The organism is Nocardioides caricicola (assembly GCF_039541135.1).
In the GTDB taxonomy this organism is placed as follows: domain Bacteria; phylum Actinomycetota; class Actinomycetes; order Propionibacteriales; family Nocardioidaceae; genus Nocardioides; species Nocardioides caricicola.
Window position 1 is genome coordinate 173,015 of the sequence record NZ_BAABFQ010000005.1, and the last position, 57,049, is coordinate 230,063.

Annotated in this window: 55 protein-coding genes and 1 tRNA gene (2 of these 56 cut by a window edge); 14 read left to right on the top strand and 42 right to left on the bottom strand. The window is 71.3% G+C overall.

Features of this window, described 5'->3' with window-relative positions; translation table 11 throughout:
- On the top strand, positions 1-461 hold the final stretch of the coding sequence (locus tag ABD875_RS09145; protein WP_345173652.1) for an AI-2E family transporter. Its footprint begins 655 nt before the window's first position; only the last 461 of its 1,116 coding nucleotides appear in the window; the start codon falls outside the window, past its left edge; it ends in the stop codon at positions 459-461.
- On the opposite strand, the gene ABD875_RS09150 is transcribed toward ABD875_RS09145, so the two are convergent.
- Positions 439-1,410: an EamA family transporter gene (locus tag ABD875_RS09150; RefSeq protein WP_345173654.1), complete on the bottom strand. Its 972-nt coding sequence runs from the start codon at positions 1,408-1,410 to the stop codon at positions 439-441. The genes ABD875_RS09145 and ABD875_RS09150 overlap by 23 nt on opposite strands.
- Positions 1,411-1,449: 39 nt before the next feature.
- Here ABD875_RS09150 and ABD875_RS09155 point away from each other — a divergent pair, with 39 nt between their 5' ends.
- Positions 1,450-1,983, top strand: coding sequence for a CGNR zinc finger domain-containing protein (locus ABD875_RS09155; RefSeq protein WP_345173656.1), 534 nt, complete (start codon positions 1,450-1,452; stop codon positions 1,981-1,983).
- Here ABD875_RS09155 and ABD875_RS09160 read toward each other — a convergent pair.
- The 3 genes from ABD875_RS09160 to ABD875_RS09170 form a co-directional block, all read right to left on the bottom strand.
- Positions 1,980-2,753 carry an alpha/beta fold hydrolase gene (locus ABD875_RS09160; RefSeq protein ID WP_345173658.1) on the bottom strand — a complete coding sequence of 258 codons (774 nt, stop codon included), beginning with the start codon at positions 2,751-2,753 and terminating at the stop codon, positions 1,980-1,982. The two genes, ABD875_RS09155 and ABD875_RS09160, sit on opposite strands and share 4 nt — an antisense overlap.
- Positions 2,744-3,502 (bottom strand): endo alpha-1,4 polygalactosaminidase, encoded by a 759-nt coding sequence (locus ABD875_RS09165; RefSeq protein WP_345173660.1) that lies wholly within the window; start codon positions 3,500-3,502, stop codon positions 2,744-2,746. Before ABD875_RS09165 ends, ABD875_RS09160 begins: the two co-directional genes overlap by 10 nt.
- Positions 3,503-3,689: 187 nt before the next feature.
- Positions 3,690-5,486 carry a 3-hydroxyacyl-CoA dehydrogenase family protein gene (locus tag ABD875_RS09170; protein ID WP_345173662.1) on the bottom strand — a complete coding sequence of 599 codons (1,797 nt, stop codon included), beginning with the start codon at positions 5,484-5,486 and terminating at the stop codon, positions 3,690-3,692.
- 88 nt (positions 5,487-5,574) lie between these two features.
- On the opposite strand from ABD875_RS09170, the gene nucS reads away from it, so the two are divergent.
- The 3 genes from nucS (at position 5,575) to ABD875_RS09185 (ending at position 7,394) form a co-directional block, all read left to right on the top strand.
- Entirely contained in the window at positions 5,575-6,252 is a 678-nt protein-coding gene (gene nucS, locus ABD875_RS09175; protein ID WP_345173664.1) for an endonuclease NucS, read from the top strand.
- A gap of 96 nt (positions 6,253-6,348) precedes the next feature.
- Positions 6,349-7,071 carry a class I SAM-dependent DNA methyltransferase gene (locus ABD875_RS09180; protein ID WP_345173666.1) on the top strand — a complete coding sequence of 241 codons (723 nt, stop codon included), beginning with the start codon at positions 6,349-6,351 and terminating at the stop codon, positions 7,069-7,071.
- Positions 7,068-7,394 (top strand): DUF952 domain-containing protein, encoded by a 327-nt coding sequence (locus ABD875_RS09185; RefSeq protein ID WP_345173668.1) that lies wholly within the window; start codon positions 7,068-7,070, stop codon positions 7,392-7,394. The genes ABD875_RS09180 and ABD875_RS09185 overlap by 4 nt, the downstream gene beginning before the upstream one ends.
- On the opposite strand, the gene ABD875_RS09190 is transcribed toward ABD875_RS09185, so the two are convergent.
- Positions 7,391-8,824 (bottom strand): PAS domain S-box protein, encoded by a 1,434-nt coding sequence (locus ABD875_RS09190; protein ID WP_345173670.1) that lies wholly within the window; start codon positions 8,822-8,824, stop codon positions 7,391-7,393. The two genes, ABD875_RS09185 and ABD875_RS09190, sit on opposite strands and share 4 nt — an antisense overlap.
- A gap of 46 nt (positions 8,825-8,870) precedes the next feature.
- Positions 8,871-9,788, bottom strand: coding sequence for an FAD-dependent oxidoreductase (locus ABD875_RS09195; RefSeq protein ID WP_345173672.1), 918 nt, complete (start codon positions 9,786-9,788; stop codon positions 8,871-8,873).
- A 52-nt stretch (positions 9,789-9,840) separates the two neighbouring features.
- Between ABD875_RS09195 and ABD875_RS09200 the strand changes: the two genes are divergently transcribed.
- Positions 9,841-11,670, top strand: a complete 1,830-nt coding sequence (locus ABD875_RS09200) for a right-handed parallel beta-helix repeat-containing protein (protein ID WP_345173674.1) — start codon at positions 9,841-9,843, stop codon at positions 11,668-11,670.
- Positions 11,660-12,181 carry a hypothetical protein gene (locus tag ABD875_RS09205; RefSeq protein WP_345173676.1) on the top strand — a complete coding sequence of 174 codons (522 nt, stop codon included), beginning with the start codon at positions 11,660-11,662 and terminating at the stop codon, positions 12,179-12,181. The genes ABD875_RS09200 and ABD875_RS09205 overlap by 11 nt, the downstream gene beginning before the upstream one ends.
- Positions 12,182-12,183: 2 nt before the next feature.
- On the opposite strand, the gene ABD875_RS09210 is transcribed toward ABD875_RS09205, so the two are convergent.
- From ABD875_RS09210 to ABD875_RS09230, 5 genes are all read right to left on the bottom strand, one after another.
- Complete coding sequence (locus tag ABD875_RS09210; RefSeq protein WP_345173678.1) at positions 12,184-12,708, bottom strand: ferritin; 525 nt, start codon at positions 12,706-12,708, stop codon at positions 12,184-12,186.
- 28 nt (positions 12,709-12,736) lie between these two features.
- A complete protein-coding gene (locus ABD875_RS09215) occupies positions 12,737-12,940 on the bottom strand; it encodes a hypothetical protein (protein ID WP_345173680.1) in 204 nt (67 codons plus the stop codon).
- A gap of 72 nt (positions 12,941-13,012) precedes the next feature.
- Positions 13,013-14,458, bottom strand: a complete 1,446-nt coding sequence (locus tag ABD875_RS09220; RefSeq protein WP_345173682.1) for a PAS domain-containing sensor histidine kinase — start codon at positions 14,456-14,458, stop codon at positions 13,013-13,015.
- 20 nt (positions 14,459-14,478) lie between these two features.
- Positions 14,479-16,479: a protein meaA gene (locus tag ABD875_RS09225; protein WP_345173684.1), complete on the bottom strand. Its 2,001-nt coding sequence runs from the start codon at positions 16,477-16,479 to the stop codon at positions 14,479-14,481.
- Between the two features lie 70 nt (positions 16,480-16,549).
- Positions 16,550-16,858, bottom strand: a complete 309-nt coding sequence (locus tag ABD875_RS09230) for an STAS domain-containing protein (protein WP_345173686.1) — start codon at positions 16,856-16,858, stop codon at positions 16,550-16,552.
- Between the two features lie 196 nt (positions 16,859-17,054).
- On the opposite strand from ABD875_RS09230, the gene ABD875_RS09235 reads away from it, so the two are divergent.
- Positions 17,055-17,627 carry a cob(I)yrinic acid a,c-diamide adenosyltransferase gene (locus tag ABD875_RS09235; protein ID WP_345173688.1) on the top strand — a complete coding sequence of 191 codons (573 nt, stop codon included), beginning with the start codon at positions 17,055-17,057 and terminating at the stop codon, positions 17,625-17,627.
- A gap of 133 nt (positions 17,628-17,760) precedes the next feature.
- Here the strand turns inward: ABD875_RS09235 and ABD875_RS09240 are convergent, their stop codons facing one another.
- Positions 17,761-18,936 (bottom strand): MFS transporter, encoded by a 1,176-nt coding sequence (locus tag ABD875_RS09240; RefSeq protein ID WP_345173690.1) that lies wholly within the window; start codon positions 18,934-18,936, stop codon positions 17,761-17,763.
- 4 nt (positions 18,937-18,940) lie between these two features.
- Positions 18,941-22,276: an ATP-binding protein gene (locus ABD875_RS09245; RefSeq protein ID WP_345173692.1), complete on the bottom strand. Its 3,336-nt coding sequence runs from the start codon at positions 22,274-22,276 to the stop codon at positions 18,941-18,943.
- A 125-nt stretch (positions 22,277-22,401) separates the two neighbouring features.
- Between ABD875_RS09245 and ABD875_RS09250 the strand changes: the two genes are divergently transcribed.
- On the top strand, positions 22,402-23,829 hold the full coding sequence (locus ABD875_RS09250; protein WP_345173694.1) for an FAD-binding oxidoreductase: 1,428 nt from the start codon (positions 22,402-22,404) through the stop codon (positions 23,827-23,829).
- Positions 23,830-23,979: 150 nt separating this feature from the next.
- Here ABD875_RS09250 and ABD875_RS09255 read toward each other — a convergent pair whose 3' ends face one another.
- The 24 genes from ABD875_RS09255 to argS form a co-directional block, all read right to left on the bottom strand.
- Positions 23,980-24,432, bottom strand: coding sequence for a DUF2550 domain-containing protein (locus ABD875_RS09255; protein ID WP_345173696.1), 453 nt, complete (start codon positions 24,430-24,432; stop codon positions 23,980-23,982).
- An 80-nt stretch (positions 24,433-24,512) separates the two neighbouring features.
- Positions 24,513-24,911: a F0F1 ATP synthase subunit epsilon gene (locus tag ABD875_RS09260; RefSeq protein ID WP_345173698.1), complete on the bottom strand. Its 399-nt coding sequence runs from the start codon at positions 24,909-24,911 to the stop codon at positions 24,513-24,515.
- Entirely contained in the window at positions 24,911-26,365 is a 1,455-nt protein-coding gene (gene atpD, locus ABD875_RS09265) for a F0F1 ATP synthase subunit beta (RefSeq protein ID WP_345173700.1), read from the bottom strand. Before atpD ends, ABD875_RS09260 begins: the two co-directional genes overlap by 1 nt.
- A gap of 5 nt (positions 26,366-26,370) precedes the next feature.
- Entirely contained in the window at positions 26,371-27,279 is a 909-nt protein-coding gene (locus ABD875_RS09270) for a F0F1 ATP synthase subunit gamma (protein WP_345173702.1), read from the bottom strand.
- A gap of 6 nt (positions 27,280-27,285) precedes the next feature.
- Positions 27,286-28,917, bottom strand: coding sequence for a F0F1 ATP synthase subunit alpha (gene atpA, locus ABD875_RS09275; RefSeq protein WP_345173704.1), 1,632 nt, complete (start codon positions 28,915-28,917; stop codon positions 27,286-27,288).
- A 74-nt stretch (positions 28,918-28,991) separates the two neighbouring features.
- Positions 28,992-29,819: a F0F1 ATP synthase subunit delta gene (locus ABD875_RS09280; protein WP_345173706.1), complete on the bottom strand. Its 828-nt coding sequence runs from the start codon at positions 29,817-29,819 to the stop codon at positions 28,992-28,994.
- Positions 29,819-30,406 (bottom strand): F0F1 ATP synthase subunit B, encoded by a 588-nt coding sequence (locus ABD875_RS09285; RefSeq protein WP_345173708.1) that lies wholly within the window; start codon positions 30,404-30,406, stop codon positions 29,819-29,821. Before ABD875_RS09285 ends, ABD875_RS09280 begins: the two co-directional genes overlap by 1 nt.
- Before the next feature lie 44 nt (positions 30,407-30,450).
- Positions 30,451-30,654: an ATP synthase F0 subunit C gene (atpE, locus tag ABD875_RS09290; RefSeq protein ID WP_056908071.1), complete on the bottom strand. Its 204-nt coding sequence runs from the start codon at positions 30,652-30,654 to the stop codon at positions 30,451-30,453.
- A gap of 61 nt (positions 30,655-30,715) precedes the next feature.
- Positions 30,716-31,537 carry a F0F1 ATP synthase subunit A gene (gene atpB / locus ABD875_RS09295; RefSeq protein WP_345173716.1) on the bottom strand — a complete coding sequence of 274 codons (822 nt, stop codon included), beginning with the start codon at positions 31,535-31,537 and terminating at the stop codon, positions 30,716-30,718.
- Between the two features lie 11 nt (positions 31,538-31,548).
- Entirely contained in the window at positions 31,549-31,806 is a 258-nt protein-coding gene (locus ABD875_RS09300) for an AtpZ/AtpI family protein (RefSeq protein ID WP_345173719.1), read from the bottom strand.
- Positions 31,807-31,836: 30 nt separating this feature from the next.
- On the bottom strand, positions 31,837-32,319 hold the full coding sequence (locus ABD875_RS09305) for a hypothetical protein (protein ID WP_345173721.1): 483 nt from the start codon (positions 32,317-32,319) through the stop codon (positions 31,837-31,839).
- A 121-nt stretch (positions 32,320-32,440) separates the two neighbouring features.
- On the bottom strand, positions 32,441-33,583 hold the full coding sequence (locus ABD875_RS09310; RefSeq protein ID WP_345173723.1) for a glycosyltransferase family 4 protein: 1,143 nt from the start codon (positions 33,581-33,583) through the stop codon (positions 32,441-32,443).
- 4 nt (positions 33,584-33,587) lie between these two features.
- A complete protein-coding gene (locus ABD875_RS09315; RefSeq protein ID WP_345173725.1) occupies positions 33,588-34,247 on the bottom strand; it encodes an L-threonylcarbamoyladenylate synthase in 660 nt (219 codons plus the stop codon).
- A 20-nt stretch (positions 34,248-34,267) separates the two neighbouring features.
- Positions 34,268-35,110, bottom strand: a complete 843-nt coding sequence (prmC, locus tag ABD875_RS09320) for a peptide chain release factor N(5)-glutamine methyltransferase (protein WP_345173727.1) — start codon at positions 35,108-35,110, stop codon at positions 34,268-34,270.
- Positions 35,107-36,180, bottom strand: a complete 1,074-nt coding sequence (gene prfA, locus ABD875_RS09325; RefSeq protein WP_345173729.1) for a peptide chain release factor 1 — start codon at positions 36,178-36,180, stop codon at positions 35,107-35,109. Before prfA ends, prmC begins: the two co-directional genes overlap by 4 nt.
- A gap of 84 nt (positions 36,181-36,264) precedes the next feature.
- Complete coding sequence (gene rpmE, locus ABD875_RS09330; protein WP_345173731.1) at positions 36,265-36,486, bottom strand: 50S ribosomal protein L31; 222 nt, start codon at positions 36,484-36,486, stop codon at positions 36,265-36,267.
- A 114-nt stretch (positions 36,487-36,600) separates the two neighbouring features.
- Positions 36,601-38,205 carry a sensor histidine kinase gene (locus ABD875_RS09335; protein WP_345173733.1) on the bottom strand — a complete coding sequence of 535 codons (1,605 nt, stop codon included), beginning with the start codon at positions 38,203-38,205 and terminating at the stop codon, positions 36,601-36,603.
- A gap of 152 nt (positions 38,206-38,357) precedes the next feature.
- Positions 38,358-38,753, bottom strand: coding sequence for a response regulator transcription factor (locus tag ABD875_RS09340; RefSeq protein WP_243058227.1), 396 nt, complete (start codon positions 38,751-38,753; stop codon positions 38,358-38,360).
- Positions 38,754-38,814: 61 nt separating this feature from the next.
- Positions 38,815-40,647 (bottom strand): transcription termination factor Rho, encoded by a 1,833-nt coding sequence (rho, locus tag ABD875_RS09345; protein ID WP_379188198.1) that lies wholly within the window; start codon positions 40,645-40,647, stop codon positions 38,815-38,817.
- Between the two features lie 170 nt (positions 40,648-40,817).
- Positions 40,818-41,714: a homoserine kinase gene (gene thrB / locus ABD875_RS09350; RefSeq protein WP_345173737.1), complete on the bottom strand. Its 897-nt coding sequence runs from the start codon at positions 41,712-41,714 to the stop codon at positions 40,818-40,820.
- A gap of 9 nt (positions 41,715-41,723) precedes the next feature.
- Positions 41,724-42,806, bottom strand: a complete 1,083-nt coding sequence (gene thrC / locus ABD875_RS09355; protein WP_345173739.1) for a threonine synthase — start codon at positions 42,804-42,806, stop codon at positions 41,724-41,726.
- Positions 42,803-44,098, bottom strand: a complete 1,296-nt coding sequence (locus ABD875_RS09360; protein ID WP_345173740.1) for a homoserine dehydrogenase — start codon at positions 44,096-44,098, stop codon at positions 42,803-42,805. Before ABD875_RS09360 ends, thrC begins: the two co-directional genes overlap by 4 nt.
- A complete protein-coding gene (gene lysA, locus ABD875_RS09365; RefSeq protein WP_345173742.1) occupies positions 44,098-45,492 on the bottom strand; it encodes a diaminopimelate decarboxylase in 1,395 nt (464 codons plus the stop codon). Before lysA ends, ABD875_RS09360 begins: the two co-directional genes overlap by 1 nt.
- Positions 45,489-47,156 carry an arginine--tRNA ligase gene (gene argS / locus ABD875_RS09370; RefSeq protein ID WP_345173744.1) on the bottom strand — a complete coding sequence of 556 codons (1,668 nt, stop codon included), beginning with the start codon at positions 47,154-47,156 and terminating at the stop codon, positions 45,489-45,491. Before argS ends, lysA begins: the two co-directional genes overlap by 4 nt.
- A gap of 122 nt (positions 47,157-47,278) precedes the next feature.
- Between argS and ABD875_RS09375 the strand changes: the two genes are divergently transcribed.
- Positions 47,279-47,351: transfer RNA gene (locus ABD875_RS09375), tRNA-Arg, on the top strand.
- Positions 47,352-47,484: 133 nt separating this feature from the next.
- On the opposite strand, the gene ABD875_RS09380 is transcribed toward ABD875_RS09375, so the two are convergent.
- Together ABD875_RS09380 and ABD875_RS09385 are read right to left on the bottom strand one after the other, a co-directional pair.
- Complete coding sequence (locus ABD875_RS09380; RefSeq protein WP_345173746.1) at positions 47,485-48,384, bottom strand: LCP family protein; 900 nt, start codon at positions 48,382-48,384, stop codon at positions 47,485-47,487.
- On the bottom strand, positions 48,384-48,974 hold the full coding sequence (locus ABD875_RS09385; protein ID WP_345173748.1) for a hypothetical protein: 591 nt from the start codon (positions 48,972-48,974) through the stop codon (positions 48,384-48,386). The genes ABD875_RS09380 and ABD875_RS09385 overlap by 1 nt, the downstream gene beginning before the upstream one ends.
- Positions 48,975-49,148: 174 nt before the next feature.
- Between ABD875_RS09385 and ABD875_RS09390 the strand changes: the two genes are divergently transcribed.
- Complete coding sequence (locus ABD875_RS09390) at positions 49,149-52,904, top strand: multifunctional oxoglutarate decarboxylase/oxoglutarate dehydrogenase thiamine pyrophosphate-binding subunit/dihydrolipoyllysine-residue succinyltransferase subunit (RefSeq protein WP_345173751.1); 3,756 nt, start codon at positions 49,149-49,151, stop codon at positions 52,902-52,904.
- Between the two features lie 3 nt (positions 52,905-52,907).
- Complete coding sequence (locus ABD875_RS09395; RefSeq protein WP_243058219.1) at positions 52,908-53,084, top strand: DUF6104 family protein; 177 nt, start codon at positions 52,908-52,910, stop codon at positions 53,082-53,084.
- A gap of 12 nt (positions 53,085-53,096) precedes the next feature.
- On the opposite strand, the gene ABD875_RS09400 is transcribed toward ABD875_RS09395, so the two are convergent.
- Complete coding sequence (locus ABD875_RS09400; RefSeq protein ID WP_345173754.1) at positions 53,097-53,642, bottom strand: TetR family transcriptional regulator; 546 nt, start codon at positions 53,640-53,642, stop codon at positions 53,097-53,099.
- Positions 53,635-55,908 carry an arylsulfatase gene (locus ABD875_RS09405; RefSeq protein ID WP_345173756.1) on the bottom strand — a complete coding sequence of 758 codons (2,274 nt, stop codon included), beginning with the start codon at positions 55,906-55,908 and terminating at the stop codon, positions 53,635-53,637. The genes ABD875_RS09400 and ABD875_RS09405 overlap by 8 nt, the downstream gene beginning before the upstream one ends.
- A 63-nt stretch (positions 55,909-55,971) precedes the next feature.
- Here ABD875_RS09405 and ABD875_RS09410 point away from each other — a divergent pair, with 63 nt between their 5' ends.
- Positions 55,972-56,622 (top strand): acetoacetate decarboxylase family protein, encoded by a 651-nt coding sequence (locus ABD875_RS09410; protein ID WP_345173758.1) that lies wholly within the window; start codon positions 55,972-55,974, stop codon positions 56,620-56,622.
- Positions 56,623-56,626: 4 nt separating this feature from the next.
- Positions 56,627-57,025 carry an MmcQ/YjbR family DNA-binding protein gene (locus ABD875_RS09415; protein ID WP_345173761.1) on the top strand — a complete coding sequence of 133 codons (399 nt, stop codon included), beginning with the start codon at positions 56,627-56,629 and terminating at the stop codon, positions 57,023-57,025.
- Positions 57,026-57,029: 4 nt separating this feature from the next.
- On the opposite strand, the gene ABD875_RS09420 is transcribed toward ABD875_RS09415, so the two are convergent.
- Positions 57,030-57,049: the end of a G5 domain-containing protein gene (locus ABD875_RS09420; RefSeq protein WP_345173764.1), read on the bottom strand. 544 nt of this gene lie beyond the right edge of the window; only the last 20 of its 564 coding nucleotides appear in the window; its start codon lies beyond the right edge, outside the window; the stop codon is at positions 57,030-57,032.

The following is a 57,049-nucleotide window of genomic DNA, read 5'->3' on the forward strand; positions in this document are numbered from 1 at the left end:
AGCTCGGCAACCGCGTGATCCGCAGTGTGGGCGGTTACGTCTCCGGCGCGTTCGTCGTCGCCATGTGCGCCGGCATCTCGTCGCTGATCTTCCTGTTCGCCGCCGGGCTCGGGGAGTACGCCGTCGCACTGGCGTTCGTGGTGGCGCTGCTCGACGTGATCCCGATGATCGGCGCCACCATCGGCGCGGTCATCGTCACCGCGATCGCGTTCGCCACGGACTGGAAGATCGGTCTGGCCTGCGCGGTCTTCTACGTGATCTACCAGCAGGTGGAGAACTACGTCATCTACCCGCGGGTGATGTCGAAGTCCGTGGACCTGCCCGGCGCAGCCACCGTGATCGCGGCGCTGATCGGCGCCGCGCTCTTCGGGGTGGTCGGCGCGCTGCTGGCGATCCCGACCGCCGCCTCGATCCTGATGCTGGTCCGCGAGGTCTGGGTCAGACGGCAGGATGCTCGCTAGTCGCGGTCTCCCGCTCCCCCAGCTTCACGCACACGACACCCGCGAGGATCAGCACGCCGCCGACGAGCTGCACCGGCATCGGCAGCTGGTCGAGCAGCAGCCAGGCGAACAGCACGCTCGCGACCACCTCGAGCAGTGCCACGAACGACGCCAGGCGGGACCCGAGCCGGCGGATGCCGGCGATGCCGGTGGTGTACGGGATCGCCGCGGTCACCACGCCAAGGAGCACCAGCGGCACCCACCAGGCGACGGTCTGGCCGGCGTACTCCACGCTCGCGGTGGACGTCCGCATCGGCATCAGCCCGAGTAGGCCCAGGGCCGCGATGACCGCGGCGCCGGCGACCAGTCCCCCGGCGGCGAGCGCCATCGGGGGCAGCCCGTTGTCGTCGTCGGCCGAGACGATGAAGTACGTCGCCGCGCCGACCATCGCCGCCAGCGCCCAGAGCACACCGGGCAGGCTGAGGTCCGCGCCCGACAGCAGGTCGAGCACGAGCACCAGACCCAGCGCGGCCAGGCCGGCGCCGACGAGCGTGACCGGCCCGGGGCGCTGGCCGTGGCGCAGCCACATCCAGACGACGACGGCCGCGGGCGCGGTGTACTCGATGAGGATCGCCGGCCCCACCTGCATGTGCTGGACGGCGGAGAAGTAGCAGAACTGGGCGCCGGCTACTGCTACCGCGCCGAAGGCCAGGATCAGTCCGGCGTTGCGGCGGACCGCGCTCCAGCGGCCGTGCAGGGCGACCAGGCCGAGGGGCAGCACGACCAGGGCCGCGATCCCGACCCGGATCAGGACGATCGCGCCGGCGCTCCAGCCGGCCTGGAGCATGGGTGACGCCAAGGAGCCCGACAGGCCGAACGTGAACGCCGACAGGACGGCGAACGTCAACCCGCTCGCCAGCCGGGACCCGGTCGCGACCGGAGCGGCCTCGTCATGAGCCAACGTCGTCATGACACATGACACTAGGTCGGGACGGTGTAATCTGTCAATGTGGTTTTCGCTCATGACACCGAGGTGTCACTCCAGGCCGCGGCCGTTCTCGCCAACACCGGTCTCGACCCGGACACGCTGACGACGGTCGAGGACCTCGACGCGTTCTACGAGGAGTTCGAGTTCACCGGACGCCGCGACGGCGACGAGGCCGAGCTCGAGGCGGTGCGCGCGATCCGCGAGGACCTCTACCTGCTGCTCACCGCGAACCGCGACGAGGCGGTCGAGATGGTCAACCGGATGCTCGCCGCCGCGGGAGCGATCCCCCAGCTCGTGCGCCACGACGAGTGGGACTGGCACCTGCACGCGGTCGGCCCGGAGCGCGACCTGCCCACCCGGATCGTCGTCGAGGCCGCGATGGCGATGATCGACGTGATCCGGGCCGACGAGATGACCCGGCTGGGCGTCTGCGCGGACGACACCTGCCGCGGCGTCGTGCTCGACCTCTCCCGCAACCGCTCGAAGCGGTTCTGCTCGACGGCGTGCGGCAACAGGAACGCCGTCGCCGCCTATCGGCGCAGGAAGATGTCCTAGGCGAGGAAGCGCCGCAGTACCTCGGTGAAGATCTCGGGCTGCTCGGAGTGCACCCAGTGCCCCGCTTCCTTGATCGTGACCCGACGGACCTTCGGGAACCACCGCGACATCTCGGCGGCGTGCTCGTCCTGGACGTACGCCGACTTCTCCCCCGCGATCCACAGCGTGCTGCCGTCGTACGGCGCGACGCCGGCGAGCGCCTCGTCCGGCCAGCCGCCGAGCGCCGGCAGGTCGCGGCCGAGCACCTCGAGGTTCGGCTGCCACCGCCAGCCGTCATCGGTGTGCCGGAGGTTCTGGAGCAGGAAGCTCCGGACGGTGCGGCTCGGCACCGCCGCCTCGAGCGCGGCGTCGGCGTCGCCGCGGCTCTCCAGGCTGGCCAGGTCCAGCGCGAGCATCGCCTCGATGTAGCCGGCGAACTCGCTGCGCGACTCGTAGTCCGCGGGCGCGACGTCCACCACGCACAGTCGCTCGACGAGCTCCGGGTGCCGCAGCGCCAGCACCATCGCGGCCTTGCCGCCCATGGAGTGGCCGACCAGGGCGACCGGGTCGCTGGCGTCGAACAGCTCGGCCACCCGGTCCGCGACGTCGACGTAGTCGAAGTGGTCGGGCCACTCCGACCGCCCGTGGTGCGGCATGTCGACCAGCAGCACCCGGTGGTCCTCGGCGACCGCCTTGGCGATCGTCGTCCAGTTCTTCCCCTGCCCGAACAGCCCGTGGCAGAACGCGACCAGCGGCCCGCTCTCCCCCAGGGTCGTCGTGTTCAGCACCACCGGCGCAGTCCCGTCGGCGTGAGGTCGCGGTCGCGCAGCACGACCGGCAGCTGGTCGCCAACCTCGGCGCAGGTCCACTCGAAGTCCCGGGCGCGGTACTCGATCGCGAGCACCTGGTCGCCGAAGTCGTCGGTGTACGCATCGCACTCGTGGTAGCGGCCGCACTCCTCGGCGACCACGAAGTCGAAGCCGATGCTGGTGCCGTCGTACCCGGCCAGGTTCTTCTGCCCGGCGTCCAGGCCGGCGTCGTGCGCGACCCGGACCAGCCGCTCGGCGTACGCCAGGTTGTGCGCGCGCTTCAGCAGCCGGTGGCTGCGCGTGAACGAGTCGAGGTTGTCGAACTCGACCGCGTCGAAGCCGTCCGCGGCGCACCCGTCGATCCAGCGGCCGACGAGGCGGGCCAGCTGTCGGCGCTTCTCGTTCGTGCGCGTGTCGAGCAGCCACTCGCCCCAGGCCTCGTCGACCACGGGCTTGCCCTGCCGCTTGAGCACGAGCTTCCAGTGCTTGCGCCAGAACGACCGCTCGCCGGGCTGGGTCTGGAACCCGTTGACGTAGCAGACGTTGTAGCGCCCGGCGGCGGGCTCGGCCTCACGGTCACGCACCACGATGCCGACGTGCTCGGGCACCGAACGGTTGCCACCGAGCTGGTAGTCGACGTCGGTGCCGGCCGGCACGTCGGCGTACGCCGGAGCGGTGGTGCAGACCAGGGCGATGAGGACGAGCAGGGCCCCGGCGCGACGACGGATCATGGAGCAAGCCTAGGCGTGGGTCGTCTCCGCCTCCTCGGCGGTCAGCGACTGGGCTACTGCTGGCCGCGCTCGCGCTCCTGCTGGCGGCGCCCGGCCCGCCGGGCCAGCCACAGCACGGCGGCGAGCGACGCGAGCGCGAGCAGGAGCAACCAGCTACCCATGCCGGCAGCCTAGACCGCGGGCGCGGTCAGCGGGTGCTGTAGTCCCGGAAGCCGCGCTTGGTCTTGCGGCCGAGGTAGCCCGCGGTGACCAGGTGCTCGAGCAGCGGGGCCGGCGCGAAGCCGGGCTCGCGGAACTCCAGGTAGAGCTCACGCTGGATGGCCAGCGAGACGTCGTTCCCGACCACGTCGAGGAGCTCGAACGGGCCCATCGGCAGGGCGCAGCCGAGCTTCATCGCGGTGTCGATGTCGTCGGCGGTCGCGTAGTGCGCCTCGAGCATCCGCACCGCGTCGTTGAGGTAGGGGAACAGCAGCGCGTTGACGATGAACCCGGCCCGGTCACCGCACGAGACGGCCACCTTGCCGACCTTGTCGCACAGCGCGCGGGTGGTCTCGGTGACGTCCTCGGACGTGACCACCGTCGAGACGACCTCCACCAGCTTCATCACCGGCGCCGGGTTGAAGAAGTGCATGCCGATGACGTCCTGCGGCCGCGACGTCGCCTGGGCGCACGCGATGATCGGCAGGCTCGAGGTCGTCGTCGCCAGGATCGCGCCCGGCTTGCAGATCTCGTCGAGGTTCTCGAACAGGGTGGTCTTGATCGCGAGGTCCTCGGCGATCGCCTCGACCACGATGTCCACGGTCGCGAGGTCGTCGAGCGAGGTCGTGCCGGTGATGCGCGCCAGCACCTCGGCCTTGGCCTCCTCGGTGGCCCGGCCGCGCTGGATCTGCTTGTCGAAGTTCTTGGTCACCGCGGCGGAGACGCCGTCGACCTTCTCCTGGCTGCGGCCGACCACGAGCACGTCGTACCCGCTCTTGGCGAAGACCTCGACGATGCCGCTGGCCATCGTGCCGGTGCCGACGACACCGACCTGCTGGATCTCGTGGCGCAGCTGCGGCTTCTCGTCGGCCGACGGGGTCTGGTCGTCGGCGACCACGACCGGGCTGTCCGGCGCCTCGTAGGTGTAGAAGCCGCGGCCGGTCTTGCGGCCCAGCCACCCGGCGGTGACCATCTGCTTGAGGATCGGCGACGGCGCGTGCAGTCGGTCGCGGCCCTGGCGGTACATCGTCTCGAGGATCGTGTACGCCGTGTCGAGCCCGATCAGGTCGAGCAGTGCGAGCGGGCCCATCGGGTAGCCGCAGCCGAAGCGCATCGCGGCGTCGATGTCCTCGCGGCTCGCGTAGCGGCCCTCGTACATCGAGACCGCGTGGTTGAGGTAGCCGAAGAGCAGGGTGTTGGCGATGAAGCCGGCCTTGTCGCCGCAGACGACCGGGTTCTTGCCCACCGCCTCGACGAGCGCCTTCACGTCGGCGAGGACCTGGTCCTCGGTGACGACCGTGCGCACGATCTCGACGAGGTCCTGGACGGGAGCGGGGTTGAAGAAGTGCACGCCGATGACCCGGCCCGGGCGCGAGTTCGCGGTGGAGATCTCGGTGACCGACAGGCTGGAGGTGTTCGTCGCGAGCACGGCGTCCGGCGACACGATGTCGTCGAGCTCGCGGAACAGCGCCTTCTTGGTCTCCAGCGACTCGACGACCGCCTCGACGACGATGCCGGCGTCGCTGAGGTCCTTGAGCGACGTCGACAGCGTGATCCTGCCGATCAGCTCGGCCCGCTCGTCCTCGGTCATCTTCTCCCGCTGCACGGCGCGCGCGGTCGAGTGCTCGAGGTACTGCCGGCCGCGGGCCAGGTGCTCCTCGTCCTTCTCGACGCCGACGACGGTGTACCCGTGCCGGGCGAAGACTTCGGCGATGCCGGCACCCATGGTGCCCAGGCCGATCACGCCGACGGTGGCGAAGCTGCGCTCTGCGGAGGAGGTCGTCATGCGGCGCATCGTGGCACGCGACCAGCGGCCTGGCTATGGCGTAGTTCACTCACGAGTAACTTAGAACGATCAAGTACATTCATCGCCCGTGAGACTCGTCGTTGCCACGTGCCAGGTCGACTACGCCGGGCGCCTGACCGCCCACCTCCCGATGGCGACCCGGGTGCTGATGATCAAGGCCGACGGCTCGGTGCTCGTGCACTCCGACGGTGGCTCCTACAAGCCGCTGAACTGGATGTCGCCGCCGTGCACCCTGCGCGAGGGCACCGCCGATGACGGGCGGCCGGAGTGGACGGTCACCAACCCCAAGACCGACGACACCCTGCGGATCCTCTTCGACGAGATCCACCACGAGTCCACCCACGACCTCGGCGTCGACCCCGGCCTGCAGAAGGACGGCGTCGAGAAGCACCTGCAAGAGCTGCTCGCCGACCACCCGGCGACGCTCGCCCCCGGCCTGACGCTGGTGCGGCGGGAGTACCCCACCGCGATCGGCCCGGTCGACCTGATGTGCCGCGACGAGACCGGGGCGTCCGTGGCCGTGGAGATCAAGCGCCGCGGCGAGATCGACGGCGTCGAGCAGCTCACCCGCTACCTCGAGCTGCTCAACCGCGATCCCCTGCTCGCACCGGTGCGCGGCATCTTCGCGGCCCAGGAGATCAAGCCCCAGGCCCGCGTGCTCGCCACCGACCGCGGGATCGCCTGCGCGGTCGTGGACTACGACGCGCTGCGCGGACTCGACGACCCGTCGCACCGGCTGTTCTGACCGGGTCGTCCGCCTCTCAGGTGGCTAGAGAGCGTTCTCAGGCGGACGACTCGAAACTCGGTGGCCAGGAGCGCAGCGTTGCACCACGCTGGCGGCATGCTGCCCAACTTCTTCGACGGTGACGTCGCGCAGGGGTACGACGCCGGCTCGCCCGAGATGTTCGCGCCGGAGGTGCTGGGCCCGACGGTGGACGTCCTCGCCGAGCTCGCCGACGGCCAGGCAGCCCTCGAGCTCGCGATCGGGACCGGCCGTGTCGCGCTGCCGCTGAGCGAGCGCGGCGTGCACCTGCACGGCATCGAGCTCTCCCAGGCGATGGTCGACCAGCTGCGCGCCAAGCCCGGCGCCGACCGGATCGACGTGGCGATCGGCGACATGACCACCACCCGCGTCGAGGGCAGGTTCGGCCTGGTGTTCCTGGTCTTCAACACCATCGGCAACGTCACGACCCAGGACGCCCAGGTCGCGGTGTTCGAGAACGCCGCGGCCCACCTCCGGCCCGGCGGCCGGTTCGTGGTCGAGGTCGGCGTACCCCACCTGCGCGACCGGTTCCGGGTCTTCAACCACACCGACGAGCACGTGGGCATCGACGAGCACGACGCCGCGACCCAGCTCTCGTGGTCGCACCACTACTCCTCGACCGACGGCGAGACCTACCACCGGCGCTCGATCCCGTTCCGCAAGGTGTGGCCGAGCGAGCTGGACCTGATGGCCCGGATCGCCGGGCTGCGGCCGGAGCACCGCTGGGCGGACTGGGACCGGTCGCCGTTCACGAACGCCAGCACCAAGCACGTGAGCGTGTGGAGGAAGATCGACGCGTGAGGATCTTCCACATCGCCACCGCCGCCGACTGGGACGAAGCCCAGCGCACCGGTGCCTACACGACCTCGACCCGCGGGGTGACGCTCGAGCAGGAGGGCTACATCCACGCCAGCCGGGCCGACCAGTGGGAGGGCGTGCGGGCGGCGTTCTACGCCGACGTCACCGAGCCGCTGGTGCTGCTGGAGATCGACACCGACCTGCTCGAGGTCCGCGTCGTCGAGGAGGCGCCCGCACCGGGCATGACCGAGACCTTCCCCCACGTGTACGGCGCGATCGCCCCCGCGGCCGTCGTCGGCGTCACGCCGCTCGGACAACACATCTAGGCGAACGGGATCGCGACGCGCACGACGGTACCGACGCCGACCTCGCTCTCGAGGGCGACCCAGCCGCCGTGCGCCTCCACGATCGCCTCCACGATCGACAGCCCCAGCCCGGCGCCCTGGGTGTGCGCGGCGACCGCCGCCGGCCCTCGGTAGAGCCGCTCGAACAGCCGGGTGCGCTCCTCCGCGGGGACGCCGACGCCGGTGTCGTGGACCTCGAGGATGCCCATCGAGTCCTGCTCGCCGATCCGCACCTCGACCCGGCCGCCGGGGTCGGTGAACTTCACGGCGTTGGTGACGAGGTTCTCCAGCACCTGCACCAGCCGGTAGAAGTCGCCGAGCACGAGCGGCACCGTGCGCCGCTCGAAGACCAGCTGCAGCCCGCGCTCGCGCGCGGCCAGCGCGTGGTCGCCGACGACACGGGCGGCCACCTCGCCGAGGTCGACCGGCGTCCGCAGGATCCGTAGCCGGTTGCCCTCGATGAACGCCATCGTCAGCAGGTCGTCGACCAGCTGCAGCTCCCGCGCGGCATTGCGCTCGATGATCGCCAGCTGCTTGCGGGCGCGGCGGCTGAGGTCGGCCTCGTCGAGGTCGCGCATCAGCTCGGCGTACCCGATGATCGACGTGAGCGGGGTGCGCAGCTCGTGCGACACGGTCGCGATCAGCTCGTCCCGCACCCGCTGGGCCTCGGCCTCGAGCGCGAGCCGCTCGGACATGTCGCGGATCGCGATGGACACCATCACGCCGTCCGCGGTCTCGACGGGCGACAGGGACACCTCGATGGGCAGGTCGTGCCCGTCGCGGTGCCGGGCCCGGAACTCCTGGGTGTAGCCCATCGGCACCGCCTCGGGCGCCGCCAGGTAGGCCTCGAACCGCTCGAGCAGCTCGGGCTCCCCGGGCTGGGAGACGATCACGGGGAGCGGCTGGCCGACCAGGTCGGTGGGCTCGTAGCCGAGCACGTCGCGGACCCGGTTGTTCGCGAGCACGATCGAGGCGTCGCCGTCGATGATCACCGTCGGGTCTGGTGCCGCCTCGAGCAGGCTGCGGAACCGCTCCTCGGCGAGGATCCGCCCGGTCAGGTCGCGGACCGTGGCCGAGACGTACGCCGCCCCCGCGATCGTCACCGGTGCGAGCGAGATCTCGGCGGCGAACTCGGTGCCGTCCGCGCGCTCGGCGGCGAGGCGGAGCAGCCCCATCGGCCGCGGGTCGGGGTCGGCGGTGAAGCCGCCGCGCCGGGCCGGGTGGCGGTCGCGGAACCGCGCCGGCACCAGCACCTCGACCGACCGGCCGACCAGGTCGTCGGGCAGGTGGCCGAAGACCTCACGGCACTGGGCGTTGGCCAGCGCGATGCGGCCGTCGGCGTCGACGACCAGGACCGCGTCGGGCGCGGCGTCGAGCACGCTGCGCAGCAACGTCCCCGTCTGCTCGTCCACGGGGCCGACGATATCGGCACCTGACCGGCGGTTCAGGACGCCACGACTACCGATCGAGCAGTGTGACGACCTCGTCAGCGACGCCCCAGCTCATCGTGACGCCCGCGCCGCCGTGCCCGTAGCAGTGCACGACGTCGCCGACCCGCTCCAGGCGGACCGCCGGTCGGACCGGGCGGAGCCCGACCTTGTGACGCAGCACCCGGGCCCCGCGCAGCTCCGGCACGAGCCGGGCGGCGCGCGCGAGGATGTCCTCGGCGACCTCGGGCAGCGGGGTCCGCGACCACTCACCCTCGACGTCCGTGCCGCCGACCACCACGTCGCGCTCGCGCGGCACGACGTACGTCGGACCGGTGTTGTCCATCCACCACCGGTCCAGCCCGAACTGCTCGACGAAGACGACCTGGCCGCGCACCGGGACCACGGTCCGGTCCGTGCCGAGCAGCCGCGCGCCGAGCCCGGAGCAGTTCACGACCAGGCCACCGGGGAGCGCACCCAGGTTGAGCCGGGTGATGGTGCCGCCGAGGTCGGCGACGCGGCGGGCGAGCCAGTCCAGGTAGACGGGCATGTCCGCGACCGGGGTCGTGAAGCTCCATCCGCCGTGCCAGCCGTCCGGGACGTCGCGCGTCGCCTCGAGCTCCGGGAGCGCGGCGTTCCACCACGGGTCGGGCTGCGGCTCGCGCAGCACCTCGGTGCCGCGCACCATGCGCACGCCACACTCGGGCTCGGTGTCCGAGAGCGCGTCGAACACGGCGTACGACGTCCGCGACCAGGCGAGCACGCGGTCCCGCGGGAGTGCGCGGTACGGGTACCAGAGCGCCGCCGCGACCGCGGAGGTCGTCTCGCGCGGGAGGTCGCGGGCGACCACGTCGACCCGGTGCCCGGCCTCCAGCAGGCGCACGGCGCAGGTCAGCCCGACCACGCCCGCGCCGACCACGATCACCCGCTCCGTGTTGGGTTCGGCCATGGGTGCAGTGTGTCGTACGTAACCCGCCTCGGGACGGGTTCGTTGGCAACGCATGCCCCGCCGCGTGCTCGTCCTGGTCGTCGCTGTCGTCTGTGCCACCCTCGGCGTCGCATGGGCGGCCCCCGCCCAGGCCCACGAGGAGCGACCGGCCGAGTTCCCCGACGGCACCGGCCAGCTGCCGGACTTCCTGGGCTACGACAACCCCCGGCAGCGCGTGGTGTGCACCCCCGGCAGCGCGGCCGCCGTCGACGCGCTGCCCGAGGGCGCGGCCAAGCGCCGCAGCGAGCGGCTGCTGGCCGACTGCGAGTTCCGCTCGATCCAGGCCGCCATCGACTCGATCCGCCAGCGCCGGACCTCGGTGTACGTCCTGCCCGGCACCTACCACGAGGCGCGCTACGCCCGGGAGCAGCGCAGCGACTACTGCGCCCACCTGAGGACCCAGTCCGACGAGCCGCTGCTGTCGTCGGAGTACATCGGCAGCATCTCCTCCCCCGACCCGGGCGCCGCGGACGAGGCGGCCGAGGCGGGCGAGTCGAACCCGATCGCGCTCTCGTACGCCGACCAGCGCCGGTGCGCTCACAACCTGAACCTGATCGCGTTGTTCGGCGACCGCACCCCCGACAACGACAGCATCCGCTGCGACAGCAGGTTCTGCGGGACCCAGGTCGTCGGCACCGGCGCCCGGCCCGAGGACGTGGTCGTCGACAACCGGTTCGCGAAGCTGAACGCGATCCGCGCGGACCGGATGGGCGGCTTCTACCTCAAGGGCATCACGGTCCAGCAGGCCGAGTTCAACGCGATCTACGTGCTGGAGACCGACGGCTTCGTGATCGACGACGTCGTCGCGCGCGGCAACGACGAGTACGGCATCCTCGCGTTCGCCAGCGACCACGGGCTCATCGAGGACTCCGAGGCGTACTACAACGGCGACTCCGGCATCTACCCGGGCTCGGGGTCGGACCTCAACGCCGACAACGAGGAGCTGCAGGCGACGCGCTACGCGATCGAGATCCGCCGCAACTCCAGCCACGACAACACGCTCGGCTACTCCGGCACGGCCGGGAACTCCATCTGGGCGCACCACAACGAGTTCTTCGACAACTCCACCGGCATCGCCACCGACTCGCTCTTCCCCGGCCACCCCGGCCTGCCGCAGGACCACGCGCGCTGGAGCCACAACGACATCCACTCCAACAACTCGAACTACTACACGGCGTACGTCGACACCGGCGTCTGCGCCGAGCCCATGGAGGAGCGCGGCTACCTCACCGGCACGGTCTGCCCGGTGATCCCGACGCCGGTCGGCACCGGCGTGCTGATCGCCGGGGGCAACTTCAACTCGACCGACCACAACTGGATCTACGACAACTGGCGCTACGGAACCATGCAGTTCTGGGTGCCGGCGGTGCTGCGCGACGACTACGACCCGGCCCACCTCTACGACACCTCGAACGGCAACCACACGTTCGAGAACCACATGGGCGTCGACCCGGACGGCCACGAGCACCCGAACGGGATGGACCACTGGTGGGACGACCAGGGCGTCGGCAACTGCTGGGAGGACAACCACTACGGCTCGGCCGAGCGCACCGACAACTTCATCGTCGACCCGCCGGCCTGCGCCGACGGCGGCTCGGTGTTCCTGCCCGGCGCACCGGTCAAGGACGCCGGCTTCCTCACCTGCAGCCAGTACGACCGCAACGACCCGACCTGGCGGCACCCGGTGGCGTGCTCGTGGTTCGACAGCCCGGCCCGGCCGGTGGCTGCCGCCTCCGGGGTGTCCTCGGGCTCCCCGGCGATGCTGCTCACCCCGTTCGCCCTGGTCCTCGGCGCAGCCACGGTGAGCGTCGGGCTGCGCCGGCGGTGGGCCCGTGCTGCGTAGGGCGCTGCTCGCCGGCGCGCTGCTGAGCCTGCTGGTGGCCGGCGGCGGTGCGGCCGTCGCTCGCAGCGACGCCGAGCTGACGGCGACCGGGCCGACCTCGGTGTCCGGCACCGAGGCGAGCGCGGTCTTCGTCATCGCCGACCGCACCGTGCGCCAGGTCCGGTACGACGACCGCGGGACGCTGCGCTACTCCTTCCGGCTCGCCAACGACGGCGCCCGGCCGGTGTCCGTCACCGGCCTGGCGGCCGATCAGCCGCCGTCGCGCCTGTTCCAGCCGGCCGCGCTCACGCCGGTCCGGATCGGGCCGGGCGAGGCGGCCGCGGTCGTGCTGGACCTGGCGATGAGCGGCTGCGAGTCGCTGTCGGCGCGAGCCGGCGCGTTCGTGACCGAGGTCGTGCTGGCCACCGACCGCGGGGACGTCACCGTGACGCTGCCCGAGGAGCTGCACACCGGCTCGCCACGGGAGGCGTTCTGCCCGAACTCCACGGCGACCTCGCGGCCGCCGGGCTGAGGCTACGCGCCGGCCTCGCGGGGAGCGGTCGGGTCGGCGCCCTCGCCCTTCTGCTCGCGGGCGACGTACTCCTCGATGTCCTCGACGTCGTCGACGTTGCGCTTCACCACCGCGAGCAGGTCGCTCATCGTCGCGACCTCCTCGACCTGCTCCTTGATGAACCACTGCATGAACTGCTCGGAGGCGAAGTCGAACTCCTCGCGCGCGATGCGCAGCAGCCCGTTGACCTGCTCGGTGACGCGCTTCTCCTGGTCCAGCGCGAGCGCGACCGGGGCGACGACGTCCTCGAACTGGTTGACCGGGGCCTCCACCGCGGGGATCGCGACCTCGGCGTCGGTGTCGAGGAGGTACTGCACCATCATCATCGCGTGCGCCCGCTCCTCGAGCGCCTGGGCGTAGAAGAAGGCCGCCATCTGCGGCATCGTCAGCGCGTCGTAGTGGATCGCGCACGCCAGGTACTGGTTGTGGGCGGAGAGCTCGTTGCCGATCTGGACGTTGAGCTGCTCGACGAAGCGGGTTGCGGCCACAGGATCTCCTGGTCAGGCGGTTCGGGGGTCAGGCAGCCTTGGCGAGCTTCTTCTTGGAGACCTTCTTGCCGTCCACTCGCACGAGCTTGCGCTTCTTGACCGTATACCCCGCGGGCAGGCAGCCGTCCTTCAGCATCTGGATCGGGCACCGGTTGCACCGGGACTTGGACACGCAGCACTCCATCTTCGGCAGCTTGGCCACCTTCGACTTGGAGTCCTTCTTCTTGCCCACGGCCGGAACCGTAGCACAGGAGTTAGGACAGCCTTACCTCATGATCTCGACATGAGAACGTTGCCCGGTGCGTCAACGCGGCCTCGCGAAGGGCAGCGACAGGAGGAACCTGCCCCCGGCTCCGGGGACGGCGACCAGCGTTCCCCCGGCCGATTCCACGATCGAGCGGGCGATGGTGAGCCCGAGCCCGGCGCCCTGGGTCTCGTCGGCCACCGCGTTCTGACCCCGGTAGAGGCGGTCGAACACGAGGTGCTCCTCGTCCGGGGGAATCCCCGGGCCCGAGTCCCACACCTCCAGGCGCGCCTCGTCGCCGGCGGTGAGCGTCACCAGGACCCGCCCACCGGACGGGGTGAACTTCACGGCGTTGTCGAGCAGGCACCCGACCGCGCGGGCGAGCCAGCCCTCGTGGACCGGCACCAGGAGCGGGATGTCGGGACCGGACAGCTCCACGGTGAGCCCGCGTGCGCTCGCCCGGTCGCGCAGGTGCGTGAGCGCGCCACGCGCGACGACGGCCAGGTCGGCGTACCCGCTCGACACCTGCTCCCGGGACGCCTCGATCGAGGTGAGGGCCAGGAGGTCGTCGATCAGCGTGAGCTCGCGACGGGCTGCCCGCATGATCCGGTCGGCGAAGACCTCGACCTGGTTCCGAGCGGCCTCGTCCACCCCTGCCAGCGAGTCCACGAGCATCTCCGAGCTGGCCATGATCGTGGTGAGCGGGGTGCGCAGCTCGTGCGAGACGGTGGCGAGGAACTGTCCGCGGAGCCGGTCGTTGGCCGACATCAGCTCCTCCATCCCGGAGAGGTCGCGGACGGTGGCGGAGACCAGCACGCCGTCCTCGGTGCCGATCGAGGAGAGCAGGACCTGCACCGGGAAGGTCGAGCCGTCCTTGCGACACCCCAGGACCCGGTTGCCCATCCCCATCGCGTGTCGCCGCGCTTTGCCGGTGAAGCCGTTGCGCAGCGTGGCGTGGACGCCGCGCGCGGCCTCCGGGACCAGGACCTCCACCGGCTGGTCGACCAGCTCGCCCTCCTCGTAGCCGAAGAGCGTCTCGAGCTGTTCGTTGACCATGACGATGCGACCGTCACCGTCGACGATCACGTTGCCGTCGAGCAGCGCGTCGAGCAGCTCACGGAAGCCGGTGTCACCCTCGCCCTCGGCCCGAGGCTGGAGGACCAGGGAGACCAGCCGGTCGTCACCGAGGTGGATCAGCCGGGCCGTGAGGCGGACCGGGAGCTCGCGGCCGTCCCGGTGGCTGGCGCGCAGGTTCAGGCGGATCGCGTCGTGGGAGTCGGACGCCACGAGGAGCTCCCGCAGGCGGGCGTACTCGTCGCGCAGGTGCTCGGGGATGATCACGGCCTTGGACTGCCCGACGAGCTCGTCGCGGCGCCAACCGAGCAGCGCCTCGCAGCTGCGGTTGACCAGCACGACCGTGCCGTCGGCGTCGAGGAGGGCGCGGGCGTCGTCGGTCTCCTCGAACAGCCGCAGCAGCGCATCGCCGGGCGTCACCAGGTCCGCCATGAGCGGAGTCTAGGACGACATCAGTCCAGGTCGTTGGCCCGGCGGATCACGTCGACGATGCCGCCCATGATCTCGGTCAGCCCGAAGTCCTTGGGCGTGTAGACCGCCGCGACGCCCAGCTCGCGCAGCCGGCGGCCGTCGGACTCGGGGATGATGCCGCCGACGATGACCGGCACGTCGCCCAGCCCCGCCTCGCGCAGGCCGTCGAGGACGTCGGGCACCAGCTCCATGTGGGAGCCGGAGAGGATCGACAGCCCGATGCAGTGCACGTCCTCGGCGACCGCCGCGGCGACGATCTGCTCGGGGGTGAGCCGGATGCCCTGGTAGATCACCTCGAAGCCGGCGTCCCGGGCGCGTACGGCGACCTGCTCGGCGCCGTTCGAGTGCCCGTCGAGACCGGGCTTGCCGACCAGCAGCCGGAGCCGGCCGCCGAGCTCGTCGCCGGTCGCCTTCACCCGCTCTCGGACCGCGGTGAGCTCCGCCCCCGCCGAGCCGGCCATCGACAGCGCCACCGCGCCGGCGACACCGGTCGGGCCGCGGTACTCCCCGAACACCTCACGCAGGGTCGCGGCCCACTCCCCCGTGGTCGCGCCGGCACGGGCGGCGACCAGGGTGGGCGCCATCAGGTTGGCGTCGGTCTTGGCGGCCGCGGCGAGCGCGGCCAGCGCCTCGGCGACCTCGGTCTCGTCGCGCTGGGCCTTCCACGCCTCGACGCTCGCCCGGGCGGTCTTCTCGGCCTCCGGGTCGGCCGCCATGATCGCGCCGTCGAGGTCGGCGGTCAGCGGCGAGGGCTCGGTGGTCTCGAACTTGTTCACCCCGACGATCACCTCCTCGCCCGACTCGATCCGGGCCCGGCGGGCGGCGTGCGACGACACCAGCTCCGACTTCATGTACTCGACGGCGGCGATCGCGCCGCCCATCGCCTGCACCCGGTCGATCTCGGCGCGGGCGCCCTCGACCAGCTCCGCGACCTTGGCCTCGATGACGTGCGAGCCGTCGAAGATGTCGTCGTACTCCAACAGGTCGGACTCGAAGGCGAGCACCTGCTGCAGGCGCAGCGACCACTGCTGGTCCCACGGCCGGGGCAGGCCGAGCGCCTCGTTCCATGCCGGCAGCTGGAGCGCGCGGGCGCGGGCGTTCTTGGACAGCGTCACGCCGAGCATCTCCAGCACGATGCGCTGGACGTTGTTCTCGGGCTGCGCCTCGGTCAGGCCGAGCGAGTTGACCTGCACGCCGTACCGGAAGCGGCGCATCTTCGGGTCCTGGACGCCGTAGCGCTCCTGGGTGATCTCGTCCCAGAGCTGCACGAAGGCCCGCATCTTGCAGGTCTCCTCGACGAACCGGACGCCGGCGTTGACGAAGAACGAGATCCGCCCGACGACCTTCTCGAAGTCGTCGTCGCTGACCTGCCCGGAGTCCTTGACCTGGTCCAGCACGGCGATCGCGGTGCTCAGCGCGTACGCGAGCTCCTGCGTCGGGGTCGCGCCGGCCTCCTGCAGGTGGTAGCTGCAGATGTTGATCGGGTTCCACTTCGGGATCTGGTGGACGGTGTAGGCGATCATGTCGGCGATCAGCCGCATCGAGGCCTCGGGCGGGAACGCGTAGGTCCCGCGGGAGAGGTACTCCTTGATGATGTCGTTCTGGGTGGTGCCGGCGAGCTGGGCGGCGACCTCCTCGGGCGTGAGGTCGGGGTTCTGCTCCTCGGCGACGACCTGGTACATCGCGAGCATCCACATCGCGACGGCGTTGATCGTCATCGACGTGTTCATCGCCGTGAGCGGGATGTCCTCGAACAGCCGGCGCATCTCGCCGAGGTGCGGGACCGGTACGCCGACCTTGCCCACCTCGCCGCGCGCGAGCGGCGAGTCGGGGTCGTAGCCGGTCTGCGTGGGCAGGTCGAACGCGACCGACAGGCCGGTCTGGCCCTTCGCGAGGTTGGTCCGGTACAGCGCGTTGGACGCGGCGGCCGTGGAGTGCCCGGCGTACGTCCGCATCACCCAGGGACGATCCTTCTCCGTCATGGGTCCGAGGGTAGGGCGGCGGCTACCGATTGGTAACCGGCTGTGGGGTATCCGACATCGGGGCCCACCGTCAGGCGGAGACCGCGACGCGCTCCACCTCGACGATGCGGATCAGGTGGGAGAGGTGCAGCATCCGGCGTACGGCGGGGCCGCAGCCGCGCAGCGTGAGGTGGTGGCCGGCCGCGGCGGCGCGGCGGGTCGCGACCGCGAGCACCTTGAGCGCGGTCATGTCGATGGTGGTGACCTCGGTCAGGTCGACGACGACGTCGGAGTCCTGTCCCTCGAGGTGCTCGTAGATGGCGGTGCGGACCTCCCACGTGCTGCGCACGTCGAAGTCGCCGCTGAGGTGCAGCACCGGCCCGTCGGTGAGGATCTCCATGGTCTACCCCGTCCTCCGGGGCCCTGAGACTCCCCGGTTGCGCCATCTCGCGATGGAGTGGTGTTACTCACTATGACGCGGTAGAACGCCGGAAGGTTGCCTCACTCAGCCGGAGATTTCCGCCGTGTCGCGTCCACAAGCGGGTCGTACCCGGCGACCTCCGGCCGCATGCCAGCGGCCGGATACCCTCGCCTCCATGGTCAACCTCACCCGGATCTACACCCGCACCGGCGACGGCGGGGAGACCCGACTCGGCGACATGAGCACCACCACGAAGACCGACCTGCGGCTGGCGGCGTACGCCGACGTCGACGAGGCCAACGCCCACCTGGGCGTCGCGGTCGCGCAGGGCGGACTCGAGGAGGACGTCGTCGCGGTGCTGACCACGGTCCAGAACGACCTGTTCGACGTGGGTGCGGACTTCTGCACCCCCGTCGTGCCCGACCCGGAGTACCCGCCGCTGCGCATCGAGCAGGCGTATGTCGACCGGCTCGAGGCCTGGTGCGACCAGTACAACGAGTCGCTGCCGAGCCTGCGCTCCTTCATCCTCAACGGCGGGACCCCCGGTGCCGCGCTCCTGCACGTCGCGCGCACGGTCACCCGGCGCGCGGAGCGGTCCGCGTGGGCGGCGTACGAGGTGCACGGCGAGACCATGAACCAGCTCGCGATCACCTACCTGAACCGGCTCTCCGACCTGCTGTTCATCCTGGCCCGGCACGCCAACCGTGAGAACGGCGACGTGCTGTGGGTGCCGGGCGGCGAGCGGTAGGCGGGTGCTGTCGGATTCCCCGGTGCACCGGGGAATCCGGCACTTCTCGGCCGTTGCAACCCCTGAGAAGTGACAGGTTTGCCTGAGAAGTGGCGCCCGATGACCCCCGCCGCGACGGCCCGCGCCCGACCGGCTAGCCGTCGCTGGCGGCCGCGACCGGCTCGCGTTCGCGGGCCGCGAAGACCGTGACCGCGGCGGGCACCATCAGCCCGGCGATCACCAGCAGCGTCTCGAGGGTGCCGATGTGGTCGGCGAGCAGGCCGAGCAGCGGCGGGCCGGCGAGGAACGCGGTGTAGCCGATCGTCGACACCGTGCTGACGCGGCGGGCAGCACGCAACGGGTCGTCGGCGGCCGCGCTCATGCCGACCGGGAAGCCGAGCGAGGCGCCCAGCCCCCAGATCACGATGCCGGCGCCGACCAGCACGACGTTGCCGCCGAACACGATCATCAGGATCCCGGCGAACGCCGCCGCGGCGCTGCCCCACAGCACCGGCGACCGGCCGTAGCGGTCGAGGACCACCGGGCCGAAGAGCCGGCCGGCGACCATCGAGATCACGAACGTCGTGAAGCCGGCGACGCCCACCCAGTGCGCGACGTCGTACCCGTCGATCAGCGCCAGGGACAGCCAGTCGTTCGCGGCGCCCTCGGAGAGCGCGAACGCCATCACCATCACGCCGATCGCGAGCGTGCGCGGCTCCTTCCACGGCGTCCACGAGCCCGCGGCGGGCTTGTCGGGGTGCTCCTCCTGGGCCGGGAGGTACGACGCCGCGGCCCGCCAGGTCGCCACGGCGGCCACCGCCGCGAACCCGGCGACGTGCAGCACCAGGGGCGCGTGGACCGCTGCCATCGGGATGCCGATGCCCGCACCGGTGAACGCGCCGAAGCTCCAGCCGGCGTGGAACCGCGGCATGATCGTGCGCCCGAGCTGCCGCTCGACCTCCGCGGCCTCGACGTTCATCGACACGTCCCAGGTCGCGATGCCGATGCCGTCGATGAAGAGGCCGAACGCGGCGAGCGCGATCATGTCGGTGACGACCCCGGTCATCGCGACGGTCAGACCGACGAACACCAGCACCGCGCCGAACCGGGTCACCATCGACGCGCTGAACCGGTCGATCAGCCGGCCGCTGAGCGGCAGCGCGATGACCGACCCGACGGAGATCGCGAGCAGCAGCAGGCCGAGCGAGGCGTTGTCGAGCTCGAGCCCGCTGCGGATGTCGGGGAGCCGCGAGACCATGGTCGCGAAGCAGAACCCGTTCAGCGCGAAGCTGGCAGCGACCGCGTTGCGCGTGTGGAGGAGGGAAGGCACCGACTCAGTATCCGTACGCCGCCCGCGTCTCCCTCACCCAGGCTCCGAAGAGTGGGATGTCCCAGGTCTCACTGAGTGCCTCGGCCGTGTCCGCGTGCGTGGCAGCCAGGTCGAGCTCCCCCACCGCCGCCGCGGCCATCGCCAGGTAGCCGTCGACCGGACCGGACGCCAGGTCCGAGCCGGCGCAGCACGAGCGGCCGGCGTACCCGACCAGGCGTTCGTAGACGCCGGCGCCGAGGGCACGCTCGCCGAGGTACAGCGCGATCGCCGCGGCGTGGCACCAGGCGAGCAGCGAGATCTCGTTCTCGTGGTCGAGGGAGACGCCGTGCTCGGCGTAGTACTCCCGCGCACGGTCGTGCTCGCCGGCGCGCCAGAGGTAGTGCACGACACTGGCCGAGAACGGGTACGGCGTCGCCTCGAACTCGAGCAGCACCGGCACCATCTCCAGTGGCCGGCCCTGCCAGAACCGCAGCGCGAGCAGCGAGCTGAGCACGGACTCGTCGGCGTTCGTGTGGGACAGCCGGCTCGAGACCCGGTGGAGGTGCTCGATCACCTGGTCGCACTCGTCGAAGCGCCCGGCCATCGCGAGCCACGGCACCACGATCCCGTCGAGCACGGTCTCGCCGAACGCGATCCGCAGCCGCTCGGCCTCGCGGCGGGCGACGTCGACGGCCGCGAACAGCTCCTCACGGCGGCCGAGCTCGCTCAGGACCGCGGCGCGCAGGCAGGCCGACACGACGAAGCTCCGCTCCCGGCCCTCGGCCCGGGCGATCTCCATCGCCTCGGTGATCAGCTCCAGCCGCTCCGGAGCGGTCCGCGGCAGCCACAGCGCCACGAACGAGATCTGGCACGCGTCCATGATCAGCACCGGGTCGGCCAGCCGGCGCGCCATCGCCAACGCCTCCTCGCACAGCGCGCGACGCTCCTCGTACGACATCGCGAGGTCGATCTCGTTGGCGAGCGCCAGCATGCTGCGCGCGCGCAGCTCGGAGTCGTCGGGTGCGAGCCGCTCGAGGCTGCCGCGCAGCGCCGCGACGACGTCCTCGTTGATGCCGCCCGGCGGGCCGGAGCGCCACAGGACGCCGATGGTGGTGGAGATCGCCGCGCGCGCCACGGCCTCCGGGTCCCGCAGCTGCTTGCCGACCACGATCGCCTGCTCGACGGTGGCGACCAGGTCGGGCAGCTGGGCCGCCCAGCGGTACTCCTCGATCAGCGCCATCAGCAGGTCGTAGCGGTCGCGCAGCGTGGCCTGCCCGTCGCCGTCGATCGAGGCCAGCGCACTCTGCAGCATCTCCGCGGCCTCGTCGTAGGCGTAGTAGCGCCGGGCCAGGGCGGCCGCGTCGACCGCAGAGCGCCACGCGCGGTCGGCGTACGACGGCCCGGCCTCGTGCCAGTGCCGGGCGACCTCGGTCTCGCGGCCGGGCACGCCGGTCAGCGCCTCGGCGGCGCGGGCGTGGACCCGGGCCCGGCGGCTGGTGCTCAGGCCGGCCCGGAGCGTGTCGCGGACCAGCGCGTGCGCGAACAGGAAGTGGTCGATGCCGTCCTCACGCACCAGCCCGGCGGCCTGCGCCGGCTCGACCACGTCGAGCAGGTCGTCCTCGTCGATCCCGGTGACCAGCGCGAGCGTCGGGGTGTCGAACTGCCGGCCGACCACGGCGGCCGCGCGCAGGGCGCGCACCGTCTGCTCCGGCAGCCGCTCCAGGCGGCGGTTCAGCACTTCGGTCACCGCGGTCGGCAGCTCCTCGGCCGCCGCTCCCCGCTCGCCGCGCTCGCCGGCCAGCCGGGCGAACTCGACCAGGAAGAACGGGTTGCCGTCGGTGCGCGCGCTCAGCAGCGCGACGTCGTTCGGGTCGAGCTCGCGGCTGGTGACGCTCTCGAACACCGTGGCCGCCTGGTCGGGCGCGAGCCCGGACAGCTGGAGCCGGAGCGCGTGCATCCGGGCCAGCGCCTCGGCCACCTCGGCCAGCACTCCGGTCGGCTCCGGGTGCGAGCGCCAGGTCGTGACCACCAGCAGCCGGGCCTGGTCGGTGGTCTCCACCAGGATCCGCAGGACCCGCAACGTCGAGGTGTCGGCCCAGTGCAGGTCGTCGAGCACGACGACCAGCGGCTCGTCGCGGGCGGCCTCACGGACGGCGCCCGCGATCCGCTCCCACGTCCGGAACTGCCCGCTCTCCCCCTCGGCCACCAGATCCTCGTCGAGCAGGCTGACGCCGAGCCCGTCGAGCACGGTCTTCCACGGCCACAGCGGCGGGGCACCGTCGTCCTGCGAGCACCGGCCGACGAGCACCCGGAGGCCGCGCTGGCGGATCCGCATGATCAGCTCGGCGGCCAGCCGGGACTTGCCGATGCCGGGGTCGCCGGTGATCACGGCGTACGACGGCTGACCGGCCTCGGCCGCCGCGACGACGTCGATCAGCGACTCGAGGTCGGCGTCTCGACCCACCATCGGCCAGGGAGCGACCAGCTCCGAGGACGGGTGTGGCGTGGGCACGGCGGCGACCGGGGCGGGCTCGGCCGCCGGGGCGGTTCCGGCGTCCGGGGCGACCCACTCCAGCTCCGGGTCCTGGCGCAGCACGGCGGTCTGGAGGTCGCGCAGCTCGGCCGACGGCTCCAGGCCGAGCTCCTCGTCCAGGACCTCGCGGACCTTCCGCAGCACCTCGAGTGCATCGGCCTGCCGTCCGGACCGGGCGAGCGCGAGCGCGTGCAGCGCCCACATCCGCTCCCGCAGCGGGTGGGCGGCGATCAGCGCCTCCATCTCCGCGGCCACCGTGGCGTGGTGTCCGAGGGCGAGGCCGACCAGCGCGCGGTCCTCCAGCGCGACCAGGCGCAGCTCCTCGAGCCGGGCCCGTTCGGCCACGGCGGCGTCCGCATCGCCCAGCTCGGCGTACGGCGTGCCCCGCCAGAGCGCGAGCGCCTCGTCGAGCGTCGCCAGCTCCGCGGTCAGCTGGCCGGCGTCGAGCGGGGAGGGGCCCCATCCGAGCGGCTGGAGGCGACGGTGCGCCTCGGTGACGGCCCGCTGGAAGCGCTCGACGTCGATGCTCTCCTCGGGCACCCGCAGCGCGTAGCCCGGTGCCACCGTCACCAGCACCGTCGCCGGCGCGCGTCGCTCGCGCTCCGGCTCCATGACCTTGCGCAGCTGCGAGACGTACGCCTGGAGCGTCGCGGTCACGCCCGGCGGCGCCGAGTCCTCCCAGAGCAGGTCCACGATCGTGTCGACCGAGACCGGCCAGCCGCGCGAGAGGGCGAGCGCCGCGACCAGCGCGCGCTGCTTGGGTGTGCCGAGATCCACCGGCGCTCCGGCCAGGCTCACCTCGATCGGACCGAGGACGGACACCTCCACGCGCACAGCCTAGGGAAACCGGGCGCCGGGCGCGGTCCAAGTCGGGTCAAAGTCGGCTCCAAGTGCGCGACGGCATGGTCCTTCCACCGAGCCACATCGCACACCCCGACAAAGGAGTCACCCGCATGACCATCGAGCTCGACACCCAGAGCCGGACCTCCCTCCCCCGCGCCCACGCCCTGCGCGGCCTCCTCGACGGCCGCCTGCACCTGCCCGGGGACGCCGGGTACGACGGCGCGCGCGTCGCCTGGAACTTCGCCGTCGACCAGCGGCCGGCGGCCGTCGCGCTCCCCCGCACCGCCGCCGAGGTCGCCACCGTCGTCCGCGTGGCCGCGGACGCCGGCCTGCGCGTCGCGCCGCAGAGCACCGGCCACAACGCCGGCCCGCTCGCGGCCCAGGGCCTCGACGACGTCGTGATCGTCCGGATGTCCGAGATGGCCACGGCGATCGCCGACCCGGTCCGCGGCATCGTCCGCGTCGAGGGCGGCGCGATCTGGGAGCCGGCCGTCGACGCCGCGGCCGTCCACGGCAAGGCCGTCCTGCACGGCTCGTCGCCCGACGTCGGCATCGCCGGCTACTCGCTCGGCGGCGGCATCGGCTGGTACGCGCGCAAGCTCGGCCTGGCCGCCAACAGCGTCACCGCCGTCGAGATCGTGATCGGTGACGGCACCCTGGTGCGCGCCGACGCCACGACCAACGCCGAGCTCTTCTGGGCCGTGCGCGGTGGCGGCGGCAACTTCGGCGTGGTCACTGCGCTGGAGTTCGCGATGTTCGACATCGAGTCGGCGTACGCCGGCATGCTGATCTGGGACCTCGCCCGGATCGAGCCGGTGCTGCGCGAGTGGGCCGCGTGGGCCCCGACCGCGCCCGACGAGGTGACCACGGCGTTCCGCGCGATGCGGCTGCCTCCCCTCCCGGAGCTGCCGGACTTCCTGCGCGGCCGCGAGCTGGTCGTGATCGACGGCGCCGTCCTCGGCTCCGACGAGCAGGGCGCCGAGCTCCTCGCCGGGCTGCGGGCGCTCCAGCCCGAGATCGACACCTTCGGCCGGGTGCCTGCCAAGGCCCTGGTGCGGCTGCACATGGACCCGGAGGGCGGCGCCCCCGCGCTCTCGGACAGCGCGATGCTCGGGTCGTTCCCGGACGCCGCCGTCGACGCGTTCCTCGCCGAGGCCGGGCCGGACGCCCGTACCTCCCTGCTGATGGCCGAGCTCCGCCAGCTCGGCGGCGCCCTCAGCCGTCCCCACGACGGCGGCGGGGTCGTCGACCGGCTCGACGCCCAGTTCGTCAGCTTCGGCGCCGGCATGGTGATGTCCCCGGAGATGGGCGCCCAGGTGCACGCCGACGCGGTCCGCCTCACCCAGGCCCTGGCACCGTTCGCCAACGGCCGCCAGTACGGAAACTTCGCCGAGAACCCGGTCGACGCGCGCGCCATCTACGGCGACGACGTGTGGACCCAGCTCACGGGCATCCGGAGCGCGGTCGACCCGCACGGCGTGTTCCTGGCGAACCACGCGATCCCGCGGCTCTTCGAGGACGGCTCGCCGACCGCCTGAGGTCGCTGGCGTCGTCGCAGGTTCACCAGGTGATCCAGGCGAACCCGCACTTCCCACGGCCTGCACGCCATGGGAAGTGCGGGTTCGCCTTCTGACCATGGTGAACCTGGGACAGCAGGAGACACACCAGAGACAGCCCCGGCGCAGCGGCTAGGGGCGCGGCGGGCGGGTCCAGTCGGTACCGGGTGGACCCGCCTCCAGCCACGACTGGAAGCCCATGAGCGAGGCCGGCGACATCGCCAGCTCGACCATGCCGTCGGGCGTGGTGCAGGTGATCACGACGTGGTCGGGGTAGAGCGACATCTGCTCGGCGCCCTCCGGCTCGCGCCGGCCGACGTAGGTCAGCCGCGAGCGCTCCAGCGTGAGCTTGGGTCGCGGCGAGAGCGAGAAGTAGCGGAACCACTCCAGGGTCTCGCCCGAGTAGCGGCCCAGACCGAGAAGCCAACCGCGTCCGGTCCTTCCGGACCGGACGCGGCAGCTGAGCTCGAATGTCCCCCCGTGACGGGAGACCCAACGACGGCGCAGGATGAGGCCGACGCCGTACAGCAGGACGAGGGCAAGCAGGACACCGACCGCGTCGAGCAGCCACTGCCATACCGGCATCCACGATCTCCGTCCTCCCCCACCTGCGCGGGGGTGCGCTCACCCTAGCGGGCGCACCAACAGGACCTGCGACCGGTCTGTCAGGAGGCCTTCTCGACCGCGCGGATGCGGGCCTCGGCCCGGCGCAGCCGGCGCTCGGCCTCGTCGTTGGCGCCGACGAGACCGCGCGCCTCCTCCAGCTCCGCGCGCGCCCGGTCGACGTCGATCTCGTCGGGCAGCTCGGCATGGTCGGACAGGATCGACACGCGGTCGTTGGCGACCGAGAGGAACCCTCCGTCGACCACGGCCACGACCACGCCACGGTCGGCGGTCGAGATCTCGACCACGGCGTCGCTCAGCAGCGAGAGCAGCGGCGCGTGCCCACGCAGGACACCGATGTCACCCTCGATCGTCCGCGCGATGACCATGTCGGCCTCCCCGGACCACACCGTGCGGTCCGGGGCGACCAGCTCGACATGGAGCGAGCCGTTCTCAGCCATCAGAGGCTCTTCTGGATCTCGGCCCACTTCTGCTCGACGTCGTCCAGACCGCCGCACATGAAGAAGGCCTGCTCGGCCACGTGGTCGTACTCGCCGTCCGCGATCTTGTTGAACGCCTCGATGGTGTCGGCGACGGGGACCGTGGAGCCCTCGATGCCGGTGAACTGCTTGGCCACGTAGGTGTTCTGCGACAGGAACCGCTGGATGCGGCGAGCCCGGGACACGATGATCTTGTCCTCTTCGGAGAGCTCGTCGACACCGAGGATCGCGATGATGTCCTGGAGCTCCTTGTTGCGCTGCAGGATCTGCTTGACGCGGATCGCGCAGTTGTAGTGCTCCTGACCGATGTACTGCGGGTCGAGGATGCGGGAGGTCGAGGTCAGCGGGTCCACGGCCGGGTAGATACCGAGCGACGCGATCTCACGCGACAGCTCCGTGGTGGCGTCGAGGTGCGCGAACGTGGTCGCCGGCGCCGGGTCGGTGTAGTCGTCGGCCGGCACGTAGATCGCCTGCATCGAGGTGATCGAGTGACCACGCGTCGAGGTGATCCGCTCCTGGAGCACACCCATCTCGTCGGCGAGGTTCGGCTGGTAGCCCACCGCGGACGGCATCCGGCCGAGCAGGGTGGACACCTCGGAACCGGCCTGGGTGAACCGGAAGATGTTGTCGATGAACAGCAGCACGTCCTGCTGCTGCACGTCGCGGAAGTACTCCGCCATGGTCAGCGCGGACAGGGCGACGCGCAGACGCGTGCCCGGCGGCTCGTCCATCTGGCCGAAGACGAGGGCGGTCTGGCCGAGAACGCCGGCCTCCTCCATCTCGACCATGAGGTCGTTGCCCTCACGGGTGCGCTCGCCGACACCGGCGAACACCGACACACCACCGTGGTCGCGGGCCACACGCGCGATCATCTCCTGGATGAGCACGGTCTTGCCGACGCCGGCGCCGCCGAAGAGGCCGATCTTCCCACCCTGCACGTACGGCGTGAGCAGGTCGATGACCTTGATGCCGGTCTCGAACATCTGGGTCTTGGACTCCAGCTGGTCGAAGGCCGGAGCCTTGCGGTGGATGCCCCAGCGCTCGTTGACCTCGAAGGTCTCGCCCTCGGCCAGGTTGAGCACGTCACCGGTGGTGTTGAACACCTTGCCCAGCGTCGCGTCGCCGACAGGCACCGTGATGGGGCCGCCGGTGTCGGTCACCTGCGCGCCGCGGACCAGGCCGTCGGTCGGCTTCAGCGAGATGGCGCGGACCATGCCGTCACCGATGTGCTGAGCGACCTCGAGCGGCAGCGTCGCGGTCTCGCCCGACAGCGTGACGTCGACCTCGAGCTTGTTGTACATCTCGGGCATCGCGTCCACGGGGAACTCGATGTCCACCACCGGGCCGATCACCCGGGCGATGCGGCCGACGCCCGTGGCGCCAGTCCCCTGGGTCTCTTCGATCGTTGCAGTCATGTCTTTCACTCACTCCCGGCTTGGGCGTCGGCGAGCGCGTTGACGCCTCCGACGATCTCGCTGATTTCCTGGGTAATGCCGGCCTGGCGGGCCTGGTTGGCGATTCGCGTGTACTTCTTGATCAGCTCTTCGGCGTTGTCGGTCGCGGACTTCATCGCCTTCTGGCGAGCGGCCAGCTCGGAGGCGGCCGCCTGCAGCAGGGCGAAGAAGATCCGGCTCTCGACGTAGCGCGGGAGCAGTGCGTCCAGCACCGCTTCGGCGGACGGCTCGAACTCGTAGAGCGGCAGTGCCTCCGACGCCTCGGGCTTCTCCTCGCCCTCGACGACCTCGAGCGGCAGCAGCCGCACCGCGGTGGGCTCCTGCGTCAGCATCGAGCGGAACCGGGTGAACACGACGTGCACCTCGTCCACGCCCTGCTCGCCGTCGTCGAGGAACGCCTCGATCAGCGCCGAACCGATCTCCGAGGCCGCCTGGTGCGACGGCTGGTCGGAGAAGCCGGTCCACGAGCTCACGATCGGGCGACCGCGGAACTTGAAGTACGCCTCACCCTTGCGGCCCGAGATGAACACGGACACGTCCTTGCCCTCACCGCGCAGCTTCTCGATGAGGCGCTCGGCCTCCTTGAGCACGCTCGAGGAGTAGGCACCGGCCAGACCCCGGTCGCTCGTCACGATCAGGACCGCGGCGCGCTTCGGGTTCTCCGGCTCCGTGGTCAGGGCGTGGTCGACGTTGGAGAACGTCGCCACGGCCGAGATCGCACGGGTGAGCTCCCGGGCGTACGGCGCGGCGGACTGCGCCCGCTGCTGCGCCTTGATGATGCGGGACGCAGCAATGAGCTCCATGGCGCGCGTGATCTTCTTCATCGACTCTGTCGACTTGATCCGCGCGCGGTACTCACGCAGCGATACGGCCATCTGGGATCAGCCCCGCTTCTGCTTGACGATCTGCTCCTGCTCCTCGTCCTCCAGCGCCTCGACCGGGGCCTCGTGGCCCACCTTGATCGAACCGCCGTCAGAGGTCTCGAACTGGTCGAGGAAGGAGTCGTACGCAGCCACGAGCGACTCTTCGTCCTCGAACTTCTGCGTCTCGCGGATGCCGCCGAGGATGCCGGCGTGCGAGCGCTTCAGGAAGTCCAGGAACTCCTGCTCGAAGCGGATGACGTCACCGGTGGGCACCTTGTCGAGGCGACCGGTCGTGCCGAGCCACAGCGAGACCGTCATGTCCTCGAGCGAGTACGGCGAGTACGCCGGCTGCTTGAGCAGTGCCATCAGGCGCTGGCCACGGTCGAGCTGCTGGCGCGAGGCGGCGTCCAGGTCGGAGGCGAACATCGCGAACGCCTCCATCGCGCGGAACTGCGCGAGGTCGACCTTGAGCGAGCCGGTGACGGCCTTCATCGCCTTGGTCATCGCGGCACCACCCACGCGGGACACCGAGACACCGACGTCGATCGCGGGACGCTGGTTGGCCGCGAACAGGTCCGACTGCAGGAAGATCTGGCCGTCGGTGATCGAGATGACGTTGGTCGGGATGAACGCCGAGACGTCGTTGGCCTTGGTCTCGATGATCGGCAGACCGGTCATCGAGCCCGCGCCCAGGTCGTCGGACAGCTTCGCGCAGCGCTCCAGCAGGCGGGAGTGCAGGTAGAAGACGTCGCCCGGGTAGGCCTCACGGCCCGGCGGGCGGCGCAGCAGCAGCGACACGGCGCGGTAGGCCTCGGCCTGCTTGGTCAGGTCGTCGAACACGATGAGGACGTGCTTGCCGTCGTACATCCAGTGCTGGCCGATGGCCGAGCCGGTGTACGGCGCGAGGTACTTGAAGCCCGCGCTGTCGGACGCCGGGGACGCGACGATCGTCGTGTACTCCAGCGCGCCGGCGGCCTCGAGCGCGCCGCGCACGGAGGCGATGGTCGAGCCCTTCTGACCGATCGCGACGTAGATGCAGCGCACCTGCTTCTCCGGGTCACCGGAGTCCCAGTTCTGCTTCTGGTTGATGATCGTGTCGATCGCGATCGTGGTCTTGCCGGTCGCGCGGTCACCGATGATCAGCTGGCGCTGGCCGCGGCCGATCGGGGTCATCGAGTCGATGGCCTTGATGCCGGTCGCGAGCGGCTCGTGGACCGACTTGCGCTGGACCACGCTGGGAGCCTGGAGCTCGAGCGCCCGGCGACCGCTGGTCTCGATGTCGCCGAGCCCGTCGATCGGGGTGCCGAGCGGGTCGACGACGCGGCCGAGGTAGCCGTCGCCGACGGGCACCGAGAGGATCTCGCCGGTCCGGCGGACCGTCTGGCCCTCCTCGATCTTGTCGAAGTCACCGAGGACGACGACACCGATCTCCCGGGTGTCCAGGTTGAGCGCGATGCCCAGCGTGCCGTCCTCGAACTCGAGCAGCTCGTTGGCCATCGCCGAGGGCAGGCCGCTGACCCGCGCGATGCCGTCGCCGGCCTGCGCGACCGTGCCGACCTCCTCCTTGGAGGCGGCGTCGGGCTGGTACTCGGAGACGAACCGCTGCAGCGCGTCCCGGATCTCGTCCGGACGGATCGAAAGCTCCGTCATATCTGCGTCCCTACTCTCTTGGGCTCTGCCGTTGGTCTGGCTGGGTGTGTTCTGCGTACGTGGGGCTGGTGGCCTCAGCCGGCCAGCTTGCGTCGGGCGTTGTCGAGGCGGGCGGCCACGGTGCCGTCGATGACGTCGTCACCGATCTCGACCCGCAGCCCGCCGAGCAGCGCGGGCTCGACCTCGACGTTCAGGTGCACGGGGCGGCCGTACTGGGTGCTGAGCGCCTCCGCGAGACGGGTGCGCTCGGCGTCCGAGAGCTCCCGGGCGGTGCGCACCAGCGCGACGCCCTCGCCCTGGGTCGCCGCGGCGACCTTCTGGAACTCGGTGATCGCGGCGTGGACCGACCGGAAGGAGCCCGCGAGCGACTGCTCGACGAGCGTCACGGTGGCCGGCAGCGCCTTGCCCTCGAGCAGCTGCCGGAGCAGACCGCCCTTGTCCTCGCGCGAGCGCGCGGGGTCGGACAGCGCGATGCGCAGGTCGGCGTTCGAGTTGACGGCCTGGCCGACGACGAAGAGCTCGTCGGACAGTCGCGCCGCCGCGGGCCGCCCGGCGGACCGGACGACGGCGATCACGCCGAGGTGCTCGAGCGTGTCGGCGAGGTCGCGGGCGGCGAGCCACCGCAGCCCCGCTCCCTCGGCGAGGAGGTCGACGGCGGCCGGGCTGGCCTTGCCGTCGAACAGCCCGTGGACGAGGTCGGCCTTGGCCTGCGCCGGCGTCGACACGTCGGTCAACGTACGGCGCAGGGCCGGCTCGCTGCGGAGCAGCTCGGCGAGACCGAAGAGGTCCCGGCCGAGCTCCGCGAACTGCTCGAGCGTGATGCCGTCCTTGTCGACGCGCTCACCGAGAACCTGCAGCGCCTCCGCGGAGGAGCCACGCAGGGAGCTCAGGGGCTGGACCATCAGCTCGCCCCGTTGCCGGCGGCCTGCGACGCCTCGATGGTCTCGAGGTCGGTCAGGAAGCGCTCGACCACGCGCGAGGAGCGCTCGTCGTCGTCGAGGCTCTCGCCCACGATCCGGCCGGCCAGGCTGGTCGCGAGCGTGCCGACCTCGGCCCGCAGCGAGGTGATCGCCTGCTGGCGCTCGGCCTCGATCTGCGTCTTGCCGTGCTCGACGATGCGGGACGCCTCGGCCTGGGCCTGCTCCCGCATCTCCGCGACGATCGCGGCGCCGTGCTCACGAGCCTCCTCGCGGATGCGAGCGGCCTCGTGCCGGGCGTCGGCGAGCTGCTGCTCGAGCTCGGCGAGCTTGGCGTCCGCCTCCGCCTGCTTGGTCTCGGCAGCCTCCAGGCCACCTTCGATGGCCTTGGTGCGCTCCTCGAAGGTCGTCTCGAAGTTCGGCACCACGAACTTCTTCACGGCGAAGAAGAGGATGCCGAAGACGACCAGGGAGAGGCCGATCTCCACCAAGTGCGGGAGGAGCGGGTTGAGCTCGTGCTCCTCGGCCTCTTCGGCCGCGCGCACCACGAGCGGCGCGATCAGTGCTTGCATGGCAGGTCCTTCCGGGGTCCTACGTCAGAAGCCGGTCGGACCGGTCAGAGAACGAACGCGAGGGCGATACCGATGATCGCGAGCGCCTCGGCGAGCGCGAAGCCCAGGATCGCGATCGACTGCAGGCGGCTCTGGGCCTCCGGCTGACGGGCGACACCGCTGATGTAGGCGGCGAAGATCAGACCGATGCCGACGCCGGGGCCGATCGCAGCGAGGCCGTAGCCGATCATGTTGAGGTTGCCGTCCACGGCTATTCCTTTCGGTTGTTACTACTGGTGTGGGATAGGAGAGCTTGCTGGGTGGTGCTGGTCAGTGCTCTTCGGCGATGGCGCCGGAGATGTACATCGCGTTCAGCAGGACGAACACGTACGCCTGCAGGAACTGGATCAGGACCTCGAGCAGCGCGACGGCGATGAAGAGGACCCAGGCCAGGAGGCCGACGCCGATGTAGGCGCCGCCCATCTCGGTGATGAGGTACTGGCCGCCGAGCGCGAACAGGATGAGCAGCAGGTGGCCCGCGAACATGTTGCAGAACAGACGGAGGGCCAGGGTGACCGGGCGGACCAGGATGTTCGACATGAACTCGAGCGGCACCAGTAGCAGGAGCATCGGGCCCTTGATGCCCGGCGGCACCGTCTGGTGCTTGATGTAGCCGAAGAACCCGTGGCGCTTGATGCCGGCGGCGTTGTAGATCAGCCAGCTCAGGATCGCGAGGCTGTAGACCATGCCCGAGCGCGAGAACGTCGGGAACTGCAGGAACGGGATGGTCGCGAAGAGGTTGTTGACCAGGATGAAGAAGAAGAGCGTGAAGAGGTAGGGCACGTACTTCGCGAAGTCGTGGCTACCGATGATCTCGCGGCCCACGGAGTTGCGGACGAACCCGTAGGCGCCCTCCCCCACGAACTGGAGCCGGCCCGGCACCATCGCCTTGCGGCGCGAGGCGGCCCAGAAGAGCGCGAAGACGACGACCGCGGCCAGGACGAGCTGGAGCATCGGCTTGGTGACGCCGAGCACGAACTCCTGCCCGAACATCGTGAAGGTCTCGTGACTGCCACCGATCGCCGGCAGGTCGAAGTCTGCCGGCGAGGGCGGCGTGAAGCCATCGCTGCGCACCACGGCTGCGTAGGTCACCGATTCTCCTCTTAGTTCTGTTCGTGCTGGTCGTGCGAGCTGTCAGGTGGAAGTGCGCGGTTGAAGCGGCTGAAGGTCAGGTAGATGCCGAGTCCCGCGCCGAAGATGATCCCGATCGCGACGATGTAGTCGGTACCGAGCCATCGGTCCAGCAGCCACCCCAGGAACCCGTAGAACGCGACCCCCGAGACGACGTACCCGAACGCGTGCCACGGATCGCCTCTGGGGCGATCGTCGTGAGGCGCAGCCGACGGATCCTGCTGACTCATTGCGCCCCGGACAATAGCAGTCGGCTCCGGTCATCGTTCACCACCCTCCCGGGTGCCGGCCGCCAGGGCGGGCGACGCCTGCTCGGGCAGGTCGTAGATGGGGATCCAGCGGTTCGTGGCGAGCACGATCTGCACCGTGAGCCAACCCAGGGTGCCGACGATGACCGTGCCGCCCAGCCACTCCCGCGAGATGGTCTCGTCGAGCAGACCGGAGCCCGAGAGCGCGACGAACACGAGGCCCATCGCGAGCACCTGCAGGGTGTAGGTCAGGAGCGCGAACATCAGCGCCGCCGCCGGCATCAGGCTGGCCACGGCGTTCACGGCGAGCGTCCCGAAGCCGAAGACGCCGACGACGATCACGGTGCCGACCAGGGCGCCGTACGCCGCCGCCGAGCCGGAGACGAGCGCTCCGAGGAGCGCCGCGAGAAGACCGAGCACCAGCGTCGCCGACGCCGTCCGCACGAGCGCGACCGCGTTGCGGTCACGGGGTGCGCGGGTGGTCTCGGTCGTCATGGGGGCGGCCGTCCTGGTGGGCGATGGTGCAGCGTCCGGAGTGGCCCTCAGGACGCTTGTGAAAAGTAGCACAAGGTCTGACGCGGTAGAAAACGGAACGATCCAAAGCGCTTCCGAGGCGTCAGGTGGTGCTCTCCGCGCGGCTGTGCGGCGCGTGCAGCTTGGGCAGGACGAAGGTCATCGCGACCGTCACGACCGCCATCGCGGACACCGACGCCCACATCCACTCCTCGTCCGGGTAGAGGCTGATCAGCACGGTACCGAACGCGACGAGCGCCGCCCACATCCACATGATCAGCACCGCCCGGCGGTGGGAGTGCCCGATCTCCAGCAGCCGGTGGTGCAGGTGCTGCTTGTCCGGCGCGAACGGCGACCGGCCGGCGCGAGTGCGCCGGACGACCGCGAGGACCAGGTCGAGCATCGGGATGATGAGGATCGACAGCGGCAGCACCAGCGGCAGCAGCATCACCAGCAGGCTGGCCTGGGAGCTGCCCCCGCTCTCGCTGAGCTGGTCGGGGGTGAACTGGCCGGTGAGGGTGACCGCGCTGGCCGAGAGCACCAGCCCGATCAGCATCGAGCCGCTGTCGCCCATGAACAGCCGCGCCTGGTGGAAGTTGTGCGGGAGGAAGCCGACGCAGGCGCCGGCCAGCGAGATGCTCAGCAGCGCACCGGTCGTCGCCAGGGTCAGCCCGTTGATGTTGGCGAGCTGGTAGCAGAAGACGAAGTACGCCAGCGCGCCGATGCCCACCACCCCGGCGGCGAGGCCGTCGAGCCCGTCGACGAAGTTCACCGCGTTCACGGTCGCGACCACGACGAAGCCGGTGAGCAGCGCGCCCTGGGCAGGGTCCAGGGTGAACTGGGTGCCGTCGCGCCCGGCGAAGAAGACGTACTGGATCCCGAACGCGATGAGGAAGCCGGCGGCGAGCACCTGTCCCCCGAGCTTGGTCAGCGCGTCGATCTCGAACAGGTCGTCGAGCACCCCGACCGCGCAGATCAGCGCTCCGGCGATCAGCACGATCGCGGCGTCGTGGAACACCAGGGTCCCGCTGGTGCTGAGGAACGGCAGCTCGCGGGCGACGAGGTAGGCCGCCACGAGGCCACCGAGCATCGCCAGCCCGCCGAGGTACGGGATCGGCACGGCGTGCACGTCGCGGTCGCGGACCTTCGCGACCGCGCCGGTGCGCAACGCGATCTCCCGCGCGATGACCGTCAGGAGGTACGTCGTCGCCGCGGCGACGAGGAAGACGAGGAGGTACTCCCGCAACGCCTCAGCCTTCGTCCGTGAGCGTCGCGCCCAGGGGCTCGAGGACCTCGTTGAGCTGGGCGAGCGACAGCGCACCGAGACGCAGCACCCGGCCCTGGTCGCCGGTCACGTCGACGATCGTGGACGCCTCGCCACCCGGGGACTCCCCCGCGTCGACGACGACGGCGACGTCGTCGCCGAGCATGTCGACCGCCTGGTCCGCGTCGGTCGCGGCCGGCATCCCGGTCTTGTTGGCGGAGCTGACCGCCAGCGGGCCGGTGCGCTCGAGGATCTCGCGCGCCACGTCGTGGTCGGGCATGCGCACCGCGACCGTGCCGCGCGTGTCGCCGAGATCCCACTGCAGCGACGTCTGCTGGTGGCACACCAGGGTCAGCGGGCCGGGCCAGAACGCCTCGACCAGCGCGCGGGCGTAGCCGGGCACCTTGATCGCGAGCGCGTCGAGCGTGGTCGCGGAGCTGATCAGCACCGGCGGCGGCATCTCGCGGCCGCGGCCCTTGGCGGCCAGCAGGCCGCGCACGGCGGCGGGGTCGAAGGCGTCCGCGCCGATGCCGTAGACGGTGTCGGTGGGCAGCACGACGAGCTCGCCGCGCTGGACGGCCAGGCTGGCCGCCTCGACCGCGGCCTCCCGTTCCTCGTCGGTGCCGGTGGGGTAACGCTCGCTCACTGTGCCTCCTGTTCCGGAGGTCATCGTGCCAGTCGCGCGGTCGTGAAGCGCGCGCGGCCCGCGAGGTCGGCGTGGTCGCGCACGTCGGCCCACCGGCCGGTGGCCGCGAACACGGCCGGCGCGGACTCGCCCTGGACGTCGGCGTGCTCGAAGCCGACGACTCCCCCGACGCGCAGCAGCAGCGCGGCGCGCTGCTCGAGCACCCGGATCGCGTCCAGCCCGTCGGCGCCGGAGAACAGCGCCAGGTGCGGGTCGTGGTCGCGGGCCTCGGGCGCGACCGACTCCCACGCCTCGAGCGGGATGTACGGCGGGTTGCAGGTCAGCACGTCCACGCTGCCGGCCAGCTCCTCGAACGCGGTGGCCATGTCGCCGAGCCGCAGCTCGACGCCGGTGCCGGCCAGGTTGCGGGCGGCCCAGGCGTGCGCGGGCTCGTCCAGCTCGACGGCGTGGACCACCGCCGTCGGCACCTCGTCGGCGATCGCCTTGGCGACCGCCCCGGAGCCGGTGCACAGGTCGACGACCACGGGCCGCTCGAGCGCGGAGGCCCGCTCGATCGCCCAGCCGGCGAGCAGCTCGGTCTCGGGCCGGGGCACGAAGACGCCCGGCCCGACCGCGAGCTCGACGTGACGGAAGTACGCCGTACCGGTCAGGTGCTGCAGCGGCTCCCGCGCGGCGCGCCGGGCGACCAGGTCGTCGTACGTCGCGAGCGCGGCGGCCGGCACCTCGTCGACCAGCGGCAGCCGGGACCGCGTCGTGCCGAGCACGTGCGCGAGCAGCTCCGCCGCGTCGTGCTCCGGGCTGGCCACCCCGGCGGCGCGGAGCCGGTCGACGGCCGCCGCCAGGACGGCTCGCCGCTGCGTCACTGGTCCAGCGCCTCGAGCTTCGCGGCCAGGTCGGCCTCGATGCAGGAGTCCAGGACCGGCTGGAGGTCGCCGTCCAGGACCTGGTCGAGGTTGTAGGCCTTGTAGCCCGTGCGGTGGTCGGAGATCCGGTTCTCCGGGTAGTTGTAGGTGCGGATCCGCTCGGAGCGGTCGACCGTGCGGACCTGGCTGCGGCGGGCCTCACCCGCCTCGGCGTCGGCCTTCTCCTGCGCCGCGGCGAGGATCCGGGCGCGCAGGATCCGCATCGCCGCCTCGCGGTTCTGCAGCTGCGACTTCTCGTTCTGGCAGCTCGCGACGATCCCCGTCGGCACGTGCGTGATCCGGACCGCGGAGTCGGTGGTGTTCACGCTCTGTCCGCCCGGCCCGCTGCTGCGGTAGACGTCGATGCGCAGGTCGTTCTCGTCGATCTGCACGTCGATCTGCTCGGCCTCGGGGAACACCAGGACGCCGGCGGCGCTGGTGTGCACGCGGCCCTGCGACTCGGTCACCGGCACCCGCTGCACGCGGTGGACGCCACCCTCGAACTTCAGCAGCGCGTACGGCGCCGTCCCCGGCTCGGACGCGCCCTTGGCCTTCACCGCGACCGTGACGGACTTGTAGCCGCCGAGGTCGGACTCGGCCGCGTCGAGGACCTCGACCTTCCAGCCGCGCGCCTCGGCGTACCGGGTGTACATGCGCAGCAGGTCGCCGGCGAACAGCGCGGACTCCTCGCCGCCCTCCCCCGACTTCAGCTCGAGGATCGCGTCCTTCTCGTCGGTCTCGTCGCGGGGCACCAGCAGTCGCCGCAGGCGCTCCTCGGCCTCGGGCAGCCGCGCGGTCAGCACCTCGGCCTCCTCGCCGAACGCCGGGTCCTCGGACGCGAGCTCGCGGGCGGCCTCGATGTCGTCGCCGAGCTGCTGCCACTCGCGCCAGGCGCCGATGATCGACGACAGCGTGGAGTAGCGCTGGTTCAGCTGCTTGGCGAGCCGGGGGTCGGCGTGCGTCTCCGGCTCGGCCAGCCGCGCCTCGATGTCGGCGTGCTCGGCGAGCATCCCCTCAACGGCCTCGAACATCGGTGCTCCTCGTCGACGTGGTGGGTCCAGCGAAATGACGAGCGCCGGTCCCCGCACGTGGCGGGAACCGGCGCTCGGTCGGAGCTACTTGGAGGCGTCGGCCTTCTTGGCGTAGCGGGCCTCGAAGCGGGCGACGCGGCCGCCGGTGTCGAGGATCTTCTGCTTGCCGGTGTAGAACGGGTGGCACTGCGAGCAGACGTCGGCGTGGATCGAGCCGGAGGTCGCGGTGCTGCGGGTGGTGAACGACGCGCCACAGGTGCAGGTCACCTGGGTGTCGACGTACTCCGGGTGGATGTCCTTCTTCATGGTGTCCTCTCCTCGGCCGCCGGGTCGCCTCTCCCTCTGAGAAGGCGTGAACCGGAGCCAGCCAGTAATTCTGGCACGAGACTCAACGCCGCGGTAATCGAGGACATTCCCTCGTCAGCTGCGCCGGGTGAACGCCGGCACGATCCGCGGGCCGTCGCTGTCCAGGTCGCTCCCGAGGGTCAGCCCGGCGGCCTCGGCGAGCTCCTCCTCGGCGAGCCGGTCCTCCTCCGCGGCCAGCTCGTGCGGCATCGGCGCGGGCAGGCCGTCGGCGTGGTGCTGCAGGCGCACGGTCACCGTGGTGCCGGTGCCCTCCTCGGAATCGATGACGACGTCGCCGGCGTGCTTGTCGACGATCGTCTGCATGATCCGCAGGCCCAGGCCGGTGCCGGCGATCTCGTTGTGGATCGCGTTCGACGCCCGGAAGAAGCGGGTGCCGAGCCGGTCGATCTCCGCGGCCGGGATGCCGATGCCGTGGTCGGTCACCGAGACCGCCACCTGCCGGCCCTCCTGGGTGAGGTCGACCTCGACGGTCCCGCCCTCGTGGCTGAACTTCACCGCGTTGGTGACGACGTTCAGGAACGCCCGGTGCAGCATCGCGCGGTCGCCGAGCACGGGGACGACGGCGTCCGGCATCGCCACGTCGATCTTGATCGAGCGCCGAGCGGCGGTGATCCGCACGTCCGTGACCACCTCGCGCACGAGCAGCGCGAGGTCGATCGGCTCCATCTCGGTCGCCCTGGCCTCGGCCTTGGACAACGCGAGGAGGTCGTCGATGAGCAGCTTGAGCCGGGTGACGTTGCGCCGGGTCGCCTCGAGCATCCGCTCGTGCCGCGGCTGCATCTGGTCCTCGAACTCGTCGGCGACCAGCTCGAGGTAGCCGCTGATGGTGGTGAGCGGGGTCCGCAGCTCGTGGGAGACGTTCGAGACGAAGTCGTCGCGGGCGGTGTCGAGGGAGCGCAGCTCGTTCTGGATCCGGCCCTCGACCGCGCGCGCCCGCGCCGTGCCGTCGGCGAACTCGTTGAGCGCCGACGCGACGGCCCGGACCTCCTTCGGCCCCTTGAGCTCGGCGCGCACGTCGTGCTCGCCCTTGGCCATCCGGTGCACGACCTGCTCGAGGTCCAGCAGCGGCTCGGAGAGCTCGGCGAGCAGCTTGCGGCGCGACTGCGCGATGACGTACCACGCGGCGAGCGCGAGCAGCACGACCGCGAGCACCGTCCCCTTCAGGCGGAACGACGCGTCCGCGCTGGCCTGCCGGACCCGGCTGTCGAACGCCTGGGTGGTGGCCTGGTGGGCGCTGCGGATCTGGTCGAACGCCGCGGACCCTGCCTTGGCCTGCTGCGCGGTCGGGGCCCGGCCCGCCTCCGCGTCCATCACCGGCTGCGCGTAGGTGTCGATCCACCGGGCGGCGGCGCGCTCCTGACGGACGACGAGCAGCTCGAGCTCGTTGTCACCGTCGGCGAAGCGGCGTACGACCTGCTGGTCGGCCGGGAGCCGGAGCAGCGCCTGCTCGTAGTCGTCGGCGGCACTCTCCACGCCCGACCCCGACCAGGCCGCGGTTGCCGCGGACATGTCGGTGAGGTCCTGGTAGACCTGCTGGTTGGCCGCGGCCGCCGGCTGCAGGTCGTGGGTGAGGTAGTTGACGGCGTTGGTGGAGAGCACGACACCGGTGACCGCGATCGCCGCCATCAGGGCAGCCATCACCGACACCCGCAGGATCACGGGTTGGACCAGTCGCGCGACCGGCCGGCCTCCACTCATCGTTCGTCACATCCCCCGGGCGCGCCCGTGAACACCCACTTCGACAGTGCACCCCCGCACCGCCCCCTCCGGGGAGGGTACCGCCGCCAGCGGCGCCGTATCTCGCGAATCGCTCAGGTCGAGCGCGAGAGCAGTGCCTGCACCCGCGAGGCGAGCTCGCGAGGACTGAACGGCTTGGTGATGTAGTCGTCCGCGCCGGAGTCGAACCCGGTCTCGACGTCGGACTCCTGGGCCCGTGCCGTGAGCAGGATGACCGGCAGGTCAGCCAACGCCGGATCGGCACGGATCGCACGGATCGCGTCCAGGCCCGAGACCCCCGGCATCATCACGTCGAGCACCGCGAGGTCGGGGCGCTGGGCCTGGCAGGCCTCCACCGCCGCCGCCCCGTCCGAGACCGCCACGACGTCGTGTCCGAGTGTCGACAGCTTGAACTCAACGAGCTCACGGATGTCGACGTCGTCGTCCGCGACCAGGATCCGAGCCAACGGGTTCCCCTTCCCTTCAGGCATGTGCGTGCGCAGCCTATCCGGCATCGGCCGGACCGGCAGGTCAACCTACGAGCTCGTCCGGTCAGTCGTCTCGACCGGTGGGCGCGGTGGGCGTGGTCTTCTGGATCTGCATCAGGAACTCGATGTTGTTCTGCGCCTTCTTCAGCCGCTCGAGCAGCAGCTCGAGCGCCTGCTGACCGTCGAGGCCGGAGAGCACGCGCCGCAGCTTCCAGACGATCGCGAGCTCCTCCTCGCTGAGTAGCAGCTCCTCCCGGCGGGTTCCGGACTGGACGGCGTCGATCGCCGGGAACAGCCGCTTGTCCGCGAAGTCCCGGCGCAGCCGGATCTCCATGTTCCCGGTGCCCTTGAACTCCTCGAAGATGACCTCGTCCATCTTCGAGCCGCTCTCGATGAGCGCGGTCGCGAGGATCGTCAGCGAGCCGCCGTTCTCGATGTTGCGGGCCGCGCCGAAGAACTTCTTCGGCGGGTACAGCGCCGCCGAGTCGACGCCACCGGACAAGATCCGGCCGCTGGCCGGCGCCGCCAGGTTGTAGGCACGGCCGAGCCGGGTGATGCCGTCGAGCAGCACGACCACGTCGTGACCGAGCTCGACGAGCCGCTTGGCCCGCTCGATGGCGAGCTCCGCGACCATCGTGTGGTCGCCCGCAGGCCGGTCGAACGTCGAGGAGATGACCTCGCCCTTCACCGACCGCTGGAAGTCCGTGACCTCCTCGGGGCGCTCGTCCACGAGCACGACCATGAGGTGGCACTCGGGGTTGTTCGCCGCGATCGAGGACGCGATGGACTGCATGACCATGGTCTTGCCGGCCTTGGCCGGCGACACGATCAGCCCGCGCTGGCCCTTGCCGACCGGCGCGGCGATGTCGATCACGCGGCCGATGAGGTTGTCCGGCGTGGTCTCCAGGCGCAGCCGCTCGGTCGGGTACAGCGGAGTGAGCTTCGAGAAGTCCACCCGGTGCTTGGCGGTCTCGGGGTCGGCGCCGTTGACGGCGTCGATGCGGACCATCGGGTTGAACTTCTCCTTGCGCTCGCCCTCGCGGGGCTGGCGCACCTGACCGACGATCGCGTCGCCACGGCGCAGGCCGAACTTGCGGACCATCGACAGCGAGACGTAGACGTCGTCGGTGCCCGGCAGGTAGCCGCTGGTCCGCACGAACGCGTAGTTGTCGAGCACGTCGAGGATGCCGGCCGCGGGGACCAGCACGTCGTCCTCGAGGATCGTGGTGTCCGGCTCGTTGCGCTGCCCGCCCACGCTCGGGGCGCCCGTCCGGTCCCGGTCCCGGCCGCGGCGGCGCCGGTTGCGCCGGCTGCCCTCGCCCTGGCCGTCGTCCTGGTTCTGGTCCCGGTTCTGGTCCCGGTTCTGGTCCCGGTTCTGCTGCTGGTTCTGGTTCTGCTGCTGGTTCTGGTTCTGCTGCTGGTTCTGCTGGCGGCCCTGGTCGCGCTGGTTCCGCTCGCCCGCCTCGGCATCCTTGCCGTGGTCCTTGCCGTGGTCCTTGCCCTGGTCCCGGTTCTGCTTCTCCTGCCGCTGCTGCTTGTCCTGGCGCGGCTTCTTCTCCGACTTCTCGGCCGGCCGGTCCTCGCCCTGAGGCTGCTCCTGCGCGGGCTGCTCCTGCGCTGGCTTCTCCTGCGCCGGCTTCTCTTGCGCCGGCTTCTCCCGGGCGGGCCGCTCCTGGGCCGGCTGCTCCTGGGCGGGCCGGTCCTGGGCGGGCCGGTCCTGGCGGGCCTTGATGGCCTCCACCAGCTGCGCCTTCTTCATGGAGCCGGCGCCCGAGATCCCCATCCCGCTCGCCATCGCCTTGAGGTCGGCGAGCAGCATGGAGTTCAACCCGCCGCCGCGCTTCTTGCCCGGCTTGTCGGCCGGCTGCTCGGCGGGGGCTTCGATGGTTTCGGTCACGTGAGGTCCTTCCCACGTATCAGTGCCGAGACGGCGAGCGCCGTCGGCTGCTGGTCACGGCTTCCTCGCCCGCGCACGGGCGTGCGAACGAAGTCGCACCGATGAGAGAGGAAGAGTCGCACGACAGAGTGCGTGCGCACCGCCAAGATACACCGCGACGCCGATCCTCGTCAGAGGACCCGCGCGCCGTCCCGGTCGACGTGCAGGTGGTGAGCCGCCCAACCGGCCGGACAACGGGCGGTGAGCGCCGGCGCGCCCGAGGCGTCGGTGAACGCCAGGACGGTCGGACCGGCGCCGGACACCGTCGCCGCGACCCCGTCGGCGCGGAGCGCGTCGACCAGGGCCAGCGACTCCGGCATCGCCGGGCGCCGGTAGTCCTGGTGCAGGTAGTCGCGGGTGCCGCGCCACAGGTGCTCGGGCTGGCTCGCCAGAGCCGCCACCAGCAGCGCCGTACGGCCGGCGTCGGCGGCGGCGTCCGCGTGGGGGACGTCGGCGGGGAGCAGGCCGCGGGCGACCTCGGTCGACACCGGCGTCGGCGGGACGAACACGACGGCCTCGACGCGCGGGTCGACCGGCGAGCCGACGGAGTAGAAGTCGTCCTCGCGGCCCGAGATCTGGAAGCCGCCGTAGAACGCCGGCGCGACGTTGTCGGGGTGGCCCTCGATCCGCGCGGTGAGCGCGAACGCCGCGTCGTCGTCCATCAGCAGCGTGCCCCCGGCGACCAGCGCGCGGGCGAGCACCACGCCGGCCACGATCGCCGCCGAGGACGAGCCGAGGCCGCGGGCGTGCGGGATCACGTTGGCGCAGGAGAGCCGCAGTCCGGGCGGCTGGGCGCCCATCGCGTCGAACGCCGCGCGCATCGACCGGACCACAAGGTGCGACTCGTCGCGGGGCACGGCGTCCGCGCCGGAGCCGGTGACCTCGACGACCAGCCCCGAGCCGGTCACCTCGGCCTCCAGCTCGTCGCGCATGGTCAGCGCCAGGCCGAGCGAGTCGAAGCCGGGACCGAGGTTGGCCGAGGTCGCCGGGACGGAGACCCGGACCGGGCCCTCGACGTACCTAGTCATTTCCGGCTTTCATGCCAGGCCGGCAGCCGCCGCTGCCGCGGCCACGTCGGCGTCGACCACGACGTCGACGACGGTGCCGCCGCTCTCGGTGAACCCCTCGAGCGCGGTGACGGTGTCCTTGAGCCCGTGACCGGTGACGGTGATCGCGACCGTGCTGCCCGTGTACGACTCGCCACCGGCGAGCTCCTGCAGCAGTCCGGCGATGCCGGCGGCGGACGCCGGCTCCACGAACACGCCGTCACGCGAGGCGAGCTCGCGCTGCGCGGCGAGGATCTGGGCGTCGGTGACCGACGCGAAGCGGCCGCCGGACTCGTCGCGCGCCGCCTCCGCGAGCTTCCACGAGGCGGGGTTGCCGATCCGGATCGCGGTCGCGCGGGTCTCCGGGTCCGGGAACGGCTCACCGGTCACCAGCGGGGCCGCACCCTCGGCCTGGAAGCCGCGCACCACCGGGGTCTTGGTGGCCTCCCCCAGGTCGAAGTACTGCGTGTAGCCCAGCCAGTACGCCGAGATGTTGCCGGCATTGCCGACCGGGAGCAGGTGATAGTCGGGCGCGTCGCCGAGGAAGTCGACGATCTCGAACGCCGCGGTCTTCTGGCCCTCGAGCCGGACCGGGTTCACCGAGTTCACCAGCGCGACCGGGTAGTCCCACGCCAGGCCCTTGGCCATCGCCAGGCAGTCGTCGAAGTTGCCGCGCACCATGATCACCTGGGCGCCGTGCAGGATCGCCTGGGCCATCTTGCCGGCCGCGATCTTGCCCTCGGGCACCAGCACCAGCGGCTTGAGGCCCGCCTTCGCGGCGTACGCCGCCATCGACGCGGACGTGTTGCCGGTCGACGCGCAGACGACGGCCTGGGCGCCGTCGTGCTTGGCGACCGAGATCGCCGCGGCCATGCCGCGGTCCTTGAAGGACCCGGTCGGGTTGTTGCCCTCGACCTTGAGCCAGACCTCGGCGCCGGTCAGTCCCGACAGCCACTCGGAGAACACCAGCGGCGTGCCGCCCTCACGCAGCGTGACCGCGACCGTGCCCTCGGGGATCTGCAGCAGGTCGCGGTACTCGTCGATGACCCCGCGCCACTGGTGGGTCCGGCTCATTCACTCGCTCCTTCAACACGCATCACCGAGGTGACCTCGCGGACGATGTCCATGCCGCGCAGGTGCTCGACCGTGGCGGACAGCTGGGCGTCGGTCGCCTCGTGCGACACGACGACGAGCTGGGCGTCCGCGTCGCGGCCCTCCTGGCGCACGGTCTGGATCGAGACGCCGTTCTCGGCGAACGCCAGCGCGACCGAGGCGAGCACGCCGGCGCGGTCGTCGACGTCGATCGCGACGTGGTAGCGGGTGACGGTCTCCCCCATCGGCAGCACCGCACGGTCGGCGTACGCCGACTCGCCGGCGCCGCGCGTGTCGGCCAGCCGGTTGCGCGCGACCGTCACGAGGTCGCCGAGGACCGCGGACGCGGTCGGGGCCCCGCCGGCGCCGGGGCCGTAGAACATCAGCTGGCCGGCGGCCTCGGACTCGACGAACACCGCGTTGTACGCCTCGCGCACCGAGGCGAGCGGGTGCGACCTGGGGATCATCGCCGGGTGCACGCGGACGGCGACGGCGTCGTCCTTCAACTCGCAGATCGCCAGCAGCTTCACGACGCTGTTCATCTCGACCGCGGACTGCACGTCGGCCGCGGTGACCTCGGTGATGCCCTCGCGGTAGACGTCGGCCGCGGTGACGCGGGAGTGGAACGCGAGCGAGGCGAGGATCGCGGCCTTGGCGGCGGCGTCGAAGCCCTCGACGTCGGCGGTCGGGTCGGCCTCGGCGTACCCGAGCTCCTGGGCCTCCTCGAGCGCCTCGGCGAAGCCGCTGCCTGCGGTGTCCATCTTGTCGAGGATGAAGTTCGTGGTGCCGTTGACGATGCCGAGCACCCGGGTGACCTTGTCGCCGGCGAGCGACTCCCGCAGCGGGCGCAGGATCGGGATCGCACCAGCGACCGCGGCCTCGTAGTAGAGGTCGCGGCCGGCCTTCTCGGCGGCCTCGAAGAGCGTGGGGCCGTCCTCGGCGAGCAGCGCCTTGTTGGCGGTGACCACGGACTTGCCGCTCTCGAGCGCGGCCAGGATCAGGGAGCGGGCCGGCTCGATGCCGCCGATCACCTCGATCACCAGGTCGACGTCGTCGCGCGTGACCAGCGCCGTCGCGTCCGTCGTCAGCAGCCCGTCGGGCACCTCGACGTCGCGCGGCGCGTCGAGGCGGCGCACGCCGACCCCGACGAGCTCGACCGGTGCGCCCACCCGGGCCGCCAGGTCGTCGGCCTGCTCACCGAGCAGGCGGACCACCTGCGAGCCGACCGAGCCGCAGCCCAGCACCGCCACCTTCAGTGGCTTGTCGCTCTCCATTACTGATCACCCATGTCCGTTGCCAACAGGTCGTCCTCAGTCTCTCGTCGTACGACGACGCGCGCGACTCCGTCCCGCACCGCGACCACCGGCGGCCGGAGCGCGTGGTTGTAGTTCGACGCCATCGAGCGACAGTAGGCGCCGGTGCCCGGGACCGCGAGCAGGTCGCCCGGCCGCACGTCGCCGGGCAGGAACTCGTCCTTGACCACGATGTCGCCGGCCTCGCAGTGCTTGCCCACGACCCGCGACAGCACGGGCGCCGCGTCGGAGGCGCGCGAGGCGAGCGTGCAGGAGTAGTCGGCGTCGTACAGCGCGGTGCGGATGTTGTCGCTCATGCCGCCGTCGACGCTGACGTAGGTGCGCACCGCCCCACCGTCGAGCTGCACCTGCTTCACGGTGCCGACCGTGTAGACCGTGCACATCGCCGGGCCGACGATCGCGCGACCGGGCTCGATCGAGAGGTGCGGCTCGGGGATGCCCAGCGCGCGGCACTCGTGCTCGACGATCTTGCTCATCTCCGTCGCGAGCTGCGCCGGGTCCGCCGGGTCGTCCTGGGTCGTGTACGCGATGCCGAAGCCGCCACCCAGGTCCATCTCGGGCAGGGTGACGTTGAGCTCCTCGGAGATCCTGGCCTGCAGCGCGAGCACCCGGCGCGCGGCGACCTCGAAGCCGGACGAGTCGAAGATCTGGCTGCCGATGTGCGAGTGCAGGCCGAGCAGCTCGAGACCGGGCACGGCGAGGACGCGGCGTACCGCCTCCATGGCCTGGCCGTTGGTGATCGAGAAGCCGAACTTCTGGTCCTCGTGGGCGGTCGCGATGTACTCGTGGGTGTGCGCCTCGACGCCGGCGGTCACGCGGATCATCACGCGGGAGGTCATGCCCTCGGCGGTGATCGACGCCAGCCGCTCGATCTCGTCGAACGAGTCGACGACGATCCGGCCGACGCCCACCGAGACCGCGCGCCGCAGCTCCATCAGCGTCTTGTTGTTGCCGTGGTAGCCGATCCGGGCGGGGTCGACGCCGGCGCGCAGGGCGACGCTCAGCTCGCCGTTCGAGCACACGTCGAGGCTGAGTCCCTCGTCCTGGACCCACCTCGCGACGGCGGTGCAGAGGAACGCCTTGCCGGCGTAGAACACCTCGTAGTCCGAGAACGCGTCGCGGAACGCCCGCGCGCGGGACCGGAAGTCGGCCTCGTCGAGGACGTACGCCGGGGTGTTCACGTCGGCGACCAGCTCGGGGACGGCCAGTCCGCCGACGTGCAGCTCGCCGTCGACCTTCTGCGCGGTGGTCGACCACAGGTGCGGCACCAGGGCGTTGGCATCGCCCGGAGCCTGCAGCCAGGCGGGACCGCGGAGGGCGCCGGGCGCGTGCGCCCAGCCGGCTTCGTGGCTCACATCCGCTCCGGGGCGGAGACGCCGAGCAGCGCGAGGCCGTTCGCGAGGACGGTGCGCGCCGCCACGGTGAGCATCAGCCGCGCCTCGTTGATCGGCGCGACCGGCTCGTCGCCCTGCGGCAGCATCCGGCACTCGCGGGTGTCGTACCACCGGTTGAACACCGAGGTCGTGTCCTCGAGGTAGCGCGCGACCCGGTGCGGCTCGCGCAGCTCGGCCGCGCTGGCGACCACCCGCGGGAACTCGGCGAGGGCGCGGAGCAGCTCGCCCTCCTTCTCGTGCGACAGCAGCGCGGGGTCGAAGTCGTCGGGGAGCGACATGCCGAGGTCGGCGGCGTTGGCCATCATCCGGCAGCTGCGGGCGTGGCCGTACTGCACGTAGTAGACCGGGTTGTCGTTGGACTGGCTCGCCCACAGGTCGAGGTCGAGGTCGATGTTGGAGTCCGAGCTGTAGCGGGTCAGCGCGTAGCGGGCGGCGTCCACGCCGATCGCCTCGACCAGGTCGTCGATGGTCACGACCGTGCCGGCCCGCTTCGACATCCGCACCGGCTCGCCGTCCTTGAGCAGGTTCACCATCTGCCCGATGAGGATCTCGAGGTTCTTGCCCGGCTCGTCACCGAAGGCGGCGCACATCGCCATCATCCGGCCGACGTACCCGTGGTGGTCGGCGCCGAGCATGATGAAGCAGCGGTCGAACCCGCGCTCGCGCTTGTCGAGGTAGTAGGCCAGGTCGCCGGACAGGTAGGCGCCGGTGCCGTCGGACTTGATGATCACGCGGTCCTTGTCGTCACCGAACTTCTCGGTGCGCAGCCAGATCGCGCCGTCCTGCTCGTAGGTGTTGCCGAGCTCGGTGAGCCGGGCCACCGCGCGGTCGACGGCACCGCTCCTGTGCAGGTTGTTCTCGTGGAAGTAGACGTCGAAGTCGACCCCGAACTCGTGGAGGCTCTTCTTGATCTCCTCGAACATCATCTCGACGCCTTCGGCGCGGAAGACCTCCTGCGCCTCCTCGTCGGAGAGGTCCTTGACCTGCGGCGCCTTGGCGACGACCGCGGCAGCGATCTCGTGGATGTACTCGCCGCCGTACCCGTCCTCCGGGGCCGGCTCGCCCTTGGCGCTGGCCAGCAGCGACCGGCTGAACCGGTCGATCTGGGCGCCGTGGTCGTTGAAGTAGTACTCCCGGGTGACGTCCGCCCCGGCCTTCTCCATGATCCGGCCGAGCGCGTCGCCGACGGCCGCCCAGCGCACGCCGCCGATGTGGATCGGCCCGGTCGGGTTGGCGGAGACGAACTCGAGGTTGACCTTCTCCCCCGCGAACGCGTCGTTGGCGCCGTACGCCGCCCCCGCCTCGACGATCTGCGCCGCGACGATGCCCTGGGCACCGGCCGCGACGGTGATGTTGAGGAAGCCCGGGCCGGCGATGTCGACGCCGGCGATCCCGTCGGTGGCCTCCAGGCCCTTCTGGACCAGGGTCGCGAAGTCACGCGGGTTCATCCCGGCCTTCTTGGCCAGCTGCAGCGCGACGTTGGTCGCGTAGTCGCCGTGCCCCTTCTGGCGCGGGCGCTCCACCGTCACTGTGGTCGGGACGCCGTCCGGCAGGGTGATCGCACCCTCGGTGGACAGCGTCGTCAGCACGTCGACGATCGCGGTGGAGAGCTGCTCAGGGGTCACCGGCCAAGGGTATCGGCGCGCGACTGCGGGGCTCGCATCCATATCCGCCGTGGGACGCCCGACCCGATTGCGCGGCGGTCGCTCCTCGGCTGTAGGGTGACGCGCAGCCGCTCAGCGGCGATGCCTCCGTAGCTCAGGGGATAGAGCACTGGTTTCCGGTACCAGGAGTCGCAGGTTCGAATCCTGCCGGGGGCGCCCCATCGGCCGTCCACAGGGCGGCCGTTCTCCATTTCGCCGTGGGATCGAAGCGATAGTCCCTCACGTTCTGGCTGCCGACACGCCGTGCAGGACGTGCAAAACGTTAGGGACTATCCCACGAGACCGCCCGCTAGCAGCGCTCGATGGTCGCGTCCTTGCGGGCCTGGTCGCCGTAGCTGCGGGCCTGGGCGGTGAAGGGCAGCACCACGCTGGCGCCGCCCACGTTGCCGATGCTGCCCTGCACCACGCAGGTGGTGATCTTGCTCGGGACGACGTGCGCGACGGCCTGCGCGAGACGGAACAGCTCGGCCGGCGAGAGGTTCGTCGACAGGTGCTGCATCGCGGTCAGGACCCCGCGGTCGATGAAGCCGGGCGATGCCGCGCGCTCACGGACGCGCGTCTGGATGCCGCGCAGCACGCGCTGCTGGTTGGCCGAGCGGTCGAAGTCACCGCGGATCAGGTTGTACCGGATCCGGGCGTACACCATCGCGTCGTACCCGCCGAGGCGGATCGGGCCGGTGCCGAAGCCCTTCGGCTTGAGGTTCGGGTCCGAGAACGCGACCGGGTTGCGCACGGTGATGCCGCCGATGTCGTCGACCATCGCCTGGAAGAACTTGAACCGGCTGACCATGACGTAGTCGGGCTGGATGCCGACCAGGTCGCCGACGGCCTCCCCCAGCAGCTGCGGGCCGCCGAAGAAGAGCGCTGCGTTGATCTTGTCGTAGCCGTGGCCGCGGATCGGGACCCACGAGTCGCGCGGAATGCCGATGGCGGTGGCGGCGCCGGTGCGGGTGTCCATGCCGATCAGCTGCAGGGCGTCGCCGCGGGTCCGGGTCATGTCCTGCCCCGGCCGGGCGTCCGAGCCGACCGCGAGGATCCAGATCAGGTTCGGGTCGACGTCCACCCCGTCGGCCCGGTCCAGCTTCACGAGCGCCACCTCGGTGCTCTTCACCGCGGAGCCGGGCACCACCACGGCCAGGACCAGCAGCGACAGCGCGACCGCGCCGAGCCGGACGAGTCGCCGGAGCATCACACCGCCCCCTTCGTCATGTCGTAGCCGAAGACCTGCCAGCCGCCGTCTCCGTGGGTCAGGTAGAGCCGGCCCTGCACCCGGACGGCGCGCTCGACCTGCCCGGTCGTGCGGAACCCGACCAGGACCCGGGCGGTCACGGCCTGGGCGCGCTGCTTGACCGACAGCACGTCGAGCACCACCCGGCTGCGGCGCAGCTCGACGCCGTCGATCCGGTGGCCGATGTCCTGGTTGCTCATGAGGGCCCGGTCGCGCTTGGCGAGCGCCCGGGCGCCCGCGGTGAAGCCGGGCCACGCGTCGGCGAAGTCGCGCCGGGGGTACGCACCGCCGACGTACGCCGCCTGCGTCCAGCCGTCCACGACCGCGCCGACCGCGGCGACCACCTTGGCCCGCTCGGGCTTCGGGAGGCGGCCGGTGAGCTTGCCGATCACGACGGTCGTCTCGACCGCTGGGACGGCCGGCGCCGACGACGAGGGTGCCGCGGCCGGCTCGTCGGGCTCGTCGTCCGAGCCACTGCAGGCACCCGCCGCGAGCGTGAGGACGAGCGCGAGCGCCGTGGCGCCGGCCCGTCGCCGAGCGGTACTTCTCATCGGTCCGAGACTCCCCACTTGCCGTCGTTGTTCCCGGCATTGAACGTGACTTCCGTGTGGCCCGTCGCACACCACGCCGAATTGGCACCCTTCACCCTGCATTTGCTGGGGTGGGGGTCTAGCCTTGACGACTGAAACTCCCCCGCGCACGTACCGGAAGAGGCGAAACAAGCCGTGCCGCATTCCCCAGGCAACCAGTCCGACACCCCCTCCGCCGACTTCGGCGCCAACGAGTGGCTCGTGGAGGAGATGTACGACCAGTACCAGCGCGATCCAGGCAGCGTGGATCCCACCTGGGTGAAGTACTTCCAGAGCAACGGCAAGGCCGCGAGCGCGACGAACGGCACCACCCAGTCCAACCAGGCTGCGCCCGGCCAGGCGGCGCCGGCCGCTCCCGCGCAGCCGAAGCCGGCCCAGGAGCAGGCCCAGCAGCGGCCCCAGCAGCAGGTCGAGCACAAGGACCCGACGCCGACGCCCGCCCCGGTCGCCAAGCCGCGCCCGGAGACCAAGGCCGCGGAGCCGGCCAAGGGCACCAGCAACCCGATGCCCAAGGAGTCCAAGCCGGCCGCGCCGGCGCCGGCGAAGGACCAGCCGACGTACACCGTGCTGCGCGGTGCCCCGGCCCGCACCGCCCAGAACATGGACGCCTCCCTGACCGTGCCGACCGCGACGTCGGTCCGCTCGGTCCCGGTGAAGCTGCTGTGGGACAACCGCACGGTCATCAACAACCACCTCGCCCGCGCCCGCGGCGGCAAGGTGTCGTTCACCCACCTGATCGGCTACGCGCTGGTCAAGGCGGTCCGCTCGATGCCGGAGATGAACGTCGGTTTCGAGGTCGTCGACGGCAAGCCGAACCTCGTCACGCCCGCCCACATCAACCTCGGTCTCGCGATCGACGTCCCGAAGCCGGACGGCTCGCGCCAGCTGCTCGTCCCGAGCATCAAGGCCGCCGAGTCGATGGACTTCGCGGGCTTCTGGACCGCCTACGAGGAGATCGTCCGCAAGGCGCGCGACAACAAGCTGACGATCGAGGACTTCCAGGGCACCACGATCTCGCTGACCAACCCCGGCGGCATCGGCACCAGCCACTCGGTCCCCCGCCTGATGACCGGCCAGGGCGCGATCATCGGCGTGGGCGCGATGGAGTACCCGCCCGAGTGGCAGGGCGCGTCGGAGGACGCGATCGCGCGCAACGCGATCAGCAAGGTCATGACGCTGACCTCGACGTACGACCACCGCGTCATCCAGGGCGCGCAGTCGGGCGAGTTCCTGAAGCGGGTGCACCAGCTGCTGCTCGGCCAGGACGAGTTCTACGACGACATCTTCCGCTCGCTGCGGATCCCCTACGAGCCGATCCGCTGGGCCGCTGACATCTCCACGTCGCACGACGACGAGATCAGCAAGCAGGCCCGGATCCTCGAGCTGATCCACGCCTACCGCGTGCGCGGGCACATGATGGCCGACACCGACCCGCTGGAGTACCGCCAGCGCAGCCACCCCGACCTCGAGGTCGAGTCGCACGGGCTGACCCTGTGGGATCTCGACCGGGAGTTCGCGACCGGCTCGTTCGGTGGCGAGGGCCGCCGCTTCATGAAGCTGCGGCACATCCTCGGCATCCTGCGCGACTCGTACTGCCGCACCACCGGCATCGAGTACATGCACATCATGGACCCCGAGCAGCGCCGCTGGATCCAGGAGCGCGTCGAGCAGCCGCACACCAAGCCGCCCCGCGAGGAGCAGCTGCGTATCCTGCTGAAGCTCAACCAGGCCGAGGCGTTCGAGACGTTCCTGCAGACCAAGTTCGTCGGCCAGAAGCGCTTCTCCCTCGAGGGCGGCGAGACCACGATCCCGGTCATCGACGAGATCTGCGAGGCGGCCGCCGAAGCCGGCCTCGACGAGGTCGCGATGGGCATGGCGCACCGTGGCCGGCTCAACGTCCTCGCGAACATCGTCGGCAAGAAGTACTCCCAGATCTTCCGCGAGTTCGAGGGCAACATCGACCCGCGCACCGTGCAGGGCTCCGGCGACGTGAAGTACCACCTCGGCGCCGAGGGCGAGTTCGAGGCGGGCTCGAAGGACCGGATCAAGGTCTCGGTCGCCGCGAACCCGTCGCACCTCGAGGCCGTCGACCCGGTCCTGGAGGGCATCGCCCGCGCCAAGCAGGACGTGCTCGACCGTGGCGCGGAGTACCCCGTCCTCCCGCTGCTGGTCCACGGCGACGCCGCGTTCGCCGGCCAGGGCGTGGTCGCGGAGACGCTCAACCTGTCGCAGCTGCGTGGCTACCGCACCGGCGGCACGATCCACCTGGTCGTCAACAACCAGGTCGGCTTCACCACCTCGCCCGGCTCGTCGCGCTCGTCGCTGTACTGCACCGACGTCGCACGGATGGTGCAGGCGCCGATCTTCCACGTGAACGGCGACGACCCCGAGGCGTGCATCCGCGTCGCACGGCTTGCGTTCGAGTACCGCCAGGCGTTCAACAAGGACGTCGTCATCGACCTGGTCTGCTACCGCCGCCGCGGTCACAACGAGGGCGACGACCCGTCGTACACGCAGCCGCTGATGTACGACCTGATCGAGCAGAAGCGCTCGGTCCGCAAGCTCTACACCGAGTCCCTCATCGGTCGTGGCGACATCACGATCGAGGAGGCCGAGCAGGTCCTGCGCGACTACCAGCAGCAGCTGGAGCGGGTCTTCACCGAGGTCCGCGAGGCGAGCACCCAGCCGTCGGAGTGGACCACGGTCCCGGACTACCCGGACAAGCCCGCGGGCGAGGCGAAGACCGCGGTCTCCAACGAGGTCATGAAGCGGATCGCCGACGCGTACGTCACCCCGCCGGACGGCTTCACCGTCCACCCGAAGGTGATGCCGCAGCTGCAGCGCCGGGCCGCCGCGATCGCCGACGGCCCGATCGACTGGGGCACCGGCGAGATCCTCGCCTTCGGCTCGCTGCTCATGGAGGGCCGCCCGGTCCGCCTGGCCGGCCAGGACTCGCGCCGCGGCACGTTCGTGTCCCGCTTCGCGACCATCATCGACCGCACCAACGCCGACGAGTGGACGCCGCTGACCTCGCTCACCGAGGACCAGGCGAAGTTCTACGTCTACGACTCGCTGCTGTCGGAGTACGCCGCCCTCGGCTTCGAGTACGGCTACTCCGTGGCACGTCCCGAGGCGCTGGTGCTGTGGGAGGCGCAGTTCGGCGACTTCGTCAACGGCGCCCAGACGGTGATCGACGAGTTCATCACCTCGGGCGAGACGAAGTGGCGCCAGCAGTCCGGCGTCGTGCTGCTGCTCCCCCACGGCTACGAGGGTCAGGGCCCGGACCACTCCTCGGCGCGCATCGAGCGGTTCATGACGATGGCCGCCGACGACGCGTTCACCGTGGCGCAGCCGTCGACGCCCGCGTCGTACTTCCACCTGCTGCGCCAGCACTCGCTCGGCGAGGACCACAAGCCGCTGATCGTGTTCACGCCGAAGTCGATGCTGAAGCGCAAGGAGGCTGCGTCCACGCCGGACGAGTTCACCTCCGGCACGTTCCGGCCGTTCATCAGCGACGCCACCGCCGACCCGAACGAGGTCGACACGCTACTGCTGTGCTCCGGCCGGGTCACGTGGGACCTCATGGTCGAGCGTGCCAAGCAGGAGAGCTCCGGCCGCTTCGCGATCGCGCGCATCGAGCAGCTGTACCCGCGGCCCGAGGCCGAGATCCGCGAGGAGATCGCGCGGTTCCCGAAGCTCAAGGCCGTGCGCTGGGTGCAGGACGAGCCGGCGAACATGGGCCCGTGGCCGCACTACGCGGTCAACGTCTGGCCGCACGTGGACGCCCAGGTCGAGCTCGTCGGCCGCCCGGAGTCCTCCTCCCCCTCGGTCGGCACGGTCAAGCGCCACACCGAGGAGCAGAAGGACCTGCTCGCCCGCGCGTTCAGCTGAGCCATGTACTTCACCGACCGCGGCATCGAGGAGCTCGAGAAGCGCCGGGGTGACGAGGAGGTCACCCTGGCGTGGGTCGCCGAGCAGCTCCAGGGCTTCGTCGACTCGCACCCGGAGTTCGAGACCGCCGTCGAGCGGTTCGCGACCTGGCTCGCGCGGCTGGACGACCCGGAGGACTAGAGCCGGCGGGCACTAGCCGAGCGCGTCGAAGCCCTGCGCCACCCGTTCGGGCAGGGACCCACCCTCGCGCAGCCAGCGCACGGTGGCGGCGCGGAAGACGCCGATGCCGGCCGCGGCCAGGGCGTCAGCCTCCGCGGTGCCGCCGAGCTCGCGCGCGACGATGAACTCCCACGACAGGAACGTGTCGAAGATCCGGCCCCGCAGGACCGCCGAGCTCGCGGCGGCCTCCTGGCGCAGCAGCACCCGTGCGCGGTCCTGCTCGAAGCCGCGCGCCATGACCAGGATCGCCTCGCGCACGACCTCGGCGTCGCTGAGGTCGCGGCGGGCGTGGATCGCCGCGCGGAGCTCGGCCTGCCGGGCCTCGCGGCCCATGTCGAGGACCTCGTCCTTGGTCGCGAAGTAGCGGAAGAAGGTGCGTGCCGAGACGCCGGCGTCGGCGGCGATCGCCTCGACCGACGTGGCGTCGTACCCGTCCGCGGCGAAGCGCCGGAGCGCCGCCTCCTCCAGGGCCCGTCGGGTCTCGTCCTTGCGCTGCTCTCGGCGCCCGGGTTCAGTCACTGGCGACGGCTACCCGGATCGCCGTTGCTGACTCCGGGCGCGCGTCCGGCGCGCCGCTTCGCAGCTCCACGCGATCGAGAGTACCGGTGAACGGGAACGGCGGACGGTAGTCCGCGCTGACCGCGATCCCCCGGTCCCGGCCGACCAGCAGCCCACCGGCCGCGGTCGAGACGTTCGGGAAGAACACCAGCCCCGGCACGGGTCCCTCGGCGACCTCCACGCCGTCGACGGCGATCACCGCGCGCGCGTCCCGGCCGGGCAGGTAGCGCAGCTCGACGACGTGCGGTCCGACGGGGACCGGGTCGGCCGCGGCCACCCGGCGGGCACCGTCCAGGAGCGCGAACGTCGCGACCGGGCGGCCGTCGAGCAGGTAGAACGCCCAGCCACCGTGGCGGTCGCCGAGCGCGGCGAGGATCCCGCTCGCGCCGCCGTCGGGCACGTCCACGTGCGCGGTCAGCACGAAGCCGCCGACCTGGCTCGGCAGCTGCGGCACGGGCACCGGGCTGCCGCCGGGGCGGTAGACCGCGGACTCGGCGAGCGGGTACGCACCCGGGTGCATGTGCGCCATCGACCCGGGGAACTCGAACAGCGGCAGCACGTTGTTCCGCCCCGCCTCGGCCCACCACAGCCCCTCGAGCCGACGTACGACGTCCGGGTGCTCGGCCGCGACGTCGTCGGCCTCCGAGAAGTCGTCGGCGAGCCGGAACAACGACCACCGGTCGGTGTCGAAGTCGTGGCTGCCGCCGAGGTGGGCGCGCTCGCCGAACTGGTTGGCCACGTGGTCGGTCACGGCCTTCCAGCCGTCGTGGTAGATCCCGCGCGAGCCCATCATCTCGAAGTACTGCTGGGTGCGGTGCTCGGCGGCGCCGGGGTCGCGGAAGCTCGGGAGCATCGACGCGCCGTCGACCGGCTGCTGGGGGATGCCGTCGACGCTCGCCGGCGCCTCGACGCCGGCGGCCTCCAGCACCGTGGCGTAGAGGTCGACCGCGTGGCAGAACTGCTGGCGCACGCCGCCGGGCTCGGCCAGCCGGTCGCCCCAGCGGACCACGAGCGGCGTGCGCACCCCGCCGAGCCAGGCGTAGCGCTTCCAGAGTCGCAACGGCGCGTTGCCGGCCCAGGCCCAGCCCCACGGGTAGTGGTTGTTGGCGTCCGGCCCGCCGATCGTGTCGATCTGCGCGAGCGCGGTCTCGACGTCCTCGTTGAGCTCGAGCCAGCCGGCCGCCTCGTTGACCGTGCCGGTCGGACCGCCCTCGGCGCTGGCGCCGTTGTCGGACAGGATCATCACGAGGGTGTCGTCCGCGAGCCCGCGCTCCTCGAGGTGGTCGAACAGCCGCCCGAGGTGGTGGTCGGTGTGCGTGACGAAGCCCGCGAACACCTCCATGTAGCGCGCGAAGAGGCGGCGCTCGTCGGCCGACAGGTCGTCCCACGCCGGGACCCACTCCGGCCGCTCGGTGAGCGTGGTCCCGGGAGGTACGACGCCCTCGGCGACCTGCTTGTCGTACGCGCGCTGGCGCCACGCCTCCCAGCCGTCGTCGAACTGGCCGACGTACGGCTCGATCCACTCGGTCGGGACCTGGTGCGGCGCATGCGCGGCGCCGGTGGCGAGGTAGCAGAAGAACGGCTTGCGGGACTCGGCCTGCTGCTGGTCCTGGATCATCCGGATCGCCTGGTCGACCAGGTCCTCGGTCAGGTGGTAGCCCTCCTCCGGGGTTCGCGGCGGGTCGATCGGCGTGTTGTCGCGCACCAGCTCCGGCGCCCACTGGTTGGTCTCGGCGCCGAGGAAGCCGTAGTAGCGCTCGAAGCCCATGCCGAGCGGCCACCGGTCGAACGGGCCGGCCGCGGAGTACTCGACCTGCGGCGTCAGGTGCCACTTGCCGACCGCCATCGTGTTGTAGCCGTGGTCGCGCAGCGTGCGCGCGAGCGTCGCCGCCGTGGGCGGGATCCGGCCGGTGTAGCCCGGGAACCCGAGGGCTGCCTCCTCGGTGACGCCCATCCCGACGGCGTGGTGGTTGCGGCCGGTCAGCAGCGCGGCCCGGGTGGCCGAGCACACCGCCGTGACGTGGAAGCGGTTGTAGCGCAGACCGCCGGCCGCGAGCCGGTCGATGTTGGGGGTCTCGAAGCCGGCCCCGAAGCAGCCGAGCTGGGCGAAGCCGATGTCGTCCAGCACGACGACCAAGACGTTCGGCGCGTCCGGGTCGGGCTTCGGGTACTCCACGAAGCGGGGCTCGGACGTCGCGACGCGGTCGGTGATGCGCTGGGTCTGCATGGACGAGATTCTGTCACTCAACTGACACTTTTGTGGAGACCTGCGGTAGGGCAGGATGCCGCCATGACGCAGACCGAGTGGATCTCCTCGACCGGCCCGAACGGCGACGTCTCCTACCCGGCAGCCCCCTGGGCGATGGTCGGCCAGCTCTGGCTCTCGATCTTCCGGCTCAAGGACCCCGTCGACGACCTGCGCCCCGCGGGCACCTACGGCGCGGCGTTCGTCAGCTACGAGCCCGGTAGCCCGCTGACCTACTCCGAGCTGCTGGTCGCACGACTCGCCGACACCGACGCCCACGGGCGCCGGGTGAGCATCACCGACATCTGGGTCGACTCCCCCGCCTCGGTCGCCGGCGGCCGCGAGCTGTGGGCGATCCCCAAGGGCCTGTGCGACTTCGAGCTCGAGACCCAGCGCCGCGGCCCGCTCTCGACGACCGACTGGACCGCGTCGTTCGGCCGCAAGCCGATCGCGAGCGCGACGTTCACCGACGTCTCGAAGGCCATGGTGCGGCTCCCGTTCAAGGGCGGCACCTGGCAGCCGGGCATCGACGACACGCACGGCGAGGAGCGCACGGCCATCCTGCAAGGCTCGTCGAAGGCGCTGCCGTGCCGCGGCCGCTGGGACTTCGCCGCCGACGGGCCGCTCGCGTGGATGCGCGGCGCCCGGCAGCTCGCGTCGTTCCGGCAGGCCGACTTCAAGATGTCCTTCGGCTGACCGGGTGGCCGAGCGGCTCCAACCCGCGGAGGACGTCGTCCTCCGGCTCCGGGCGATCGCCACGGCGTTGCCCGAGGCCTACGAGGAGGACGCCTGGACGGGCGTGCGCTGGCGGATCCGCACGAGGACCTTCGGCCACGTGATGGTGGCGCAGCGCGGCTACGAGTCGTCGTACCGCGACATCACCGGCGACGAATCCGAGCGGACCGTGCTCACGTTCCATGCGACCGGCGACGAGCTGCTCGCGCTGACCCACGCCGGGCTGCCGTTCTACAAGCCCCCGTGGTCCGGCACGATCGTCGGCCTGGTGATCGACGACGCCACGGACTGGGCCGAGGTCGCCGAGCTGCTCACCGAGTCGTACCGGTTCTGCGCTCCGCAGAAGCTGGCCCGGCTGGTCTAGCGGCCTAGTTGCAGCCCCAGCCGT

Coding starts and splice junctions, on each gene's coding strand:
- ABD875_RS09150 (WP_345173654.1), bottom strand. CDS start 1,410: ATGACGACGTTGGCTCATGACGAGGCCGCTCCGGTCGCGACCGGGTCC.
- ABD875_RS09165 (WP_345173660.1), bottom strand. CDS start 3,502: ATGATCCGTCGTCGCGCCGGGGCCCTGCTCGTCCTCATCGCCCTGGTC.
- ABD875_RS09170 (WP_345173662.1), bottom strand. CDS start 5,486: ATGACGACCTCCTCCGCAGAGCGCAGCTTCGCCACCGTCGGCGTGATC.
- ABD875_RS09180 (WP_345173666.1), top strand. CDS start 6,349: ATGCTGCCCAACTTCTTCGACGGTGACGTCGCGCAGGGGTACGACGCC.
- ABD875_RS09195 (WP_345173672.1), bottom strand. CDS start 9,788: ATGGCCGAACCCAACACGGAGCGGGTGATCGTGGTCGGCGCGGGCGTG.
- ABD875_RS09200 (WP_345173674.1), top strand. CDS start 9,841: ATGCCCCGCCGCGTGCTCGTCCTGGTCGTCGCTGTCGTCTGTGCCACC.
- ABD875_RS09220 (WP_345173682.1), bottom strand. CDS start 14,458: ATGGCGGACCTGGTGACGCCCGGCGATGCGCTGCTGCGGCTGTTCGAG.
- ABD875_RS09225 (WP_345173684.1), bottom strand. CDS start 16,479: ATGACGGAGAAGGATCGTCCCTGGGTGATGCGGACGTACGCCGGGCAC.
- ABD875_RS09230 (WP_345173686.1), bottom strand. CDS start 16,858: ATGGAGATCCTCACCGACGGGCCGGTGCTGCACCTCAGCGGCGACTTC.
- ABD875_RS09235 (WP_345173688.1), top strand. CDS start 17,055: ATGGTCAACCTCACCCGGATCTACACCCGCACCGGCGACGGCGGGGAG.
- ABD875_RS09250 (WP_345173694.1), top strand. CDS start 22,402: ATGACCATCGAGCTCGACACCCAGAGCCGGACCTCCCTCCCCCGCGCC.
- ABD875_RS09255 (WP_345173696.1), bottom strand. CDS start 24,432: ATGCCGGTATGGCAGTGGCTGCTCGACGCGGTCGGTGTCCTGCTTGCC.
- ABD875_RS09260 (WP_345173698.1), bottom strand. CDS start 24,911: ATGGCTGAGAACGGCTCGCTCCATGTCGAGCTGGTCGCCCCGGACCGC.
- atpD (WP_345173700.1), bottom strand. CDS start 26,365: ATGACTGCAACGATCGAAGAGACCCAGGGGACTGGCGCCACGGGCGTC.
- ABD875_RS09270 (WP_345173702.1), bottom strand. CDS start 27,279: ATGGCCGTATCGCTGCGTGAGTACCGCGCGCGGATCAAGTCGACAGAG.
- atpA (WP_345173704.1), bottom strand. CDS start 28,917: ATGACGGAGCTTTCGATCCGTCCGGACGAGATCCGGGACGCGCTGCAG.
- ABD875_RS09280 (WP_345173706.1), bottom strand. CDS start 29,819: ATGGTCCAGCCCCTGAGCTCCCTGCGTGGCTCCTCCGCGGAGGCGCTG.
- ABD875_RS09285 (WP_345173708.1), bottom strand. CDS start 30,406: ATGCAAGCACTGATCGCGCCGCTCGTGGTGCGCGCGGCCGAAGAGGCC.
- ABD875_RS09300 (WP_345173719.1), bottom strand. CDS start 31,806: ATGAGTCAGCAGGATCCGTCGGCTGCGCCTCACGACGATCGCCCCAGA.
- ABD875_RS09305 (WP_345173721.1), bottom strand. CDS start 32,319: ATGACGACCGAGACCACCCGCGCACCCCGTGACCGCAACGCGGTCGCG.
- prfA (WP_345173729.1), bottom strand. CDS start 36,180: ATGTTCGAGGCCGTTGAGGGGATGCTCGCCGAGCACGCCGACATCGAG.
- rpmE (WP_345173731.1), bottom strand. CDS start 36,486: ATGAAGAAGGACATCCACCCGGAGTACGTCGACACCCAGGTGACCTGC.
- ABD875_RS09340 (WP_243058227.1), bottom strand. CDS start 38,753: ATGCCTGAAGGGAAGGGGAACCCGTTGGCTCGGATCCTGGTCGCGGAC.
- thrB (WP_345173737.1), bottom strand. CDS start 41,714: ATGACTAGGTACGTCGAGGGCCCGGTCCGGGTCTCCGTCCCGGCGACC.
- thrC (WP_345173739.1), bottom strand. CDS start 42,806: ATGAGCCGGACCCACCAGTGGCGCGGGGTCATCGACGAGTACCGCGAC.
- ABD875_RS09360 (WP_345173740.1), bottom strand. CDS start 44,098: ATGGAGAGCGACAAGCCACTGAAGGTGGCGGTGCTGGGCTGCGGCTCG.
- ABD875_RS09380 (WP_345173746.1), bottom strand. CDS start 48,384: ATGCTCCGGCGACTCGTCCGGCTCGGCGCGGTCGCGCTGTCGCTGCTG.
- ABD875_RS09385 (WP_345173748.1), bottom strand. CDS start 48,974: ATGAGAAGTACCGCTCGGCGACGGGCCGGCGCCACGGCGCTCGCGCTC.
- ABD875_RS09395 (WP_243058219.1), top strand. CDS start 52,908: ATGTACTTCACCGACCGCGGCATCGAGGAGCTCGAGAAGCGCCGGGGT.
- ABD875_RS09405 (WP_345173756.1), bottom strand. CDS start 55,908: ATGCAGACCCAGCGCATCACCGACCGCGTCGCGACGTCCGAGCCCCGC.
- ABD875_RS09410 (WP_345173758.1), top strand. CDS start 55,972: ATGACGCAGACCGAGTGGATCTCCTCGACCGGCCCGAACGGCGACGTC.